We start from the raw sequence: 57671 nt of genomic DNA on the forward strand, positions 1-57671 counted from the left end.
CCAGGCCCCGGGGAGCGGAGAAAGTTAAGGATCGGGGACCAACTGCCGGATCGTTTCGATCAAGGTTCCGGAGTCGCCCGCCTTGGGGAGGAAAGCGGCGGCACCGGCGTCCCGCATCGCTTGGGCCGTCGTTTCGTCGTCCTGCACCGACAACCCGACGACCACCACCTCCGGCCAACGCCGGCGGAGTTCGCGGGTCGCTTCGATTCCGTTCATCCGGGGCATGTTCAAATCCATCAAAACGATGTCGGGCCGATGGCGTTCCACCGCGCCGATCGCCTCGATTCCATCCGATGCCTGGTCGATGACATGGAGCCGGAGGTCGGCTTCCAACACCGCCGCGATCCCTTCCCGGACCACGACATGGTCGTCGACCACCAACACCCGGATCTGCCGTCCTCCCCCGCTGCGCCGTCCCGCGACGGTGGCCCGGCGACTCTCCTCCGGAACCAGCGTCGAGCGCCTTTCCGGCTCGGCGACCTGCCGTTGGGGAATCCAGAGATCGACCCGGCATCCTTTCCCTGGAGCGGTCTCGATATTCAAATCGCCTTCCACGGCGGCGAGCCGCTCCCGGATGCTGAACAGGCCGACGCCGGAACTCCTGTGATCCTCGGCTCCGGCGCCGACGGCGAACCCGCAGCCTTCGTCTTCCACGATCAGCCGCAGTCCGTCTCCTTCTTCCCGCATGACCACACCGGCCGTATCGACTCCGGCGTATTTCGCGGTGTTGAACAAGAGCTCCCGGACGCAGTCGAACAACAGCGCCTTCACGTCGTCGTCGATCTCAACAAAGTTGTCGGGCGCGTCGATATCGACCGTCAGTTTATGTCGCTCCTTCATCTGCGAAGCGAGCCATTGCAAGGCGGCTTTCAATCCGCCTTCGTAGAGGGCGGGCGGACGGAGTTCCCGCGACAGGTTGCGCGCGGTTTCGGTCGCCTCCTCGATCCATGCGCGGGCCTGCTCCACCGCCTCGGTGCCACGCTCATCGGAAACATATTGGCCAAGAGTGCTGGTTTTCATCGTGGCGGCCACCAGCAACTGCTGCAAATCGTCGTGCAGCAACGCGGCCAACCGGCGGCGCTCCCTTTGTTCCGCCGAAGCCAACTCCGCCGCGAGGTGACGGAGCCGCCGCGTCTGCTCCTCGAGTTTCCGGGTCCGCTCGGCGACCCTCTTTTCCAAATCGACGGCGTGCGCCCGCAATTCCGCTTGAGCTTGCGCGAGCGACCGTTCGGCCGAAATCCGGTCGATGAACAAGCCGACCTGATAGGCGATCGATTCCAAGCCGTTCAACAGCTCCTCGTCCGGCTCCCGGATTTCCTCTCCGAAAAACTCCAATACCCCCAACACTTCGCCGCCGCTGAGGACGGGCACGGCCAAGGCGGCACGGAAACCTTCGGCCACCGCCTCCTCCAGACGGTGAAAGTGGAAGTCGGTCTGCGCCGCCAGATCCGGCGCCCAAACCGGCTTCCCTTTTTCCCAGACATGACCGGGAAGGCTCTCGCCCAAGCCGAACAACGACGTCCGGGTGCGCGCCTCAAACTCCGTGGCTTCCGTCCCCGGCGATTTCCAGACGTCCACACACCCAATGCTGTCTCCCCGGACGCACCACAACGCCCCGAAACCCCAGCCGACCGTTCGGCAAATGGCTTTCAACAATCCGGGAGCCGCCGCATCCACCGACGGGGCCCCGATCAAGAGCCGGGTCGCTTCATACTGGGTACGGAGCCGCCGTTCCGACCGCTTTTGCCGGGTAACGTCCCGGACGAACGAGCGGGTATGGACGAATTTCCCCTCTTCCCGAAAGACATTGGCGGAGATCAGGACCTCTTTGATCGTGCCATCCTTGCAACGGAGCTCGGCCGGGAAATTCTCGACGTTTTCGCCGCGATGGTGCTTCTCCAGTTTGCTTCGAAACGATTCTTTGGATACGAAAAAATCTTCAATTTTTCGTCCGACGTATTCGTCGGAAGAATACCCCATCATATTTAACTCCGCTTGATTGGCCCGAAGGATTCTTCCTTCCGCATCGAGCCAATGGAGGCCGATCGGAGCGTTTTCGAAAAACTCGCTGAGGTTGGCCTCGCTGCGACGGATCTTCGCTTCGGAAACCCGTTGTTCCGAAATGTCGGCGATCACGCAGACCGCGCCGATGAGTTTCCGCTCGTTGTCGAAAACCGGATCGACCGTCACCCGCCACCAGACATCGCCGGATGGGGCTTCGAGCCGTTCGCGGCGGCGGGTCTCCCGCATTCGTTCGTAGGGTGCGGCGGGGATCGAAGCGAGTTCGGCGAACTCGAAGAAGGAGAGCCCGTGGAGACCGTTCCGTTCGCGCCCGACCATCTCCGCCAAGGCGAGATTGCACCGCTCGATTTTGGCCTCTTGGTCGATCAGGCAGACTCCGGTCCGGATCGCGTCGAAGGTGGTTTGCCACTGGGCCGCGACGGTCTCCGCCCGTTTCTCGGCCGCCCGCATTCGGAGCAACGAACGCACGGTGGCGACGAACTCTTCCGGCTTGAGCGGGGCGGTCAGGTAACCGTCCGCTCCCCCTTCCAACCCCTCCACCTTGTCCTTGGTTTCCAGAAAAGTGGCGGAGGTGTGGAGGACCGGGATGGAGGCGGTTTCCGGGTTGGTCTTGATTTTCCGGCAGGCTTCGTAACCGAGCATGTCGGGCATCTTCACGTCGAGGACGATCAAGTCGGGTTGGCGTTCGGCCAACTCCAACGCCTCTTTCCCGGAACGTCCCTCCCAGATTTCGTATCCGGCGCGGCGCAAATAACGGGTCGTGGTGTAGAGGTTTTCTTCGGTGTCGTCGATCACCGCGATCACCGTCTTCGCGGGTTCTTCCGGAGAGGATTGCGACGGGTTCGGAGGGAATCCACTCATGACTTCAAATCCGCTTTCTCGGGTTGCCCCAGCCCGGCCATTGCCATCGCTTCGCGGATCCGCGCCACGGCTTCCTCCCGGGAGGAGTGGTTCTTGGACAAAATTGCCACGGCCCCCCGCATGAGGCGGGCCCGCTCCTCTTCGGTCAATACTTTCGACGTGACCATGATCACCGGAATGGCGGCGGTCTCGGGATCGGATTTCAATTGCTCCAACACTTCGAACCCGGTCATGCCGGGCATCATCACATCCAGGAAAACGGCCGACGGTCGCTGGGTTTGGGCCAGCTTCATTCCTTCCCGCCCCCCTTCGGCTTCCAGAATCCGGCAACCGGTCTCGGCCAGCATCCCCCGGAGGACGTAGCGGGCGACTTCGTCGTCGTCGATCAGGAGGACCGGCTCGCTCCGATCTCCTTCGACCAAGGAATTCAACCGCTGGAGCAGCCACTCGCGGGAAACCGGTTTCTCGTGGAAATCGTGCGCCCCCATCGCCATGGCCTTCTTGCGGTTTTCGACCATAGTGATGACGAAGACCGGGATCTCCCGGGTGGCGTCCGCCCGACGCAAATCTTCCAGCAAACCCCACGTGTTTTCGTTTTCGAGCAAGATGTCCAGGAGTATCGCGAACGGACGGAATCGTTTCAATGCCGCGGTCGCTTCCTGCAGGGTCCGGGCGGGAATCACCTGGAAACCGCTCCCTTTGAGATATTTTTCGTAAACGAACAACGTTTCGGAATTGTCGTCGACCACGAGAACCGGACGTCGGGCGGGATCGACCCGCAGGGTCAAGGATGGCACCTCATCGATTTCCGCCGGACCGCCGTAAACGCGGGGAAGCGTCACCGAAAAGGTCGAGCCTTCCCCGAGCCGACTCCGCAGCGAAACCTCGCCACCCAACAAGCCGGCGAGTTTGCGGGTCAGGGCCAGGCCGAGGCCGGTCCCTTTGGCTTTGGTTTGGTGGGGTCCCTCGACTTGGGTGAATTCCTCGAAGATCCGTTCCTGGTCTTCCTCGGCGATGCCAATTCCGGTGTCGCTCACCGCGAAGACGATCCGGTCGTCGACCGCCCGCCGGACCGAGACCCGGACCTCCCCCCGCTCGGTGAATTTGAGGGCGTTGGAAATGAAGTTGCGGAGGATTTGGGAGAGCTTGCTTTCGTCGGTCCGCAACGCCGGGATTTCCTCCGGTTCCTCGAAGACGAGGTCGACCGAGGAGTTGTGCTCCAACAGGGGCCGCAACATTCCGCGCATCGCCCCGAACAATTCGCGGATGTCGAATTCCGTCGGGCGGACCACCGTCTTGCCCGCCTCGACTTTGGCCAAATCGAGGAGATCGTTCACCAGCTCCGAGAGTTCGTTGGCCCCTTTACGGATGTAACGGACCTGCCGCTCCTGCTCCGGATTGAGGTCGCCGTCGAGACGGTCGAGCAACATCTGGGAGAGACTCATGATCGAGTTGAGCGGGGTGCGGAACTCATGGGTCATGTTCGACAGAAACCGGGTCTTCAACTCGGAGGCGCGCCGGAGGAAATCCGCTTTTTCATCGAGTTCGGCGTAAAGCGCGACCACGCCGCGGTTGGTGTCTTCGAGTTCCTGGTTGAGCTTCCGGAGTTCGTCTCCCCGGCGCTGCAATTCGCCCAGGGTCGCCAGCAACTCCTGGTTTTGGCGACGCATTTCCTCGATCGGGTTCTGCGGCTCCCCGGCCGCCATCTCCTTGGCGACTTGCGCCAGAAAAAGTTGGTTGACCGGTGGCGAGCCCGGCGGCAGCTGCTTTTCCAACAACACCGAGGTCCCGGCTCCGGGCTCGGATTCGATGGCGAACCGGTCCATTAAACGCCGGGCCCCGACGATGCCGACCCCCATTCCGGTGGCCGATTGGTAACGTCCCTCGAGGATTTCCTGCAACCGGGCGATCCCAGCCCCCCGGTCGACCACCCGGATTTGCAGGGTGGCGGGCCGCTTCGGCTCGATGGAGAATTCCACCTTCCCTTCCCGGCCGTATTCGTAGGCGTTGCGGGCGATTTCCGAAACCGCCGTGGCGATCCGGACTTGGTCCTGACGGTCGAATCCGAGCAACGAGGCGAGCTGCCGGGCCCGTTGGCGGGCCGATACCACGTCGTGCTCGAACCGGATTTCAACTGTGAGGATCGCGAGTGCCATTGAACTTCACACTGTAGCTCTGCAGACCACCACTGTCACATCGTCGCGACCTCTTTTGAAATCGCGGTAAAGCATTCCAGCGATCAGGGAGGGATGATGCAAAGCGACTCCCGGCAAATTGTCGAACGACCACCGGGTTTTCAAACCGTCCGAATGCATCACCAAAATCGCTTCCGCCGGCCACGGGTATACCGATTCCCGGACCTTCCGCACTTCGTGGCCGACGATGCCGTTGTGCGAGATCAGGGTCCGGTCGCGCTCGCCGCCGAGGATCGTCGCCCCGATGTTGCCGATCCCGGCGTGCCGCACTTCCCCGCCGGTGATCTCCCCGACCGCGACCGCCGCCCCCCGGGTGCCGCGCGCCGCAAGGTGGGCCCGTTCGAGGATCGCCGCCGGAGTTCCTTCGGGAACGGCCCGGAACGCGTGGATCGTCTCGTCGGCCGCCTCCGCCGCGAACCGGCCATGACCGAGGCCGTCCGCCACGATCACCGCCGTCCGTCCGGGGGCCTGCCAGACCGCCCAGGTGTCGCCGCAAATCGACTCCCCTTTCATCGCGACCGCAATACCGCCGGTTTCGACCACGGGATTCTCTTCAACCCGCTTCTGCCCCCGCCGGAAAAACCGGCAGAGCACTCCCGTGCCGCTCCCCGGCAGGGAATAGACGTCGCAGACCGAGGCCAGGCGAAACATCGCCCCCATCCCGGTGCCCGCGCTTCCGGCCGTCGAATAACCGTCCTCCCGGCAGCGTTTCACGTTGGGCATCCCCGGGCCGCGGTCGAGCGCGATGATCTCCAGGCCTTCGACTTCACCTTGCCCGATGGGATTGAACAACAGCTCTCCGTCGCCGGCGTGTTTGACGATATTGCTGGCGAGTTCGGTGGCGACGATCCGGATGTTGCCGGCCTCCGCCTCCGAAAACCCGAGACTCGCGACAAGCCCGGAAACCAGGCGGCGGGCCTCGCCGACTTGGCTTTTCTCCCCGATTTCAAACGATAGGGTGTCTCGGCCGAAGGTCATTTCCAGCGGGTGATGGTGATGGATGTTCCCGCGCCCGGCGCGGATTCGATGGCGAACTCGTTCACCAAACGGCGGGCACCGCCGAGTCCGAGCCCGAGCCCCCCGCCGGTGGTGTAGCCGTCTTTCAACGCCAGCTCGATGTCGGCGATCCCCGGACCGGAATCGCGGAAACAAAGGCGCAAACCGCGGCGGAGTCCGTCGCTCAATTGCTGGATTTGCATTTCGCCGCCTCCGCCGTAGTTGATGGTGTTCCGGGCCAATTCGCTGGCGGCGGTGACCATCTTGGTTTGATCGACCAGGGAAAAACGCAACTCGGCCGCCCATTCCCGCACGCGGCGCCGGGCTTCGACGATGTGGTGCTCCGTTTGCAAGGGAAGGGTCTCTTGTTTGATTTCAGACGGCATGATCACGGCGGGCCCGATTGCCCGTTCGACGCCAGACGCGGCATGATGGTGAAATAGTTTCGCCTCTCATGCGTTCACGAATCGCCCGGCTCGTCCCCCGAAGGCGACCGGTCATCCTCCTCGTCGTCGGCATCCAACAATGCGTCGCCGATCTCGGGCCGCGCGTTGGCGCGAAGTATCGCCATCCCGCGGTCGACGTTCAACGCCGTCCGCACCCCCGGCAGGGACAAGCCGAGCTCCACAAGGGTGATCGCGACCGCGGGCTGCATCCCGACCACCACCGTCTCGGCATCGAGCACCTTCGACATCGACGAGATGTTCGCCAACATCCGGCCGATGAAGGAATCGACGATTTCCAGCGAAGAGATGTCGATCAACACCCCGCGGGCCCGGGTGACGGTGATCTTGTTCGTCAAATCATCCTGCAAGGCCAGCGCCAACCGGTCGTGCATGTCGACCTGGATAGTGACCAGCAGCAGGTCGCCCATCTGGAGAATCGGAATCCGGTCCATTACCGCCTTTCCCCGGTTTTCCGGGCGATTGAGCGTCCGGTCATGCTCAGGGCCATTACAAAGGCGTCGGCCAAACTTGCCTTGGTGATGACGTCGCCCAACGCCACCCCGAGATGGACGATGGTCTGGGCGATCTGGGGCCGGATACCGCTGATGATGCAGTCCGCCCCCATCAAACGGGCCGCCGTCACGGTCTTGATCAAATGCTGGGCGACCAAGGTGTCGACGGTCGGCACGCCGGTGATGTCGATGATCGCCACCTCGGATCCCGTCTCGGTGATTTTTTCCAACAACGACTCCATCACCACTTGCGTCCGCTCGCTGTCGAGCGTTCCGATCAACGGCAGGGCGAGAATGCCCTCCCACAACTTCACCACCGGCGTCGAGAGTTCCAACATGTCCTGCTGCTGGCGGGCGATCACCTCTTCGCGCGACTTTTGGTAAACTTCGCTGGTGAACAATCCGAGCCTGTCCAAAAGCGTCGTGGCATCCCAAGTCAGGTCAGCCAAACGGTCCGCCTCTTTCCCGCAGTTGGTCCGGATCCGGGCGAACAACGGGCGTTTCAAGGAAAAGACGAACATCGCCGTCTCCGTCGGAGAAAAACCCTGCTGGGCTCGCGACCGCGAGATCGACTCCAAAAAATCCTTCACCGGCGCCCACTCTGTCCCGGTGATCTGGTCGGTAGACCCGCCCCCCGCCGACTCCATGAACAACTGAAGGAACTCCTCGCACTGCCGCCGCACTTCGGAATCTTTCATCAGCGCCTGCTGCCGCGGCACCAAGGTGGTCTGCTCCTTGGTCCACTCGCTCAACAAGTCCGCCTGGTTTTCCCTCAAAATGTCGACAAGGTTTATCTTTTTAGCTGCATTCATATTCTTTTGCTTTGCTCCCGCTGCATAGTCGCAAGGACCTTACCGCCCACCTCCCGCGTCGGCAAGATTTAGTTGCGGCGAATTGTCGAAAAATCGTCGAAGGAACGATTTAGGCCTTCGATTGAAGTCCGGAGGCGAACGTCGACACTCTACTGGAATCGCGCCCTCGCGGCATGGAAAAAAACTTCCTCACCACTGGGAGGGATGGGCATCCTGCCGTCCGTCCTCGACATCGGTCTCACCAGAGAGTCGGCTAAAACTCTCCGATTTCGTCGCCCTGCAACCCGTATCTCAAAGGACCGCTTATTTCCGCAGATAAACCCAATGGCCGGGGTGGCCCTCATTTCTTAATCTTGTTGCGATCTTCCCCCAACAAAAAACCCGCGATCGGCTTAGCCGTGCGGGTTTCTTAAAGTGGTGGCGAGACCCGGAATCGAACCGGGGACACAAGGATTTTCAGTCCTCTGCTCTACCAACTGAGCTATCTCGCCAATCGGAAAGGGGAAAATCAACAGGAGGAGAAGAAGGGCGTCAACTGCCTTTTCAAATTTTTTGATTTGCGGACGCCCGCGGGTGAGAGCTGGAAGGCGCGTGCGTAGATATTGGGACTCCAATTCGGTTAAAAACCGATTTCGAACGTAGGGGTAGACCCGATGCACAACGGGACTCGCTAACCTGACAGTGGGTCTTTTCAAGGGAGCGATTCCGGGTCGCCCAGCCCTCCGGCATTTTTTGCGAATTTTTTATCGGACACGCTAGCTCCCGTCGATCAGCTGTTTAGAAGGAATGACCCGAAGGTAATCCCCGGAGAATTACGTGGGGTTTCTTGACTTCGGACGGTAAGGGATTCCCCTAAGCACCATACAGTCGTTTCCTGTAACGGCAGTAGACAGAACCAGTATTTCACAGCGAGCATGAATATTTTCCGTCCTATTTTCGTAGTCTTTTCCGCCGGTTTGATCGCGCTCGGCGCACAGTTGGCTTCCGTCGAAGCCCGCCCGGTTTCCGAGATGGCCTTGCAGGCAGGGCAAATGTTGGGATCCGAGCGCTGGACGCAAACCGTCCGGATCGAAAACACCAATCAATCGAGCCGCTACCCGGCCACCGTCTACGGAACCGTTTTCGAATTCAACGATCTCCTCTGGTTCTACACCGAAACCGGCTCCCAACCCATCCGCCGGAGCAAAGGGAAGACCGAGGAATACAAGGCCAATCTCCTCCCCCTCCTCCGCACCATCGACCGGGGGTTCACCTCCTTCGTGAAGATCCCCCCGTCCCAAGCCTTCGCCCCCGGGGAATTTCCTTCGTTGAAAAACGGCTGCGTCGTCGAATCGATCTTCAGTCTCGACGAGCTGAAACAACAGGGCGAACCGATCCTCCAAGCCAAGGTCCTGCTTTACACTTCGAAGAACCCGACCCGGAGCAACGGACGCCGGGCCACCGGTCACGCCGTCCTGGTTTACCAAACGCCGTCCGGGATGTACTACATCGACCCGCCCAAGATCGATGTCACCGGCCAATTGAGGAAAGTGCAGGAGTGGGACCCTAAGGGGATCGCCGCCGAGATCGAATCCCACTACGGGAACATCGCCATCGAAGACGCCTTCTTCGAAGCCTTCGACCTGCCGGTCCAACGCGTCGCCCAAGCGGGATAGGAACGAGGTTCGTTCAAGGTTCTTGGTTCGGGAGCGGCGCGCTTCAGCCGCCGTCGCGGGGCGGACAGAGTCGGGGGACGACCCTTTTGGCCGTCGGTCTTCGGCTAAAGCACGAAGCTCCTGTTCACTTGTGATCCCAAGGCAGGCGGACTTTGACCGGACGTTGAGCCCAATATTCGAAGACGTCGAAGATCTTGCCGGGATTGAGAATTCCGTTCGGGTCGAGAGCCTCTTTGATCCGGCGCATCGCCTCCACTTCAGCCGGACGATGCTCCATCCGCAAGAAAGCGGTTTTGGCGAGTCCGATGCCATGTTCGCCACTGATCGCCCCGCCGAGCGCCAGGACTTCCTCCATCACCCGAACCACCACCTCGCGCGCCTTCCGGCTCTTTTCCGGGTCATCCCGGTAATACATGATGTTGACGTGGAAATTCCCGTCGGCCGCATGACCGAAAGTGATGATCGGCACCCCGGTTTCCCGGCTGGTGCGCCGCAGGAAGCGGAGCAACTTGACCTGGGACCGGAGGGGAACCACCACGTCCTCGTTCAGTTTCGCATCGCCGAATTCGAACATCGCCCCTGAACATTTCCGCCGCACCTCCCAAAGCTCCGCCTCTTGGACGGGGTCGCTGGCCTCCTTGCTGGCGAGGGCTCGCTGTTTCCCCCATTCCGTAACGATCCGGCGTTCGTCGGCGACGAGCGAGGCCGGTCCGTCGAGTTCCAACAAAACCACGGGGCGGCCCGCTTGTCCGGCGAAAATGGTTTTGCCGGTCGCCCGTTCCGCTCCCTGAACGCTCTCGCGGTCGAGAAACTCCAGCACCGCGGGGGTCAGACGTTGGGCCAACAGGTCGCGAATGGCGACGAGGGCCGCCGTTTCGTCCTTAAAGGCGGCGAGGTAGGTCCAGCGGGTTTCCGGTTTCGGGATCAACCGAACCACCGCTTCCGTGATCACGCCGAGAGTCCCTTCACTCCCAATCCAGAGATCGCGCAAATTGAAGCCGGCGGCGTATTTCCGCAGATCGCTGGCCCACTCCACGTATTCGCCGGTGGGCAAAAATCCTTTTAACGCGAGGACATAGTCACGGGTGACGCCATATTTAGCTCCCCGCATGCCGCCGGCGTTGCAGGCGATGTTGCCGCCGATGGTACTATAAGCCCGGGAAGAAGGATCGGGCGGGTAAAACCAGCCGACTTTTTCCGCCGCTTCCTGGATGTCGGCGATCACCGCTCCGGCCTGGACGTAGGCCATACCAGTGACCTTATCAATCCGGATTCCCTTCCACCCGCTCAAATCGAGAACCCAGCCTCCCTTGAGCGGCGACGCCGAACCGGTCAGTGACGAGCCGGCTCCCCGGGGAGTGACTGGGACGCCATGCTTGTTCGCGAGGCCGAGCATCTCACCGAGTTCGTCGTTGTTCTTCGGACAGACGACCGCGTCCGGCATGAAGGAGAGTTTGCTCCCGTCGAACGAAGCGCGAAACCGCTCCTCTTCCCCGGTGAGCACGCTCGCGCCCAGTTTCCGTTTCAAAACCTTGGTGGCATTGGAAAAGTTCACCGGCGAAGTCTGCGCGACCCCCTCGGAAAAATCGACAAAAACCGGCGTCCGTCCACTCGCGCATCCGAAGCAATTTCATCTGGCCGATTTGTTGGCGTCCCGCCTTCAGGCGGTCCCCACCTCGATCTAAAAACCGGCTGAAGCCGGAACTTGCTCCAACAGGGCAGACGCTCCAACCTCAGCCGCGCTTTTCCACCACCCGGGCCAAAGCCTTGAACTCGGCGGCCAATGCCGGGTAGAGGGCTCGGTAGCGTGGATAAAAGTCCTCGTAAACCTCTGCGACCGCGGGAACGGGATCCGCCTTTCCGCTCACTCGAATCGCGGTCCGGCAGGCGGACGCCACACTGTCGTAAACTCCGCCGCCGACGCCGGCGAGCAAAGCGGCGCCATAGGCCGCCCCTTCTTCGGCGTTCAAGGTGACAATCTCCGCCCCGAAGACATCGGCCAGCATTTGCCGCCAGAATGGACTCTTGGCCCCGCCCCCGGAGGCCCGGATCTGGGAAACGTCGATGCCGAGCGCCCGCATCAACTCCAGCGAATCGCGCAAGCCATAGGTCACCCCTTCCAAAACCGCCCGGGTCAGGTGGTTCCGCCCGTGACGCAGCGTCATTCCAAAGAAAACACCGCGCGCTTCCGGATCCGGATGGGGAGTCCGTTCGCCGCTCAGATACGGCAAAAACAGCAGGCCCTCGCAACCCGCCGGAACCCGGGCCGCTCCTTCGGTCAACAAATCGTAGGAGTCGCGACCGGTCCGCTTCCCTTCCTCGATTTCGGTTTGACCGAAGGTGTCCCGATACCACCGGAAACTTCCGGCCGCGGAGAGCATGCAACCCATCAAATGCCATTGGCCCGGCACCGCGTGGCAAAACGCCTGCAGACGTCCTTCCGGTTCGACCCGGAACTCGCTCGACGCCGCGAACAAGACGCCCGACGTGCCGAGCGTGGCCGAGACCAGGCCTTCCTCGAAAATCCCCGTTCCGATCGCCTGCGCCGCCTGATCGCCGCCACCCGCCACCACCGGGGTTCCGGCGTTAAGACCAATGACCTTCCCCACTCCCTCGGCGATCCGGGAACTCGCCACCGGCGACTCCGTGACTTCAGGCAGCCAGCTCCGCGGAATACCGACCGCTTCGATCATCGTCTCCGACCATTGCCGCTTGCCGACGTCGAAAAGAGAAGTCCCGGACGCATCCGAAACGTCGCCGAAGAACTCGCCGGTCAACCGGAAGCGGATGTAGTCCTTGGGCAACAACACTTTGGCGGTGCGGCGATAGACGTCCGGTTCGTTCTCGCGAACCCACGCGATCTTCGGCGCGGTGAAACTCGGCAGCACCTGACTCCCGGTCAATGCCAGGACCTCGCGGGTCCCGACCTTTTCAGTGATCGCCGCGCACTGGGCTCCGGTCCGCTGGTCGTTCCACAGGATCGCCGGACGAAGCACCGCCCCTTCGCGATCGAGCATCACCAGTCCGTGCATTTGCCCGGTCAGACCGACCGCCACGATCTCCTCCGGGGCCACGCCGGCTTTTTCCATCACCCCTTGGATGCTCCGGATCGTCGCCTGCCACCAATCTTCGGGATCTTGTTCCGCCCAGAGCGGCTTCGGATGGGAAAGCGGGTATTCATGGGTCACCGCCGCCCGGACCGCCCCATCGGGCGCCACCAGGACCGCTTTACTACCGGAAGTACCGACGTCAATGCCAAGTAGGAGATTCGCCATAACCCCGAGCACTACCACAACGATAGGATTCCGGAAAGCTTTGGTATCAGGCGGAGAAAAAAAACCTCATGGCAGCGCGCATCAGGGGAAGCTCTTTCCGGCAAGTCGAAGCCGAGCGAAGCGGATTGCCAAGAGCCCCGGATTGGGCATAGAGTATTCCATGATGAAAACCTCCTCTTTTTTCCTTGGATTAGCGACGCTGATTCTGCTGGGGGGATGGCAAACGGCCCTCGCCGGACAGGAGATTGCGGTGGGTGATTCGCGGGAAACCGTCCTCGAAATTCTCGGCGAACCCCGCGGTCAGATCGGCTCCTCGACCTTCGAAATTTTTTATTACGACCGCGGCGAAATCGTTTTGCGGGAGGGAAAGGTCGCCTCCCATTCGTTGATCCCCCACGCCGCCCATGAAGCCCGTTTGCAAGCGACCGAAGCCGAGCGCCAGGCACGGGCGGAGCGGGACCGCGAAGCCCGGGAGCGACGCATCGAACAAGGAAACGCCTTGCTTTCGCGGATGCGAAGCGACCCCGCCTTCGCCGAACTGCCGGCCCGCGATCGTCTCGCCTTCTGGCAATCCTTCCAGCGCGATTACCCCGAAGTCGACGTCTCGATTGAGCGCCTCCTCGCCACCCGGCAAGCGGAGACGGAAGCCGCCCGGATCGCCGAAGCCCGGCGCGAAGCGGCGGCCCGCGACCGCCAGATCCAAGACTTGGAACGGCGGGTGCAGGAAGCCGAGCGTGAAGCCCGACTCGCCCGCGAACGGAACCGCCCGCAATACTATTCTTATCCGACCTATTATCCCCCGCCGCGACCGCCGGTGATCATCATCCCCGACGCATCCCAGCGGGACCGGCAAGGCCGACCTGATCGCCGCCGCGGCGACCGCGACCGAGCGGAACCGCCCCAGGAACCTCCCGTCGCCCAGCCACATGAGCCGACGCCTCGACCCAGCCCGCGCGAACGCGGCATGAGCGAAAGCGGCGGTATCCGCGAACGCACTCTGGGCTCCGGGCAACGATCGTAAAGCGAGCGCTACGATCCTCGTGGCCGGCGATCTTCGGAGGCAGTCTGCCCGTAGTCGGATTGGCTCCGCCGCCCGACGGCAGCGGCGGAAGACATCCGAGTCGAAGCGGGATATCACTTCGTCGCGAACGGGGTGATGATTTCCGGGCGTAGCGGGCACCAAACGATGGGGCGGCAGAGCCAACCCCACGACTAAGGGAGCATTCCGCCGAATGGGGGAGCTGCGTGCTTCCGACGACCCCCACCTGGATTCAAAGACCGGCTGAAGCCGGCTCCAACAGGGCAGCCGCTCCACCGCGGAAAGTTCATCGGCCAGATGAAATCGCCCTGATCCCGGGGCGCAGGGCGTTTTTCTAAGCTTGCCAGGCTTGCGCAAGAGAAACAGGATCAGGGCCATCCGAAAAACCCTGGATCTCATGCATCTGGATCATCCTTACCAAGACCTACCGCCCGCCTCCGAATGGTTGCGGGGCAACTTCCACTCCCACACCGACCGGACCGACGGCGATTTTTCCCCCCAGGCCTTGATCGACGCCTACGCCGGTCATGGTTATCATTTCCTCGCCATTTCCGACCATGATATGCTGACCGACGCCCGGGACTACGCCGCCTGGAACTCCCGGGGCCTCGTTTTCGTCCCCGGCAACGAGATCACCGTCAACGGTCCCCATCTTCTTCACATCGGGGCTCGCGAACGGATCGAACCCCTCGCCGACCGCCAGGAGGTGATCCGCCAGGCCGAGCGCTCCGGCGGCTTCATCGTCGCCAACCACCCATGCTGGCAGACCGATTTCGACCATTGCCCCCAATCGACCCTCGAGTCTTGGCGAGGATACAACGGAATCGAAATTTACAACGCCACCGTCGGCCAACTCAAGGGGAGCAGTTACGCCCTCGACCTGTGGGACCGCCTCCTTTCAAAAGGGCACCGGATCTGGGGATTCGCCAACGACGACACCCACCACCCGGAGGATGTCGCCCGGGGATGGAACGTGGTGGCCGCGCGGGAACGAACTCCGGAAGCGATCGTCGCCGCCACCGCCGCCGGAAGTTTCTACGCCTCCAACGGCGTGGTGATCGACCGGATCGAAGTCGACGGCAACCGGATTTTCGTCGAAGCACCAAACGCCGACCGCATCATCGCCAGCCGAGAACATCAGATCCGGATCGCCACGGTGGACGCACCCAGGATCGAAGTGGAAGTCCCCGCCAACGCCGATTATGTCCGGATCGAATGCTGGGGCCGCGGCGAACAATTCGCCTGGACCCAACCGTTCCGGGTCAGAAAATAAATCACCGGCTTCACTTTCAGCCCCCCTCCGAGAAGTCAGGTTCCCTCCCGCAGTTGCCAAACCGCGTCGACTTCCCTATGGTAACCCCTTTTCCATCCAACCGATTGTGATTCACGCTATTCTATTTGATTTTGACGGACTGATCCTCGACACCGAAGTGCCGATCTTCGCCGCCTGGCAGGAGATTTACGCCGAGTTCGGCGCTCCTTTGACGCTGGAAGAATACGCGGGGTGCCTCGGAAGCGACCACCACGCCTTCAATCCATACGAAGATCTGGCCCGGAAGTGCGGTCGTTCGATCATCGAGGAGGAAATCCGGCCCCGGCTCTCGACCATTTACCTCAACCTGATCGCTCGGAACGACGCCCTGCCCGGCGTCCGCGAACTCCTGGAGGAGGCCCGCCAACTCGACATCCGGACCGCCGTCGCCTCCAGTTCCAACCGGGACTGGGTCGAACGCCACCTTTCCCGTCTCGGTCTGCTCGATTCCTTCGACTTGATCCGCACCCGGAACGATGTCGAACGGGTCAAACCGAATCCCGATCTCTTCCTCGCGGCGCTCGACGGCCTCGGGGTCAGGCCCGAACACGCCATCGTCCTGGAGGATTCGCCCAACGGCGTCCTCGCCGCCCGCCGCGCCGGCGTTTTCGTCGTCGCCGTGCCGAGCCGCCTCACCTGCGACCTGGATCTCAACGAGCCCGACCTGTGCCTCCCCTCGCTGGCGGACCTGGCGCTCCCGGAGCTGATCGAGCATTTCCGGAAGCGTAACCATGTCCGCTCATGACCCTGATCCTGGCCGCGGCTGATCCGATCGACGAAGTGGTCTGGTGGGGCGTCGTCACCGGCATTTTTTCCTACATCTTCTCGATCGCCGGTTTCCTGCTGGCCATCCTGCTCATCGCCCGTTTGATGCGGGAAAAACGCCAGCCGAGCAACACCCTCGCCTGGCTGATGGTCCTGGTCTTCATCCCCCACCTCGGCGTTCCCCTCTACCTCCTCTTCGGGGGCCGCAAACTCCGCAAGCTCGCCGCCGGCAAGGAACAACTCTACCCGCGCCAAGACCCGCACCAGCTCCTCCGGTTCGAGGGGTGGGACGAAAGCCACCCGCTTTTCAGCGCCGCCACCAACCCCCCGACATCCGGTAACCGGGTCGAATTCCTTCTGACCGGCGAGGATACCTTTCGCGCGCTGGAAAAGGAGATTCTGAAGGCGAAACACACCATCCACATCATGGCCTTCATTCTCGGTCGCGACGAAGTGGGCCGCCGGGTGGTCGACCTCCTGACCCAACGGGCCGCCGAAGGCATCAAGGTCCGGCTCCTAATGGACGCCCTCGGTTGTTTCAAAACCCGGGGATATTTCGTCAACCGCCTGCGGAAGGCCGGCGGTGAAACAGCCCGTTTCATGCCGATGCTTCCGATCCAAACCCGTTGGTCGGCCAATCTCCGCAATCACCGGAAAATGGCGATTTTCGACAACGCCCGGGCCATTGTCGGCGGACACAACCTCGCCCTCGAATACATGGGCCCCACCCCGTGGCCGAAGCGGTTCCAGGATTTCGGGGCCCGGATCACGGGTCCCGCCGTCCACGAGCTCGGTGGAATTTTCGCCGCTGACTGGAATTTCGCCACCGGCAAGGACCGGGAACCCCTGCAACTGCCCGCAACCACGGAGACCGACGACGACTCCGGCGATGGAATCATCCAAGTGATCGCCAGCGGACCGGACGTCGCCCAGGATCCACTCTACGAAGCGATCCTTCTGCTCATCCAGGAAGCCCGGGAGGAAATCACCATCATCACGCCTTATTTTATCCCCGACGAGGTGCTCTACCGCTCCCTCATGTTGAAGCTCCATTCCGGCCGGGAAGTCACCATCATCGTGCCGCAACATTCGAATCATCCCCTGACCGATCTCGCCCGAGCCCATTATCTGCGCCAGCTCCAACGGGCCGGCGCCAAAGTCCTGGCGTTCCTCCCCGGAATGCTCCACGCCAAAGTCATTTTAATCGACGGAAAAGTGGTGATGTTCGGCTCGGTCAACATCGACCTCCGGAGTCTGTTCGTGAATTACGAGATCGGAATGTTCTGCTACTCGCCTGGCGAAGTGAGCGAGGCCTACGACTGGGCCGACTCGATCGCCAAACAATCGGCCGAATTCGAGGCCGACCGCCACCGCCCTCCCGGATTCGTCCGCACCCTCGGCGAAGATCTCAGCCGCCTGCTCGCCCCGCTGATGTAACCCTTTTCGATTCGAATTGCATTTTGGCGAAGATGGCCGAACATTATTTCCCCATGAAATCGTCGTTCCCCATCCTGTCTCTTCTCATCGGCGCCTTGCTCCTGTTTTCCGGTTGCGAAGACAACAATTACCAATCGTCGCCTGAACCCGAGCCGACCTCGAACAATGGCAACGGCACCGGCAACGGGAATGGCGGCAACGGCCAGGTCCACCATCAAGAGGAGGTCGTCCGTGACACCGCCTTCCACGTCATCGAGAAACGGCAACAAGGCGGAAAACTGGTTGAATCAGACGAGATCAGCCCCTTCGACGGACGTCCGCGGATGAAACACACCCCGCTCGAAAGCATGATCATCGTGGAAGGAAACCGGACCGGGCAACGTTCGGCCTACTTGCTGCCCCCGGGCGACTACAATACCGTCCGCGTCGGCCACCGCCTCCAGGAATCGACCCTGAGCCGGTGGGAAAAAACGAGCGAAGACCATGTGGAGGCTCCGCCACCGCCCCCCGAATCGCCCCTCCGTTCCCGGACCGGCGGCGCCGCGGAGAACATCGTCTACTGATTGCCGCCAAACCGTTCCATCACCCACCGGAACTCCTCCACCAGGCTGTCGAGCTGCGACGGCGGCCGTATTCCCTCCGGCAATACGTCGTAGGTGTAATTCTCGATTTCCAGATGGGGGGACCCGCCCGTCCGCAACAAATCGAAAAATTCCGGAGTCAACGTCGCCGCCGCCGTCGTTTCCAAACCGTCGCCCCCCTCGAAATGAAGAGGCACCGGGTAACGCACCCGCAACACCTCGAGCCCCTTCCCCGCTTTCGGTAAACTCATCAACGCCGCCGGCAGGTCCGGCCAACCGACCACGCCCCGCCGTCCATCCCCCCTTCCCTTGACCTGGTGCAGATAAACCCGCTCCACGAACGGCTCCAGTTTTTCCCAACACTCCGGCGCCGCCCGCACCTCCAGGACATTGCTCAGCTGCACCTTCGAAATCCGGATACCCGCTCGTTCGAGCCGACTCCACGACTCAACCAAATCCTCGAACTGCACCGCCAGATGCCCCGTGTCGAAACAAACTCCCAGGTGGCGGCGGATCATTTCCTCGGACGCTTCCCGCTTCCTGCCCGTTTTCTCGGCCACCCGTTCGACTCCGAACGGCAAAATCCGGCCCTCAAAAAACGCGATCGCCTCCCGGGTGGTGTCGAGATAACCGTCGGGCTCCGGTTCCAATCCGAGATGGATTTCCTTGCCGGTCTCGCTCAGAATCCGGTCCAACTCGACCACTGTATCCAACAGTCGCTCGACGATCGCGTTCGCTTCCGCTTCCCGGTTGATCCACGGCTTATACGATCCCGGCAAGGTGTTGATGCTGCCGCTGCATCCGTCCGGCAACCACCCGGCTAACAATCGGGCCAAACGAACCGTATGTTCCCGCCGCGAATCACTTTGCCAATCGGGCAAAAAGACTTTCTCCTTCACCGCCCCGCCGTGAAACATCCGGCAGGGCGTGCCGTTGACAGTGAACGGATAAAGTCGCCGTTTCGCGAAGAACTCCGCCGCTTCCCGGGCCATTTCCCCCGTCCCCAAATCCCGGGCCGCCCCATCGGTCAGCCACAAACCGAGCCCGAACTTCCCCTCCGGCCCCGCGACCCGCGTCCCGACCGGCACCGCGAAGCGCTCGATCGCCCCACGATGATCGCTCCAGGTCTGACCGGGATGGGCGTTCAGACAGTAGGTGAGGTCGATGCGTGGCTGATGCGAGACGATCATGGTCAATGGCTCTTGCGAGGCGGTCTTACCGACAGCATACCCATTCCTGCCCCGGGCCGTCAACCGCCCCCGCTTGACGGCCCGACCCTTTTCATGCAACTTCTTCCCCTTCACCCCGTCTCTTCACGTCATGCGAATCGGCCCGCTGGAACTCAAGTCCAACCTGTTCTTATCGCCACTGGCCGGATACACCAACCTGCCGTTCCGGTTGACCCTGCGCGAAATCGGCGGGCTCGATTTCGCCACCACCGATTTGGTGAACGCCCGCTCCCTCCTGGAGAAAAACCGGGTCGCCCTGGAACTGGCCCATTGCTGCCCCGAGGATCACCCGTTGGCCGTCCAACTCTTTGGCGCCGTCCCCGAAGAAATGCGCGACGCCGCGATCCTGATGCAGGAATCGGGGGCGGCGGCGGTCGACATCAACATGGGTTGTCCGGTCCGCAAGGTCTGCAAAGTCGGCGGCGGCTCGGCGATGATGACTGAACTGACCAAGACCGCCCGCCTCGTCCGCGGGATGGTCGAGGCCTTGAAGATCCCGGTCACCGCGAAGATGAGGCTCGGTTGGGACGACGACAATATCACCGCGCCCGAACTCGCCCGGGTGTTGGAGGACGCCGGAGTCGCCGCCATTTTCGTCCATGGCCGGACCCGCGAACAAGGCTTCTCCGGCCGGGTCAACCTTGCCGGCATCCGCGCCGTGGTCGAGGCGGTCCGCGACATTCCAGTGATTGGCAACGGCGACGTCACCACTCCGGAAGGGGCCCGCGTGATGCTGGACGAAACCGGCTGCGACGGCGTCAGCATCGGCCGCGGCGCGTTTTATAACCCTTGGATTTTCGTCCAGACCCACGAATATCTCCGCAGTGGCCAACTCCTCCCCGAAGCTTCATTCAAAGAACGGCTTCAAGTCATGTCCCGCCACCTCGATCGAATGATCGATTTCTTCGGCGAAACGCGCGGTTGCCGGATGTTCCGCCGAGTCGCCAAACGCTACGCCCGCCGGTTCGGTCCCAACCGCTTTTTCAGCGGTCGTATCGATCAGGTCAAGACGCGGAACGACTTCCATGAATTGCTTTCCGAATACACCGGCTGGCGCAGCCAATTTCTCGATGCCGACGGCGAACTTCTGCCCAATTACCAGCCGCTTCCGCTGACACCCTCTTTCCTCCACGAAGGCGACGGACCGGAGCCCGAAAGTAGGATCGCCGTGCCGAAAGGCCCGATCGAAGTCTGGTGACCATGGACATCCCGAACACAATTCACCAACCGGTGGCGATTACGATCGCCGGTTCCGACAGCGGCGGAGGTGCCGGCATCCAAGCCGACCTCAAAACGTTTTTCGCCCGCAAAGTCCACGGCGTATCGGCCATCACCTGCCTGACCGCCCAAAACCCGGATTCGGTCACCCGCGTCTCGCCGGTGGAGCCGGATTTCCTGCGGGAACAACTGGAGCAAATCCGCCGTTTCTTCCCGATCCAGGCCGCCAAAACCGGCATGCTTTTTTCCGCTCCCCTGATCCGTGAAGTCGGCCGTTTCATCCGGGAGAACCGATCAATGCCAACGGTGGTCGATCCGGTGATGGTCGCCACCAGCGGCGCGGTCCTTCTGGAACCCGAGGCGATTACCGCGCTCCGGGAAGAGGTCTTGCCCCACGCGGCCTTGATCACCCCGAACCTCGACGAAGCCGCCGTTTTACTGGGGGGAAAGCTTAAGGTGGCCGACGAAATGAAAGATGCCGCGACCACCTTGAGCAAAATGTTCGGCGTCCCCGTGTTACTGAAAGGCGGACACCTCGACGACGAGTTTCTCATCGATGTTCTGGTCGTTCCGGGAAAACTCCTCCAAGTCTTCGAGGACGCCCGAATCCACAAGGTGGATACACACGGAAGTGGCTGCACCCTCTCGGCCGCCATCGCCGCCGAACTCGCCAAGGGCGCCCCATTGCCCGAAGCAGTGGCCACCGCTCGCCTTTACCTCCGGAGAGCGATGACCCAGGCAATCACCATCGCCGGCCGCGCCTTCATCCACCACTCCCCGATCGACTGACCCCCCGTTTCGTGACACAGACATTCCTGTCTGTGAATTCCTGCCGCCCAGCGCTACAAGGCGGGACTCCAACAATCTCCAGACAAAACAGACAACCGTCTGTCATTGCGAGGAAGGAGGAACGACTGACGCGGCAATCCACGTTCCGGGAAAGAGGGCGCGGGTCGCTATTTCGTGGATTGCTTCGTCGGCGGAGCCTCCTCGCAATGACACGACGGTGATCCCCACCATTTTTGATTACACCCAACGACCGTCCCCCACCTGTTTTCGCTTGCCGACCCCAACTATCCCGGCAGCATCGACTTATGGCTGCTTCCCCGCCCCGTTCTCCGGTCGCTTGGTTGCTGGTGCCGCTGGTCGCCGGTTATCTCCTGGCATCGGCCGTTCCGGCAATGCCCACCGCCTTCGCCTCCTCCGGACTGCTTTTCGCCATCGGGGCCGCTCTCGCCGCTTTCACCGATCGTCGCTGGGCGAACCTCCTCTGGCCGCCGCTCGCTTCGCTCGCCGCTCTCCTTGTCGCCTGCGGCTACCTCCAATTCCGAACCGCCCCGCCCCCCGATTGGGATGCCCTCCCGCCCCGGGAGGCGGAACTCGAACTCAGGATCGAGCGAATGTTCGGTGCCGGTCCCGACAACGACCGCTTCCACGGCCTCGCCACCGTCACCCGCACCGATCTCCACCTCGCCGATCTGCGCGGACAAACCCTCTACTTTTCCCTTCTCCGGGAACAACGGGATGAACGCTGGGCGCGGGGCAGCCGGATTCACACGGTCGGTCTCCTCGAATTCATTCCGGCTGATGCCGCCGACGAAAGTCCGTTCCTCGCCCACCTCCGTCAGGCGGGGGCACACTTTCAATTGCGGCGCGCCCGTCTGACCGCCCCGGCGGAGCCGCCTCGCGGTTTCTTCGGTTTTTGCGCCCGGCAACATGATCGCTTCGAAACGTTTCTCCGGCGAGGTTCCGGCGATTCGACCGCTTCCACGGCCAACGTCTACGTCGCGATGCTCCTCGGCAAACGCTCCGAGTTATCGGACGCCCAGCGCACCGCCTTTCTTCAAACAGGGACATTCCATCTGTTCGCCATCAGCGGACTTCACATCGGGGTGATCGCCTTCGCCCTGCACAGCTCCCTCACCCTGCTGCGGATGCCCGACCGGCCGGCGGCGGTGATCGGACTCGGCCTGCTCCTCTGTTTTGTCGGCATCACCGGAGCCGCTCCGTCGGCGGTCCGGGCGTTTTTGATGGTTTTTTTCTTCTGGAGCGCCCGTTTTTTCGGTCGAGCCCCCAATCCAGTGGCGGCCTTGGCGAACTCCGCGATCTTCGTGCTGCTCCTGTATCCGCAGCAACTCTGGAGTCCCGGTTTCCAGCTCTCCTATTCGGTGGTGGCCGGAATCCTCTTTCTCGGACTCCCGCTGGGACGTCACCTCCAGGAAAAGTGGCGGCCCTTCACCGGACTGCCCACCGCCTCCATGAACTGGCTTCACCAGAGGATTACCAATTTCGTCCATGATTCGACGATGATGCTCGCGGTCAGCCTTTCGGCGACGCTTCTCAGCAGCCCCCTGGCAATCCATTATTTCGGCCTCTTCACCCCGGGCGCGGTGCTGTTGAATCTCCTGCTGGTCCCGGCAGCCGGACTGGTGATCGTCGCCGGATTGATCAGCGTCGTCTCCGGTCTGCTCGGACTGGGGGTGGTGTCCTTGGTTTTCAATCACGCCGGATGGTTGGTATTACGGGTTATGGAGACCTTGGTGCAAGCCAGCCCCGGCCTGCCATCACTTTTTTGGCGGGCGGAGTTCGACCATGGCTGGCAAGGCCCATTCATCCTTCTGCTGCTGCTGGGAAGTCTGCTGGCTGGTTCCTATCGGAACTGGTCAGCCCCGCTGAGTCATTTCGTCGTCCCGTTCCTCTTATTCACCCTCTCTCTCCTCTGGGCTGCGCGGTTGACATTTTTAGCGGCCTGACGTCCTCTGAAAGAATGAAAAGCGCGTATGAACTGGCGATGGAACGCCTCCAAAAATCCGACCCGGACGCGGCGCGCCCGCTCTCCGACGAACAGAAGAAGCAGTTGGCCGAGATCGATGCGATCTACCGGTCGAAGATCGCCGAGCGGGAAGTGTTCCTCAACGGCAAACTCAAGGAAGCCCAAGCGTCGCGGGACTCGGTGGCGGTCGAACAACTCCGCACCCAACTCAGCAATGAGCGGTCCCGGCTGGAGGACGAGCGGGAAGAGAAAAAAGCGGCAGTACGGAAGGCCGGTTGAACCTGCTTTCCGCAATCGGGATAGCCACAAAAAAACACAAAAGGCTCAAAAAACGGAGCGGACATTAGGAAGACCTCTTCTTCCACCTTTTCCGTGTATTCCGTGTATTCCGTGGTCCTGATTCTCGCTGGTTCAAGACCGCAAGAAGCCTACGAATCGTTGTCGGAAGTTCGCTGGACGGTCGGGGTGCCTTCGGAGGCATGGTTTCGCTGAAAACTGAAGCGATTCAGTTCCCGCATCGAAAGTTCTTTATCCCGCTTGGTCTCCGCCGGGACGGACATCTCCTTCACCGTCACCACGTCGGCGTCGCGATATTTCGGCACCAATTGATTTTCGCGCACCTGGTCGAAATTCCGGACGTATGCCATCCGGCCCGACTGCCCGGCCAAGGGGGACTCCAACTTATTCATCTCAATGACCTGCGGACTGATCATCCGTTTTTCGGAGCGTTCCCGCACTTGGATCGAAGAACGGCGCTGCCCGATCGGATTGAATTCGGTATGCCACTCCTTGATCGGAATCCGCTGGGTGGTGAGCCGGTCGTTCCGCTTCAGCTCATGAGTGCGGATCGGCACCTGCCGTTCGGAAAATTCGGTGTTCCGGCGGCTGAGGTCGACTTTCTGGACATCCCCCCGCTCGGCGGCGACGAAACTCGGGACCACCAAAAGCAGCCCGACGATCATGCCTTTGTTCCAACCGTTCATAGATAGGGAACCGTGCGGATTCGGCCGCCGCAGGCAAGTTTTTTCGAAAACGAACTGAACGGCGAGAAGGGATCCGGAGCCGGGACGGCCCCCGCCACTTTGGTTTCCCTCACTCCGGCTCGGCGGTCCCTTCTTCGACCCAGTCGCGGGCTTCGGGGACCGATTTGAAAAACTCGGCCAGGGCCGCACTCAAATGTTCGGCGTAACGATAATGGGCGCCCATGCCGGTCCGCAGTTCCGCTTCGTAGATGAACTTGTCGCCATGCGTCGAATGCTCGAAGGGAGTCTGACTGCCGAGCAACATCCCGTAAACGTAACCAGGTGTCCCTCGCTCCATCAACTCCTTCAAGAAAGCGGTCTGCTCCCGGAACAAATCCCGGTAACGATCGGCCTCGATCTCCGGGGGCAAATACAAACCGGCTTGAATGAACGGGGTGTATCGATGACCGGTCCGGTGACGGTTCAAATCCCGCAGTTCCGCGATCGCAATGTTGTTCCAGGCGAACACCACCCGCATCCGCCGGATCGCCCGGCCATGCCGTCCATAGCGGTTGCGCCGGTACCGGAGCCCCTCCTCCACCGACTGGTCCTGCGGTAAAAACGCCGGAGCCGAACGGGCGACATCGACCCAAACTTCGTCGGCCAATGGTTCCGCCGAGAGCCGGGTCAATCCTGACCGCAGGCTTTCCTCCAATTCGTCGGCCGCCTGCGCCCGGTAAGATTCCTCGGCGTAGCTGTGCCGCATCAACCGCGGCGAAAACTTCAACAACTCATCGCGGATAAGCCCCGCCGCCGCCCGGGCTTCCGGCTGGGGCAATGAATCGAGGTGCTTGACCGCCTCCGCCCACATGCGCGAACTCATTACCAGCGCCAGATTGGTCCGGGTGGCGAGCGGAATAAAATAACGGGCCCGATCGAGCGCGTAGTTCTTGCGCAACCGTTTCGCGACCGCCGGCTTGGCCCCAGCGGGCAAGCGGACCAGTTCCGGCTGAGCCTCTCCCAACGCGTCGAGGCGCTCGTATTCGGAATTGTAGGCCGCGAAACAGGCCGCCATCAAATCCCGCCACCGGTCCCGCAGGTCCTCCGGGATTCCGATCAATTCGGGATCGGGCAGATTCTCCGCCGACATCGTGATGTAGCGGGTGCTCGACTCCTGACCGTCCGCCATCTGGGCGATTTCGAACAACTTGTAGGCCAGCCACATCGAAACGTCATCCACCGCGATCGCCAGTCCGCCGGTCAGGCCGCCGATCGACGCGTGGCCGTAGTCAACGAACTTCAGGATCCGGTCAATGGAGGCATCCGGATTGGTCAGATCGACCTTCTCCAGAATCGCCGCCAGACCGTCGTTGCTTCGACTGTAACGGGCCAGGACCGAAGCCAGCAGCTCCGGGGTGACTTTCGGGTTTTGTTCCGTGCCCGGGGGCGGCACGATGGCGATACCGGTGACTTTCATGATGCTGGGAAAGCTGGAGGAAAAAGGAAAAAGTGATCGGTGGCAAGGCAAGGGGTGGACCGATATCCACCAGGCGCCACGCGATTGAAAGTGGTGGGGAAAACAGACAACCGTCTGTCATTGCGAGGAAGGAGGAACGACTGACGCGGCAATCCACGTTCCTGGAAAGGGGGTGCGGGTCGCTGTTTCGTGGATTGCTTCGTCGGCGGAGCCTCCTCGCAATGACACGACGGTGATCCCACCACTTCTGATTACACCGATCACCAGTTTCTTTCGTCGACAACTACGTCGCGGCGCGTTTCCCGAAAAAAAGCCGTTCGGCGTTGCCGCTCAAGACCAACTCCAGTTCCGCGTCGGTCAAACCGGAGGAGGTCACCTCGTCGAGCAGCCGGGTGAACCCGGGAGCCCGTTCGTGCCGGGGATAAAGCAGCAGGGGATAATCGGAGCCGAAAAGAATCTTTTCCGGACCGACTAGGTCGACGACCGCCCGGTAAACCCGCGGATCGTAAAGAAGAGGCGACGCGGCGGTGTCGTAGTAGACATTTTTCAACTGCCGGCGGACCACCCGGTTCAATTCAAAGAACGGAATCATGCCTCCCCAATGGGCCAGGATAATCTTCAGCGACGGAAACTCGGCGGCGAGCCACTGGTAGTCGGAAAGGTTGTCGAATTTCCGCCCGGGCCGGTCCCGCCCGAGAGCTTCGTTAACGTGCAGATTGATCGGCAGATCCAATTCGACCGCCAGTTCGGCGACGCGCAGGAAACAGGGATCCCGCAAAGAAAAATTTTGTCCGGCCGGCGAAAGCTCCCCCAGTCCGACCGCCCCTTCCTCCGCGCATCGCCGGATCTCTTCGAGAGCCCGTTCTCCCGCCGGGGGGTAAATGGTCGCGCACCACGCGAGTCGATCGGAGTGGGCCGCCGCCCAATCGTAATACCAGCGGTTTTGTTGTTCGCACGTCTCTTGGTTTTCCCAATACCAACCCAGCATGACCGACCGCGTGACCCCGGCCTTTTCCATGTCGGACAACAATGCCGGGGCGTCCGCCCATCCCTGCAAACTCGGCCGGTTGACCGAAGCCGAAATCATTTCCGCCCAATGCAATTCGTTGTGGCGGGCGGCCCATCCGACCGGATCGCCCGCGACCTCGGGCGAATACATGTGGATGTGACTATCGATGACGGTCGGCACAGCAGGTCAACCCTTCCGGATGGTCGAAACTTCGACCGAATCCCCACCGGCAGGAATGCCGGTGTCACAACGTGGCACAGACATTCCTGTCTGTCTCCCACCGGCAATACCGGTGTCACCGCGCTTACCGTTTGCTGTAATAATCGTCGATCTTGGCCGCGACATCGCGGTAGCCGATATCGGCGGCGTAGATGATCTTGTATTCGGTGATCGCGTGCTCGGTGTTGCCCATCAGTTCGTAACACTCGGCCAACTGGTAGATCACGTCCTTCTTTTGTTCGCTCATCGCGGTGATTTCCGACTTCGCCGTCTCGTATTGTTCGATCGCGAGATCGTATTGACGTTTGCCCTTGAAGCAGGCGCCGAGATAAGTGAGCGATTGCAGACGGACTTTCGGATTGCGATGGGAAATCTGGAACTGCTGGATCGCACGGTCGAGTTCGCCCGCCTCATAGAGGAGTTTACCGAGATCGAAACGATAGGAAGGATCGTTCGGATAACGTTCGACCATCGCTTGCGCTTCTTCGGTGCGAACCCGGACCAAGTCGGTCGACAGTTTCTCCAACTGCTCGCGAAGCGCCGCATTATCGGGATCGGCGGCCAATTCGGCTTCGCGTTTCTCGATTTCGGCTTCGATGGTCTTGATCTTAAGATCCGAGTGCTGTTTGGCCAGAGTGGCGTCGGCGGCGCCGGCCGGAAGTTGGCGGGCTTTGTCGAGCCATTCGATCGCCTTCGGCAAATCGCCGAGCTGCTGGTATCCCTGGATGACGCTTCGGTAATGGTTGAGATTCTCCGGCTCCTTTTCGACCCGGGCGAGCGATTCGTTCAACAACCGCTGAGCCGCTTCTTCGCCGGTGACCAACTTCGCCGCCTGTTCGAGCGAAACCGCTTCGTCGGCATTCTTGAGTTTGGAACGGTAGCTGGCGTCCTCCTCTTCCCACTTCCCCTTGGAAAGCGATTGGGAAACCGAACCGGTCTTCAACAGGTCCTGGGCGTCGCCGTTGCCGGGGCTAAGCTGGAGCACCTTTTCCCCGATCGCCACCGCCTCTTCGCCGCGCTGCGCCGCGATGTAGGCGTTTCCGAGCGACAGCAGGACTTTGACGTTGTCCGGCGACTGATCCCGCACCGACTCCCACGCGAAGGCGGCGGTATCGAACAATTCGAGGTTATGGGCGGCCTGGGCCAAAGTCTTGTGGGCGGCGGCGTTGGTCGGATCTTTGGTCAACGCCTTTTCGACGATCTCCAACGCCTTGGCCGGATCCTTTTTCACCTTCGAGGAGGCGGCCATCAGGTTCATCGCCGAGGCCGCGCCGCCGACCGCTTTCGCGACGAACTTGTTCTTCGCCCGGAACTGCTTCATCTGGGCCGCCCGCAACAACTTGCGAACCGGAAGACATTCGGGCTTCTGCGCCAGCACCATCGAGCAGATCTCGATCGCGTATTCCAAGTTGCCCCGGTCGATGGCAAAACGTGCGTTTTCCACCTGCTTCTGCAAGCGGGAATCAAGGTCGGATATCAAAATTTCTGGCATACTCTACGCGTTGAAAAAGAAAAAACGTAAGGCTTTGTTCCCAAGAGGTCAATCACCGTCTAGGTCAATTCAGCGGCGGCGACGGATTCCAATCGTTCCAGCAAGCGGGAAACTTCCCCGGCGTCCTCCCCTTCAACCAAAAAACGCAGGACCGGCTCCGTCCCCGAATAGCGGATCAACACCCGGCCGTGCGATCCCAGCACCGCCTCGGCCCGCCGGATTTCCTCGGTCAACCCAGGCAGTTGATCCAACGGAAGCTTTTCCCGGACTCGCAGGACACTCGCCATTTGAGGAAACTTTATCCAGCAACCCCGCAAACGGGAGAGCGGCTCGCCGGTCGCCAGCATCACTTCAATCACCTTCAACGCCGCGGCCAGTCCGTCGCCGGTCGTCGCCAGATCGAACAACACCACATGCCCCGACGATTCCCCGCCCAGGCGGAAGCCGCCCCGGACCATTTCCTCGATCACATAACGGTCGCCGACGTTGGCCCGGACCACTTTTCCCCCGGCCGCTTCCAAGGCCCGGTCGAGCCCGAGATTGCTCTGAACGGTCGCCACCACGGTGTTTCCGGTCAAAACTCCGCCGCGCAGGGCATGCAATCCGAGGATCGCCAACAGGTCGTCCCCGTCGAGCAAACAACCGGTTTCGTCGCACATCACCACCCGATCTCCGTCCCCGTCGTGGGCGATGCCGATCCTGGCGCCGGTTTCCCGCACCTTCTCCACCATCCGTTCGGGGTGTTGGCTGCCGACCCCGGCGTTGATATTGGCCCCGTCGGGCGCGTCTCCGAGTAGTTCGAGATCGGCCCCGAGGCGTCGCAGGACTTCCGGGGTCGCGACCGCGGTCGCCCCATGGGCCGCGTCCACCACGATCCGCCAACCCGCGAGCGAGCGGGCGGGCAGGGTCGCCTCCATCTTCCTGATGTAATCCCCCAAAACGTCGGGATGTTCCACCCGTCCGGCGACCGCCGCCACCGGCTCCGGTTGGTCCAGCCAGGCTTCGATGCGCGCTTCTTCCGCGTCGGTCAGTTTCCGCCCGCCTTCACCAAAAAACTTTATGCCGTTGTCGGCCGCCGGATTGTGCGAGGCGGTGATCATCACTCCGACTTGCGCCCCCAGCGGTTCCATCGCCCCGGCGATCGCCGGCGTCGGCACGACCCCGCCGTCGAGGACCTCCAGGCCGCTCTCCGTCAACGCCGCGATCATCGCCGTCGCCAACGGTTCGCCCGAGGCGCGGGTGTCGCGCCCGATTACCACCCGTTTCAACCGGTCGCCGGTTTTTTCCCGGAAAAACGCCACCGCCGCCTTCGCCAAGCGACCGGCGAAGGCATCGTTGATCAACGGGCCGCCGTAGGGACCGCGGACACCGTCGGTTCCGAAATATCGGCGACTCATGCGCGGAAAAACTCGGCGGTTTTTGCCACCAACCGTTTGACGGAGCCGTCGGCCAACAGGGCTCGCGCCAACTCGATTCCTTCTTCAACGGTCCCGGTCTTGCCGGCGATTTGGAATGCGAGCCCGGCGTTCAGACAGATCGTATCGACCAACCCGCGATGCCCTCCACCGTCGACCACCCGATGGAAAACAGCCAGATTCTGATCCACGTCCCCGCCGGTCAATTCCGCCAACGCCGCGTTGGGCAAGCCGAACCGCTCCGCCGTCCATTCCTCCCGCTTTTCCCGGCTTTCGCCGAAACCATGAAGCAGGTTGGTTCCGGCGCAGGAGAGTTCGTCCATCCCTTTCCCTTCCTCCAACCGGCAATGGGCGATGTAGCCGTTTTTCAACTCCATCGCGTCAAGCGCCCCGGCCATCATCGGCATCCAGCTCTCCGCCGCCACCCCGAGCAGTTGGTAGGCCGGCCAGCCCGGATTGATCAGCGGCCCGAGGATGTTGAAAATCGTCCGTTGTCCTTTCTGCGCCAGCGCCTGCCGCACCGGCATCACCGCCTTGAAGGCCGGATGGAACGCCGGAGCGAAGAAAAAGGCGAAATTGAGTTCCCGCAGCGATTCCCGCAACAGCGTCGAATCAGCCTCCAACGGCACGCCGAGGCGCAACAGCAATTCCGCCGTGCCGCATTTCGAGGTGATGGACCGATTCCCATGCTTCAAAACCGGCAACCCGCCGGCGGCCAGGACGAACATCACCGTGGTTGAAATGTTGAAGGTCCCGAGTTTGTCGCCGCCGGTCCCGCAGACGTCGATCGCCCGGCCCGCCCATTCGCCGACCTCCGGATCGCGGGCCAAGCCGCGGAATGTTTGGGCAAAGCCGGCCACTTCCTGCGCCGTCTCCCCCTTGGCGGCAAGCGCCACCAGAAATTTTTCCTTCTCCAAAGCGGGAACCTCCTCCGAAGCCATCGCCCGGGCTGCCCCGGCGGCTTCGTCAAAAGAGAGACCTTCCCGCTCATCGAGTTTTTTGGTCAGATTGGTTAAATCGCTCATAACTGTGCGGCGAAACGGAACGTGCTCCCGTCCTTTCTCCGTTCGGCGGAGCGGTGCGGTCCCACGCAAAGGGGGCGAAACTAATCCGCCGGAAGAAATCGAGGCGATCTTTTTTTTCGTCCCCGGGATCGACAAATCCACCCGATGCACCAAGAGTTTCTTGGAAGCCGGTCCGCGAAAATCGAAACTTCCTCTTGACGCCCCGGGGTTGAGAGGGTAACGAATGACCGCTTTTGCAGATGTAATTATTGGAGGTCAGCCTCCGAACGTTTCAGACACATGGCTAATCCTAAACGCAAACAGTCCAAGGCCCGCAGCGCCAAGCGCCGCGCCGCAAACCGCTTCAAGGCGCCTCAAGTCGCGACCGATCCGACCGACGGCACCCTCTTCCGGCCGCACCGCGTGAACCCGAACAACGGGATGTATCGCGGCCGCCAGGTCCTGGACGTCGAAACCTGAGTTTTTCCGTTTTTTGAAGGACCGGTCTCCCTCTTCGGGGGACCGGTTCTTCCTGTTTTCACATGGCTGCATCCGGCAATGAGGAAGCAACGATCGCCGTAGACGCGATGGGCGGCGACCTCGGTCCTTTCGAAGTCGTGGAGGCGGTCAAACTCGCCTTCGAAAAAGTTTCCCGCCTCGCCAACGTCACTCTCGTCGGCGACGAAGCGGTTCTCCGGCCCGAACTCGAACGAGCCGGCCTCTCCCGCGAACCCCGACTCTCGATCCACCACGCCTCCGAGGTGATCGCGATGGACGACAAACCGCTCCAGGCGATCAAACGGAAAAAAGATTCGTCGATGGTCCGCGCCATCGAACTGGTCAAAGAGGGAAAGGCAAAGGCCTTGCTCAGCTGCGGCAACACCGGCGCCCTCATGGCCGGCGGAACCATCCGCCTCCGGATGTTGCAAGGCGTCGACCGTCCGGCCCTGGCCACCGTCATCCCAAACCAGAAAAAGCATTTTATCCTGATCGACGCCGGGGCCAATCCCGACGCCCGCCCCGAGCACCTCGTTCACAACGCGATCCTCGGCAGCATCTACAGCCGGATCGCCCTCGGAGTCGAATCCCCCCGGGTCGGCCTCCTCACCATCGGCACCGAGGAGGGAAAAGGAAACGAACTGGTCCACCTCACTCATGGATTGCTGAAACGGATTCCCGACATCATCAACTATGCCGGGCCGATCGAGGGATTCCATGTGTTCGACAACCAGATCGACGTCATCGTTTGCGATGGATTCGTCGGCAACATTTTGCTCAAGACCTGCGAATCTCTTTTCCATACCCTGAAGGAATATCTCAAGGAAGAGATCACCAAAACGCCGGTCCGCAAACTCGGCGCTTTGTTGGCGATGGGCGCTTTCAAGGAAATGAAGGCGCAATTGAACCCCGACGGCTACGGCGGCGCTCCCCTTCTCGGTCTCCGGGGCAACATCATGAAAGCCCACGGCTCCAGCAACCGGTTCGCCATCATGAACGCCATCCGGATCGGCAGCGAAATGGTCGCGCACCAAATGAACGACCATATCATCGAGGATATCGCCAAAGCCAACGCCGCCATCGCCGAACCGAGCGTCACAGCCTAACCCCCGCCCCGTGGCATAGGCATTCCTGCCTGTGAACCCCTCCTCAGGACATCCCCCGTCTCACCGCTCCTCGTCCGCCGAGATCTCTTCTTCCAACCGGTCGACGTAATCGTCCATGTTTTCGGCGGTGATGGAAGACGACGTTTCGTCGGCCGACTCGCGGCCACCTTCCCGGCCGTTTCCCCCGCAACCCGACGCGAAAATTCCGCCCACGAACACCAGGGCGGCGAATCTGGAGATCGCCCGCATACGATTACTCGTCAGCTTCCGGAACCGGCCGGGTCTCCCGTTCCATCGCCTCGACCTCCGCCTCCAACTGGGCGTCGGAAATTCTCAGCGGCGGTTCCTGCTTGTCCGCCACCACGACCCGTTCCTTTTCTCCCTCGCCCTCGGTTTCACGGGCATGCCGACGCAACTCCCGGGCGATCAACCCGTCGACCCGGACCAATAAATCCCGTCGGTCGTTTTCCACCGCCAACGCCTGCAATCGGCGCAGTTGGATCATCCGGCGCTGGTGGACCGTCAATTCCTTCGGTTCACCCTTCGTTCCGGAGACCGATTCGCCCGCGGAACGAGTCCCCCCTTGGGTCGCACCCGCCTCCGCCGAAGCCGAAACCAGTCCGGCTGCGGTCAGAAGACCGATGAGACAGTATGTTCTTATCGAGGCAATCATGACGGAGTCCGTTAAAGACCAAATCGGACTCCAACCCGCCCCCGAAGACGCCAGCTGCAAATCCGACAGAAATAAAGTCTGCACCGAAAAGGGCAAATGCCAAGCCGGAACTGGAAACCAACCCCCGATTTAACCGGGAATTAACAGCCGCCAATCCGCCTCTTCCCTTCCGGAACCGGTGCCAAACCCGGCCGGTCCCCGCTCAGCCGCGCCTCCCTCCGATCCCACGGGCCCGGAAAAAAAGCTTTAACCCGGGCGCCCGCCGCCCGATAACCTCCCCATGTCGATTCACACCATCCTCACCCATCCGGGCGGCGCCCACAAAGACGACTTCCTCGCCTGCTCCGTCCTGCTGGCCCTCCATCCGGTGCCGATCGTTCGCCGGAATCCGGAGGAGTCCGACTTGACCGACCCGGCGGTTTGCGTGGTCGATATCGGCCATCAACACGATCCCGCCCTCCATAATTTCGACCACCACCAATTCCCCCGCGAACAGGCGCCGTCCTGCTCCTTGTCCCTCGTTCTCCAACACATCGGGTTATACCAGGACGCCCTGCGCTTCTGCGAATGGCTCGAACCGGCCGAATGGCTCGATTGCCGCGGACCGATCGCCACCGCCGAATGGATGGGGATCGAGCGCGATGCCCTCAACAAACTCAACTCCCCGATCGACGTCACCTTGCTCCGGCGGTTCGCCTTTCTCCAGGAACTCCACCCGGGCGATCCACTCTGGGAGATCATGCGGATGATCGGCCAGGACCTCCTCGACTACATCCGCTCACTGCGCGAACGGCTCGAATTCATCGACCGCCATTGCGAACTCTGGGAAATCGCCGCCGGATCCCGCCGGTTTAAAATGCTGTTCCTTCCCCGCACCGACCCCCTCCCCGAGGAACCTTCCCTCGGACTCGGCCGTTACATCGAAAACCATCCGTTGCGATCCGAAATCGCCGGCTTGATTTACCCCGACCGCCGGGGCGGCGGCTACGGTCTCTCCCGATTCAACGACGATCCCCGGCTCGATTTCCTCCGCATCCACGGCGAGCCGGACGTCCATTTCGCCCACGCCCGCGGGTTTCTCGCCAAATCCTCCGCCACCGAGCCTTCCCGACTGCAAGCCCTCGCGGCCAAGGCAGGCGAAGGAAAGGATGAATCATGAATCAGAAATCAGGAAAAAAACCGACTTCCTCATCATTCATAACTCATAATTCATAATTTCTTTGTTGATTGCCGGGGGGTTGCCTACGATGAATTCTTCTTTTGTCCTGCTCATGCCGTTCAATTCACGCCAGAATGGAAACGTGTTTCCAACCGTTTCCCCTTCCACCCGTAAGCTGATCCCGGCCCCCGGCTCGCGTCCCGCTAACCGTTTTCCGCGCACGAACCGATGAGCGATTTTTCCGTCATTGTCAGCGGCACCGGCTCCTACCTGCCGTCCAAAGTGATGTCGAACGACGACCTCACCCGCATGGTGGAAACGTCCGACGAATGGATCGTCACCCGCACCGGCATCCGCGAACGCCGGATCGGAGCCGACGACGAGGTCACTTCCGACATGGCCGTCGCCGCCAGCCGCCGGGCGATCAAAGCCGCCAGTATCACCCCGGCTGACATCGACCTGGTCATCGTCGCGACCATCACCCCGGACATGCTTTTCCCGTCGACCGCCTGCATCCTCCAAACCAAGCTTGGTCTCCGCCCGGTCCCCTCCTTCGATGTCGAAGCCGCCTGCTCCGGCTTCGTCTATGTCCTCGACGTCGCCCAGGCGATGCTCCGAAACGGTAACTTCAAACACGCCTTGGTCGTCGGCGCCGAAAAACTCTCCTCGATCGTCGACTGGACCGACCGCAGCACCTGCGTCCTCTTCGGCGACGGTGCCGGCGCGGTCGTCCTAAGCCGGTCCGACAAGCCCGGAGTCGGCGTCCTTGGTTCGATCCTCGGCTCCGACGGACAAGGGGGCGACATCCTCTACATGCCCGGAGGCGGCACCCTCTGCCCGGCCACCGATGAATCGGTCCGCTCCCGCCAGCATTTCCTGAAGATGAACGGCAAGGAGGTCTTCAAAATCGCCGTCCGGGTCATGGAAAAAGCGATTCTCGATATCCTGGAGCAACAAAATCTCACCCCCGACGACGTCGCTCTTTTCATTCCGCACCAAGCCAACATCCGGATCATCGAAATGCTGGCGGCCCGCTTGAAACTTCCGCTCGACCGGTTCGGCCTCAACATCGACCGGGTCGGCAACACCTCCGCCGCCTCGATCCCGCTCGTCCTCGACGAGGCCGTGCAAGAGGGACGGATCCGCTCCGGCGACGTCGTCCTGATGGTCGCCTTCGGCGCCGGCCTGACCTGGGGTTCCTCGCTGATCCGCTGGCATTGATTTTTTTGATTCGCCCTCCGGAACGACTCCGATTTCAATCTTCCACTATGAATTTCCCGTTTCCGCTTCCGCGATTCCTGCGAGTGGCCTTGGTCCTTTGCCTCGGCTTCGCCCTCCAGTTCCCCCTTTCCGCCGAGACCGTGGAAGAGGCGCCGACCGGCAACCGGGCGATTCCTCCGGCCTCCGCCCTGATGGAAATGGCCGCCGAAGCCGACCATCCCTCCACCGCCCTCAGCCATTACCGGACGGTGATCCGCCGCCACAGCACCTCCGTCCACGCCCCGGAAGCCCATTACCAGTCCGCCTTGATCCGCCTCGAACGCAGACAATGGACCCGCGCCTTTGACCACTTCCAGACCATCGTCGACAGCTTCCCCGATTTCCCCCGCTTCGGCGACGTGATTCGCCACCAATACGAGATCGCCGACGCCCTCCGGGAAGGCGCCCGCCTCCGCCTGTTCTGGCGCGTCCCCGGCTTCCGCAGTCCGGAACAAGCGGTCAAATACTTCGAACAAGTGGTCGAAAATGCCCCCTACAGCGAGGTCGCCCCGTTCGCCCTCCTCCACGCCGCCAACCTCCAGGCCGAACGACGCCAACTCGACGAAGCGATCGATCTCTACGATCGTTTCATCAGCGAATACCCCGGGCACGAAATGGCCGCCGACGCCTACTTCGGCCTCGCCGAAGCCTTTTCGACCCGGATGCGGGGCCCCGCCTACGACCAGGGAGCCAACCGCGAAGCGATCAGCTACTACGAGGATTTCCTCCTCCTCCATCCCCGCCACGAACGAGCCCCGGAAGCGGAACAACGCATCAGTCAAATGCGGGATGTCCTCGCCCAAAGCCGGATCGTCCTCGGCGACTTTTACTTCTTCCGTCGCAGCAACTACACCGCCGCCCGGGTCTTTTACAACGAGGCGATCACCATTTCGCCAACTTCCCCCAGCGCCGACGAAGCTCGCGAGAAACTCGCCCAAGTCGAACAACGCGCCCAAGGTGGTGCGAGAGAACGGCGGAACTGGCTGACTCCATGATTCCGCCTTTCCTCCGCCGCTTCTTCCCTCTCCTCCTCGCCGGTCTCCTCCTCGCCGTCGCCACCGCAGGCTGCGGCCGCTACCAGCTCGGACGCCACGCCGAGCCGCCCTTCCGCTCGATCTACGTGAAACCGGCCTCCAACGCCTCCTTCGCCCCGCAGGTCCAAGCCATCCTCACCGCCCAACTCCGGGAAAGCTTCCTCCACGACGGCCTCCTTCAGGTCCAGAGTGAAGCCGACGCCGACGCCATCCTCGAAATCACCCTCCGCGATTTCGAACGTCACATCGCCGCCACCCGGGTCGAGGACACCGAAATCGCCGAAAAACTCCGTCTCCAACTGGTCGCCTTCTGCACCTTGACCGACAACCGCACCGGCAAAATCTACTTCGAGAACCGGCCCGTCAGCGCCACCGCCGACGCTTTCCCCGGCGACCGCTCCCAACAGGCCGAATACCAGGCGATGCCGGTCCTGACCACTAACCTCGCCCGCCAGATCGCCTATCAGGTCCTCCAGGTCTGGTGACGCCACCCCGGTTCATGAAACTTCGCGGTTCCTCCAAACGGACGGCCCCAATCGAAGGGTTGCCATCCAGCCAACCAAAGCCGGCTTTTCCGCCGAAGGGCGAAATCGACCGATTTTCACGTTCGTGAACCTGATCCTCTTCACCCGCGCCGAAGCGGAATCCCCTCTTCCCCGGACCGATCCCCGGGCAGTCCACCTCCTCGACATCCTCCGCCGCCACGAGGGAGACTCCTTCGACGCCGGCATCCTCGACGGCCCCCGCGCCAAAGGTTTCATCCGCTCCATCACCGCCGACGCGCTCGAAATCGAATTTCAACTCGGCGAACCGCCACCCCCGGCGCATCCGATCACCCTCCTGATCGGTCTTCCCCGCCCCCAAACCGCCCGCAAGATCCTCCAGGAAGCCACCTCGCTCGGAGTGGAGGCGATCCATTTCGCCCGCACCGAACGCGGCGAACCTTCCTACGCCGAAAGCAAACTCTGGTCGACCGGCGAATACAACCGCCATCTCGTCGCCGGAGCCGAACAAGCCTTCACCACCCGCGTTCCCGAACTCCAACTCCACGAGACCCTCGCCGCCGCCCTCGACCAACTCCTCCCCGGCTCCGACCCGGTCGCCCTCGATAACTACGAAGCGACCGCCCCCCTTCGCACCCACCGTCCCGCAGGCCCCCGCTCGCTCCTCCTGATCGGCTCCGAACGCGGTTGGTCTCCCGCCGAACGCGACCTTATCCGGTCCCGCCGGATCCCTCTTCTCGGCCTCGGCCCCAATGTTCTCCGCACCGAAACGGCTACCGTTGCCGCCGTCGCTCTTCTCCTCGCAAGGAGAGAATTATGAATGAAGAATTAGGAATTATGAAAAGGGGGCAAGAGATGCGAGGAGGATGGAATTGCCAGTTTAGCCGGGTGCGGTAGCGTCACGCTGTGGAACGGTTTTCTGAAGGCATCCAAGTCACGTGGCTCAGCGTCGGACTGAACCTCTTCATGGGCGTCGTCAAAATCGGCGTCGGACTCTGGGGCAATTCGCGCGCCCTCGTCGCCGACGGCCTCCACAGTTTGACCGATCTCGCGACCGATGCCGCCGTGATTTTCGGGTTCAAGTACGCCCGCCTGCCAAGCGACGACACCCATCTATACGGCCACCACAAAATCGCGACGCTGGTTTCGGGCGGAATCGGACTGGCGATCCTCGGCTTCTGCGCCCTGATCCTCTTCACCAGCATCCGCAGCCTCGGCGAGGGGCGGGCGGTCGCCCCATCGGTCGCCGCCTTGGTAGTGGCGCTAATTTCGCTGGCGGTAAAGGAGTGGCTCTTCCGCCGCACCCGGCGGATCGCCCGCGAGATCCGGTCGCAAATGCTCCTGACCAACGCCTGGCATCACCGGACGGACAGCATCTCATCAGTCGTCGCCGCCGTCGGGATCGGCGGCGCGATCGTCGGCGGCGACCGATTCGCTTTTCTCGATCCGCTGGCTGCGGTTCTGTTGGGCGGTTATCTCGCGCTCGAAGGCGGAAAACTCTGCAAGCGGGCCCTCGACGACCTATTGGACGCCGCCCCCGAACGAGCGATCATCGACGATCTGCGGGAACACATCCTCCCGACCCCCGGCGTGAAAGCCTACCACGCCTTCCGGGCCCGGCGGACCGGCGACTGGATCGAGATCGATCTCCACGTGCTGGTCGATCCGACGATGACGGTCGAAGAAGGCCACAAAGTCGCCCGCCGGGTTAAAGAAAACATCATCGAAACCCACCCGGAAGTGACCTCGGTTCTGGTCCACGTCGAACCCTTCCTCCCCGAACAAGACACCCGAAAAGGAATCGCCGACCGCAGAATACCGTGAACGGCTTCCCGCGGAGCATCCCGCCTCCCCAGATGTCCGTCGCCTCCAATTGAGCGCCGAAGGTGCGCCACCCAAACCGCCCGAACATCCGCCGGATGTCCGTCGCTCCCAATCGAGCGCCGACGGTGCGATATCCAACAGCCCAGTCCGAAGGGCTGGGCTCCTGAATCACCTATTCCCCGCGGCCTGAAAGGATGCCATCCGACCCCCAAACCGCCCGAACTCCCGCCGGATGTCCGTCGCCCCCAGTCGAGCGCCGAAGGTGCGGCATTCAACAGCCCAGTCCGAAGGGCTGGGTCCCCGAATCAATTATTCCCGCGGCCTGAAAGGTTGCCATCCGACCTCCAAACGGCCCGAACTCTCGCCGGATGTCCGACGCCCCCAGTCGAGCGCCGAAAGTGCGATATCCACCATCTCAGTCCGAAGGGCTGGACTCACGACGACCGCGCCACTTCAGAAGCTAAACTGGACACGGGTGAAGAGCGTCAATTCATTGTCTCGATCAGCCCCACCTTTTCTGAATTCGGTATGGTCGACGTTGAGCGCGAGTCTGATGTTACTGTTGAGATACCAGTTCACTCCCGCGCCGTAAGCCAAAGCGCTGCGATGCTGGGTGACCGGATTCGCAAGGCGGGTGGTGGCGGGGTCACCGGCGAAAACTTCATCACCGACTTCCAGCCCATGCACCCGCGCCACGAGTTCCCAGGCACCCCAACCACCACCGGGCTGAAAGGGGGAATCCGGGCGAACCCCGTCGTAGGTCGCGTCTTCACCGGTCAACACCCATGAGCCTTGGACGAGCCAAGCGTCGGTCTCAATTGCCCTCCCTGTTCCGCCGCGCGTGACTTCCTGCGAGTCCCGTATCCATTCCGTCAACACACCGAACGGTCCTGCGTAATAATAGAGATGCGGATTCAGCCGCCAACGGGTCCCGTCAGCCCGGACGTCTCCTTCGTATTGAAAGAAACCGACCTGTCCCGGGGACCGTTGAGCGGGGAGCGCGGCGGTCGTTTCTTCATTGCCGTAACTCCCCCCGATGCCAAATCCGAGACCTTGGAGCGGACCCTCGGCAGGTTCCCAGAAGAGACGGCCGGCGAGGGTCATGTGGTCGTCGGAATCACCGTTCGCCCGTGCTCCGTTTTGAGCTCCGTTCAGAACAGCCACGGCATACTGCAAATCCCACCCCTGAATCCGGCCATGGACTTGGAGTCCAAGATCACGGGCCGGAACCAGATTCGAGGCAAGGCCGCGTTCGATAAATCTGACCCCTCCGCCCCCCTGCAACCGCTCCAATCCATAAGGTGCCTTAAAGATACCCGCCTGCACCTGCAGCGCCGGATTGTAGGCGTAATTCACCCAACCATCGAGCAGAGTCGCTTGCGTCGCCAACTCCGGCGTGATTCGGAACTGGAAGTGCTCGTATAGCTTCCCCGACAGGGTCGGCCGCAGCCGGCGAACGAGGAACTCGTCCCGCCCCTCCCCTTCGATGAAAAAACGTCCATCGAACTGAGCCATCGCCCGGACGTCGAATTGATACGCTCCATCAGGTGACGTCACGCGGATGCCCCGCTGTCCGACCTCCAGTTTAGCCTCCGCCGGAGCCGTAGCTTCTTCAGCCAGGAAGGTGGTGGGAATGGCGAGGGCGGCCACGAGACCGGCTGTCGCCGAGATGATTTTTCTGTTCTTCATAGAATTTGCCGAACGCCATTTCGGTCTTGCCCCGAAAACGCGCATGATACGGTGAAAACATTATAAAAGTTCACGTGGCGACCAATGGTGAATCCCGCCCATTAGGTGATCCCGGCCCTCCGGCTTCAACCTCAATTTTGGTGCCTACCTGCCTCTTTGAGCCTGATCGACCCTGGGTGCTAACGCCGACTCTTGATTTCCGACGCCCTTTCAATCGGTTCCCCATCCTTGACGTCCATTTCAAAAAACACCCCCTTGGGGAACAGACGAATATGCCTGAAAACAATGGATACATCGTCCCCTTGACTGAGTTGCAACTGGCGCAGGCGCTCGCGGGAGATTTCCGCTTCGAAGACTTCCCGGTTGCTCACCCGTTCGAGTGTGATCCGGCCATAGTTTCCGGCCGAGAAGACGTGGAGAACGCGCGCGGGAATCGCATGATCGCCACCGCCCTCACGGACAATATCCACATCGTGGGGACGCACGTAGAGGACATCTTTGCTCGCGTCGGCCAATCCCCGCACGCCCGAGGCGACCCGATTCACGTTGCCGAGAAATTCGATCACGAACGGCGAGGATGGCCGGTCATAAACCTCCTGCGGCTGGCCGACCTGCTCGATTTTCGCGTTGTTCATCACAACAACCTCATCGGCCAATTCCAGGGCCTCCTCCTGGTCGTGGGTGACGAAGATCGTCGTCACTTTGATCTCCTCCTGGAAAGACCTCAACCACCTTCGGAGATCTTTTCTCACCTTCGCGTCAAGAGCGCCGAATGGTTCGTCGAGAAGAAGAACTCTGGGCCTCACCGCGAGAGCGCGGGCGAGAGCAACGCGCTGACGCTGCCCGCCGGAGAGTTCGCTCGGATAGCGTTTGCCGAGATTGTCGAGTTGGACGAGTTGGAGGAGCTCCTTGACGCTGGCGTCGATTTCCTTTTGGGGCGGACGTTCCTTGCGCGACATCGAGTGGAGACCGAACGCGATGTTGGCCGCGACCGTCATGTGACGGAACAAGGCGTAATGTTGAAAGACGAAACCGATGCGGCGCTTCCCGGCCGGCGTGCTTGTCACGTCCTCTCCATGGAAGATGACCCGGCTCTCCTCCAGCGAATCCGGAAACTCCAGACCGGCGAGAATTCTTAACAAGGTCGTCTTCCCCGATCCCGATGGGCCGAGAAGGGAAACAAGTTTTCCCTTTGGAACCTCCAGGGAGACATTGTCGAGCGCCTTGTAACCGCCGAAGGTCTTGTTGATCTTGATTGCTTGTATGCTCATGGAAATAGTTTTTTTATCAATTTTGTGAATACGGTTCCGCCACACTAGGCAGATCGACGGTTCGACCACCATTCAAGGAGGTTTTTCAAAATGAGTGTGAGAAGAGCCAGGAAGGCGAGGACCGAGGCCAAAGCGAAGGCCGGAACGGTGGCGTAATCGAAATAGAGCTGTTGGATTTGTAAGGTCATGGTGTTGGTTTTTCCGCTGATCTTTCCGGAAACCACCTCCACCCCGCCGAATTCACCCATGGCCCGGGCGTTACACAGGATAACCCCGTAAAAGAGGCCCCATTTCACGTTGGGCAGGGTCACCTTGAAGAAGGTCCGCCAGCCGGATGCCCCCAGGGTCATCGCCGCGTATTCCTCGTCGCGCCCCTGGGCCTGCATCAACGGAATCAACTCCCGGGCAATGAAGGGAACAGTGCCGAAGGTGGTGGCCAACACGATTCCCGGAAAGGCGAAGACGACCTGAAAATCGAATCTTTCAACCCAGGGACCCAGGTAGCCATGAGCGCCGAAAATAAGAATGAAGATCATCCCCCCGATAACCGGAGTCACCGCGAACGGAAGGTCAATAAAGGTAACCAGGAGCGATTTCCCTTTGAAATCAAATTTGGTCACCGCCCAGGCCGCAGCGACGCCAAAAATCAGGTTCAAGGGAACAACGATTCCGGCGGTCATCAAGGTGAGTTTGATGGAGTGCCGAATAAAGCGATCGTCGAAAGAATTGAAATAGGCGGCCACCCCTCGACCGAAGGCTTCATAGAAAACCGTAAAGAGCGGAAGGACGAGAAAGAGGGTGAGAAACCCGACCGCGATCGCGGTCAAAAGCCAGCGCACCCATGGCTTCTCCGTAGTCGCGCTTTGGGTCCGAGGGAGGACCGAGCCACGCACGCGATGTGTTCTTGCTGTAAGTGGTGTTCTCATAGTTGAAAATCCGTTTTCGATCACCCGCGGGCTTTCCCGATCGATTCGCTCCATCGTTGGAGAATGTTAATGATGAGCAGGACGACAAATGAGGCGACGAGCATCACCGCGGCCACGGCGGTGGCATGGGCGTATTGATAGTTTTCCAGATATTTCACGATAACCAACGGGGTGATTTCCGTTCGTAACGGCATGTTTCCGGAAATGAAAATAATAGAACCGTATTCCCCGATGGCCCGGGCGTAGGCGAGCGAAAAGCCGGTCAGCCAGGCGGGAAGAATAGCCGGAAAAACGATGCGCCAAAACGTGCGCCAACGACTGCCGCCCAGGGTGGCGGAGGCCTCTTCGACCTCGTTGTCCAGATCCTCCAGGACCGGCTGCAGACCGCGGATGACAAAGGGCAAACCGATAAAGGTGAGAGCAATGTAGATCCCCACTTTGGAATAAGCGGTCTCAATACCCAGCGGATAGAAGAATTGCCCCAGCATGCCCGTCTGCGCGTAGATCGTCGTAAGCGCGATGCCCGCGACAGCTGTCGGCAGCGCGAACGGAAGATCGACCATCCCGTCGAAAATCCTTTTTCCCGGAAAACTGTAGCGAACCAGCACCCACGCCGCGATCAGGCCGAAAACGGCGTTGGTAACGGCGGCGGCCAGGGAAACCCCAAAGGTAATTTTGTAGGTGGCGACAACCTGGCGCGAAGTGATGATCGCCCAAAAATCTTCCCACGTCATTTCGAGCGCCCGAAGGAAAACGCCCGCCAGGGGAATCAGGACAATCAGGCTCAGGTAGGACACGGCGAATCCCAGCGACAGCCCAAATCCAGGCAACACCCGGCGGTTGGACCGGGGAGGACGGCTTTTGCGGCCGGTGGACGCGGTTATGTCTTCGATTTCATTCATCGTCTATTTCTAGTGTTTTGAGAACAGATCTGGATTGGCGTTATATCGAATCCGCCGGAGACACACCCCACCGCTCTGGCGAGCGGTCCCCCCCTCTCAAGAGGGGACCTGTTTGTAAGCAATTCCCCTCTTGAGAGGGGGGGACCATGCGCAAGCATGGTGGGGTGTGTTTTCTTCCCGCTGTCAGCGCAGATAGATCTGATCAAAAGTTCCACCGTCGCGGAAATGCCTCTCCGTGGCCGCGGCCCAGCCCCCGAAAACATCGTCAATGGTGAACAATTCGAGATCCGGATACTGACTTTGATACTTCTCCAGGAAGCGGGGATTGGACGGGCGGTAGAAATGCTTTCCGGCCAGATCCTGTCCAATATCGCTGTAGAGAAATTTCAGATACGCTTCGGCGACTTCGCGCGTACCTTTCCGATCCACATTCCGGTCGACCAGGGCCACTGTGGGCTCGGCGAGAATACTCACCGACGGAACAACGATATCAAACTCATCACCGCGTTCCCCAACGGCCAGCAACAACTCGTTTTCCCAGTTGATCAGCACGTCGCCAATCCGACGATCAGTGAAGGTGGTCGAGGATCCGCGGGCTCCGGCGTCAAGCACCGGCACATTGGCGAAGAGCCGCCTCATGTAATCAAGCACGCGATCCTCGTCGCCGTCGAATTCGCGCAAGGCCCAGCCCCAGGCCGCCAGGTAGTTCCAACGCGCCACGCCCGAGGTCTTCGGGTTCGGCGTAATCACACTGACACCCTCACGGGCCAGATCTTGCCAGTCCTGGATGTTCTTCGGATTCCCCTTGCGCACAAGGAACGCGAGGGTGGATTGATACGGAGCACTGTTGGCTCCTAACCGGCTCTGCCAACCCTCGGCAATAAAACCGCGTTCGGCGATGGCCTGCACGTCGGCCGCCAGGGCTAATGTGACGACATCGGCCCGGACTCCGTCAATTACCGTTCGGGCTTGGCTTCCCGAGCCCCCGTGAGACATGTCGATCGCAACGCGCTGACCGGTCTGTTCCTCCCAGTATTTGGCGAATTCGCGATTAAATTCGCGATAGAATTCGCGAGTTGGATCATAGGAGACGTTGAGGAGTTCCACGTCCGCCTGCTCGCCCGCCCCGCAGCCCGCGAAGGCGAGCGCGCCGAGTGCCAGGGCAGCCACTCCGATCGAAGCGGCGGTGGACCGGCGCTTTCGTCCGGACCGAGGGTGAATGTTGAAAACGGACTGATTTCCGTTTTGTTTGGATAATAGTTTAGTTGGCATGGTATTCGTTTGCCGTATTTGGAAACGAAACCTCCGGTTGTCCGGTCAGCCGTTAATGGATCTTCTACAGATGCTGGTTATTGTTTGTTTTTCCAACGAGCCTCCGGTTGATTCGGTCGGCCCTGGAAGAGGGAAGGATCCCCGCTGATTCAGGAAGATCTGGAGCGAGATTCCAGCCGGGTTTTTTCCGTGCTTTCAATCTGCGTCACCTTCCCTTCGTGCACGACGATCTGCACCACGCCGAAGCGCAGCGAATCGACCTTGCGGCGAACGATCGTCAACCAATCCTCTTCGTCCGTCTTGGATTTGCTTGGTTCACTCATGGAAATCGTATTCATTGTTTGGTGTCATCGAAGAAACCGGCCAGAAACCCGTCGGTCGGATCGGCCGGATTGTCCGGTCGTTCAATCTGACCAGGCGCGCCGGACTCCTGCATGAAATAATGGCCGGCGTTATCCCGCCGAATCTTCCTCAGCGTCACCTCGACAACGTCGGCCAGCGTGTAACGGTCGAGGATCTTCGAAATGGCGTTGCGGACGTCGATCATGATCATCCGCAACCCGCAATGGGTTTCGTCGGCGCACGAGCATGGCTGATAGGCCGTCTGACTCGCGCAGGAAATCGGGGCGAGCGGACCGTCGAGCAAACGGACGAGTTCCCCCATCGTAATCTCCTTCATGGGCTTGGCGATGAAGTATCCCCCGAACCGGCCCCGCTTCGTGTCGACATAACCGGCGGCGCGAAGATCGCCCATGATCTGCTCGACGAACTTCAAAGGGAGGTTGTCGCAGGCCGCCAAGTCGCTGGCCGTCACCCGCTCGCGATCAAGTTCCCCGGCGATCCCGAGGTTGATCAAAGCCCTAAGGCCGTATTCCGCTCTTTTCCCAATTTTCATTGTAGACTGCTAAAACTACACTGAATTGATCGGGTTTCAAGTCTTTTTTTATATTTTTCCGCCTCTCTACTCCGCCCCGCTTCCCTTGGAATCTCCTTTCATAATTCATCATTCATAATTCATAATTCTCTCCCATGGAATCGATCATCCTCCGCGAGCTTCTCGCCTCCGGCGACGAATTCACCTCCGGCACCCGCCTCGCGGAGCGGCTGGCGGTCAGCCGCGTCTCGGTCTGGTCGCACATGGAAAAACTCCGCGCGCTCGGCTTCGACTTCGAGGCCCGCCCCCGCCTCGGTTACCGATTGATCCAATCCCCCGCCCACCTCTCCCCGGTTTTCCTCGAAGCCCTTCTTCCCGACGAGTGGCGGGACGTCCCGCTTCATTTTCACGAGTCGATCGACAGCACTAACAGCGAAGCCGAGCGCCTCCTCGCCGGTGGCTCTCCAACTCCGTTCGCCGTCCTGGCCCGCGCCCAAACCAAGGGACGCGGGCGCCTCGGCCGCGACTGGTTCAGCGGCGACAGCGGCAACCTTTACCTGAGCTTCGCCTTCGAACCGCGCCTCCCCCCTTTGCGCATGCAGACCTTCACCCTCTGGATGGGATCCGCCATCTGCGACTTCCTCAACGAACGCGAAAACATCCCGGTCCGAATCAAATGGCCGAACGACCTTCTCCTCGACGGCAAAAAACTCGGGGGCATGCTCACCGAGGCCCGGGTCGACAACGACCGTATCCGCGATCTCGTTTTTGGCCTCGGACTCAACGTCAACGGCCGAGCCGAACAACTCCCCGACGAACTCCGGCCGATCGCCACTTCTCTCGCCGCCTTCGTTGGGCGGGCTCTTTGCCTCAATCGATTCACCGCCGCCCTACTGACCCGCATCCTCGAAGCCTACCGCGATTTCACCGCCGACAAGCACACTCCCCGCTTCCATCCGCTTTGGGAAAAATACGACGCCCTCGCCGGCCACCCTGTCACCACGACCCAAGGAAACGAACGCCTCTCCGGAACCGCCCGCGGCATCACCCCCGAAGGACACCTCCTCCTCGAACTCCCCGACGGGACGATTCGACCGATCAGCGCCGGCGACGTCGGGAGAGAAAAAGTCGAGGGCTAAGAAACTACATGGATCAAACCTGCCCTCCGCAGTTGGAATAGCCGCAAAAAAGCGCAAAATCCACAAAAAGCATGGATGAGCTTTTGAGAGGCCGACTATTACCAGTCACTCGTTGGGTGAATCGTCCCGTCCGCTTAAGTTTCTACCTTCGCGCCTTTTGTGCCTTCTCGCGGCTAAATACTGCTGCTGGAAGGTTAAACCGCCACGCCACTGGGAGGGATGGCATCCTGCCGTCTGCCGTTGCCTCGTCCCAGAATTAGGTCGGCTGGAAGCCAACCCTCCGATTTCGCCCACCGCTCAAGCTCACCGAGTCGAGCCCGAATTTTGGCGCCTGGGAATGTAGTGGTCAATCAACCGGCCTTCCCGATCGATCACTTTCAGATCGAGAAAATCGTCCTGGAGAGTCAACAGAATCACATGACGGATAGACTGGGTGCGGGCGAGATACCATTCGTCGTCCGGATCACGGGGAATCCGTTCCCCAACTCCCCAGGCGCCGTCGCCCATGAACACGATGCCGGTCTCGTCTTCTTCTCCACCCCGGATCGGCACGGTCCGTTTGTAGGCGTGATCGTGGTTCTCGAACGCAAGGCGCACCCCCGCTTCCTCAAACAACGGAATCCAATTCTCCCTTACGCGTCGGCTCGTCGCGCCGGAGAAGGGACGCACGGACGGATAACCCGGCACATGGTAAACCGGGAAAATATGCCGCACATGCCCGCGCTCCGCGAGTGTCTCCGCCAACCATTCGGTTTGGGTCCCTTCGATGGGCCCCGAATGATCCGTATCGAGTAAAATGATACTCATGTAATCACCGAAATCGAGCACACCGTATCCCGGATGCCCCGGGAAGGCGATCAAGTTGTAATAGTACGGCGCAATCTCTTCGCGGTATTCGTCGGTGTCTTCGTAACTTTCCCGGCCGCGGTCCGCTCCCCAATAATAATGCCCCACAATTTCGTGGTTGCCGATTCCCATGATCACCGGGACCACCCGGCCATCCTCCGTAACGAGGGTTTCCGTCATCACTTGGAAAAAGTCGTATTCCCGATCGACCCGATCCGGACGGCCGTCCGAATAGGCCAGATCCCCGCCCCAGATGATGAAATCCGGATCGTAACGCATCGCCACCAGATTGACCTGCCTCATCATGGATCCGGTGTGCCGAACGTCGCCCCCGATCGCGACCCGGATCGGTCGATCGGTTTCCGTCGGCATGGTGCGGAATTTATACGAGCGGCTATGAAGGCCGTCCTTTAAATTCCGGATACGAAAGGAATGCTCGGAATTCGGTTCCAATCTGGTGATTTCCACGGTATGGACATAACGATCCGAAAACACCATCGGGTGACTTTGCGGCTCCGCGATTTTGAAGTCGCCGGTTCCTAAAGGCGCGTGCTCGATGACGGTGTCGGCGACCTCCCCCTCCGTGTGCCACTGGATAGTCATCGTCGTCGTGGGATCCGACTGCCAACTGAGATACAGCGCCACCGGATCGACCAGCCGTTCCGAAATCGAAACCTGCAACGCCAACGCGATATCGGAACTGGTTCGGTTCCGGTTGTGCACCGAAGCCGCCAACACATTGCGCCCTTTCCGCAACGGCGGATTCATCACTTCCAGTGTGTCGTGAGTATTCCACGGATTGGTGGCGCTGGTCGTCTGGGTTTCGAAACCGACTTCCCCTTCCGGCATCAAGGCGCTCCGAGCGATCTCCTCGCCGTTCAAATAATAAACCGCCCCGTCGTCGATGATTTGCTCGATCAACATCCTCCGGTTTTCCACGTCGCCGGTGTATTCGAATTCGATGCGAAAATAATAGACCAGGAGATTCTCCGCCACCTCCGTCTGCAACCCCGGCTCCGGCCAACGATCGGTGCGCCCGCTCGTGTCGTAACCGAGAACCCCCGGTCCTTCCCCCCAATCAGAATCGTCGTAATCCAACTCCCGCCACTCGGTGCCGAGATCTTCGTCCCCGTCATGGAAACGCCAGACCGAATCGAATTCGACCACCCGTTGGGCCTCCGGTTCGGCCGCCGGCAATACTCCGGAAAGTGCCCAAACCGCGGTGATGCCGAGCCAAGCGAATGAAGAGATGCGACAGTCCTTTGGTCTCAAATGTCTCATGGTAAAAGGAGGTTTACCGGACCGCTTCCAATGAAACAAGGTTTTCCGTTTCACCCCGTGGAAGAGACCGCACCAAGACGGGACTTGCTCCAACAAATCGCGTCACCCCGCCGGAATCCGTTTCAATTGAGAATGTACCCGCCAAGTCAAGACCGCCCCGGCCAATCCGAGTCCGACCGCGAGGCCGACCCACATCCCGGCCGCGCCATACCCGGCCTGATGGGCCAACACCGCCCCAAGAGGCAGAGCCCCGAGCCAATAGATCCCAGCCATTAAAAAGGTCGGCGTCTTGACGTCCCGCATGCCCCGCAGAGCTCCCATGCTGATGATCTGCACCCCGTCGCAGATTTGAAAAATCCCGGCGATGATCAACAACTGGGCTCCGAGCACGATGACCGCTTCATCCGGTGTGAACGCACCGACCAATTGCCGCCCCGCCACCAAAAACAGGATCGCGGTGCAGGCCATGAACAGGGTCGCCGACAACAGGGCTCCGCCGGTGATCGCCCGCGCCCGCCTTCCCTCCTTGGCCCCGATGGAGTGCCCGACCCGGATCGTCACCGCCATTGAGATGCCGAGCGGAACCATGAAAGCCATCGCCGCGCAATTGATCGCGATCTGGTGCGCCGCCAAAGGAACCGTCCCGAGGGTGCCGATAAACAAGGTGGCGAATCCGAACGCCCCGATCTCCACCAACATCTGCAAACCCATCGGCACCCCGATCATCGCCAGGAGTTTTAACTCAGCCACCCGCAACGGCTGCCACCAGCGCGGCCGGGCCGACCGAAACGCCGGGGCCGCCAGGACGTATCCGACCAATCCCACCATCGTCGCCGACCGCGCGATAAAGGTCGCCACCCCCGCCCCTTCCAGTCCGAGCGCCGGGGCGCCAAGGTTTCCGAAAATGAGTACCCAATTCAAGAATACATTCAAGGAGACTCCAGCCATGGTGATCCAAAAGACCACCCATGGCGACGCCTTCGCCTCGGCGAAACTCTTGAAACACATCCCGATCAGCGCAGGCGCCAGCGACAGGGCCAACCAGTTGAGATAATCCGGCGCCGCCGTGATGATCTCATCCGGTTGACCGAGCAACCGGTAAACCGGCGTCCCGGCCGTCACCAGGAACGCCAGGATCACCCCGCAAATCGCCATCAGAATCACCCCGTGCCGCAACGCTTCCCCGGCGCCCCGGTCGTCCTGCCGCCCATGGGCGTGGGCCACCTGCACCGACACCGCCACCGAAATTCCGATCCCGACGACGAAAGCGAAATGCAGAATCGCATTGGCAAACGCGGCCGCCGCCAGCTCGACCGTCCCGATCCGACCGATCATCAACGTATCGACCAGCCCCATCAGCATCTGGCCCAGATTCCCGACGATCATCGGTATCGCCAACCACCAAGTCGGCTTCAACTCTTCCCTCAACCCGCTCATATGAATCGACCTTCCAGCCTAAAACCTATTCCCCGCCCCCAGCAAGCCGCACCCACGACAAATTGCTTCAGAACTCCCTCATTTCACCAATCGTTGGAGTCCCGCATTCATACGGTCCTCACCCCGACTCAAAGACCGGCTGAAGCCGGAACTCCAACAAAACCGTCCCTCTTCCCTCCTCTCCTCCATCTATCCTCTCTCTCCTTCCCTCTCCCCTCATCTGCGCCAATCCGCGCCCATCTGCGGTTCCCCCTCTTCCCCTCCCTCCCTTCCGCGGTTGGCACTTCTGCATTTTTTCGTATAGTAGGCGTTCGCACTATGCATCCTCGTCCTTTCTTTCTCATCGCAGCCCTCTTCCTCGCTCCGCTCCACGCCGCAGCGTCGTCCGACACCCGCACCTGGACCGACCAACACGGCCGCGAAATCCAAGCTTCCCTCCTCGAAGTCCACGATGGCCAGGTCACCATTCTCCGCGACGACGGACGGCGCTTCACCCTTCCAACCGCCACCTTTTCCGAAGAAGACCGCCGCTTCATCCGCGAATGGCAGGCGCAACAACCCCCTCCCCCCGCCGCGTCCACCGGCGACTGGCCGGTTCGGGTGCAAACTCCCGTCCCGCAGGTCGAGATCGTCCTCGAACAGGGGCGGACCAACGTCTATCGCACCGAACACTTTGAATTCCGCTCCGACGCCCGCCTGTCGCGCTCGCTGGTGCGGCAATTCGGACACATCTTCGAAGCAACCTTCGCCGCGGTCCAGGCTCTCCCACTCAATCTTGATATCGCCGCGCCTCCCGGGGAAGGACTTTTCGTCACCCGACTCTTCGCCGACCCGGCCGACTATTTCCGTGCGGGAGGCATCCCCGGGTCCGGCGGCCTTTACAACCCCAGAGCCCGGGAAATCCTCATCCCGATCGAACATCTCGGAGTCCGCAGTTCTTCCTCCGGCTTCACCTTCGACCGCGACGCCGACAACAGCACCTTGATCCACGAAATCACCCACCAGGTCATGCATCCCTGGATCGGGGTGATGCCGGTCTGGCTGACCGAAGGATTCGCGACGTACATGGAAACGATTCCCTACACCCGAGGCGTTTTCCAATTCCGGCAGCAAAACCTCCGGCAGCGCTTCGAACGGATCGGACAACTGGAAGGCACGCCGGTGCGGATCGTTCAACTCGAAGAACTGATGTCCCTCAGCTACGCCGATTGGACCGGAGGGTTCGCCGTCAATCGGCATGGTGTCGCCCGGAACTATCACACCGCCTTGCTGCTGACCCACTTTTTCCTCCACCTCGACGGCGACGGCGACGCCCGCAGGTTGATTCGCTACCTCCATGCTCTCCGGTCCGGCGTGGAAGAAAACGCGGCGCGGGAGTTTCTCCTCGATGGGCGGAGCTACGCGGAGTTGGAGCGGGAAATGACCACCATCTTCGGCCGCACCGGAATCCGGCTCGCCTCCCCGTAACCCCCGTGTATCGGCGCTTGCAAACCGGTCCCGGCGATGCAGGGTACCCGGATGCACGACGCCAACGCCATTCCGCCCGCGAAGCTTGCCAAAGCCGGAGTCGACCGCGCCCGCGCCCATCTCTTTTTCTGTCTCGGACCCGATTGCTGCAAAAAATCCGAAGGCAAGGAACTCTGGTCATTCGCCAAAGATCGAATCAAGGAACTCGATCTTCCCGCGATGCGGACCAAAGCCGACTGTTTCCGTATCTGTTGCGAAGGCCCCTGGCTGGTGGTTTACCCCGACGGCGTCTGGTATCCCAAGATGAATCCGGAACGCCTCGACCGCATTCTCCGGGAGCACATCGCCGAAGGCCGCCCGGTCGAAGAATGGATCGCCGCCGTGAATCCGCTGGGCGACCCGATCAATCGCTAGAACGTGGGTTAGGTGTCCCGCCTCACTGCGTAGGCTTCGCCCAAGCCAACCGGATTGCCGGACCAAATCGGAGGGTTGGCTTCCAGCCGACCTTCTTTTGAAACGACGCCGACGGCGGACGGCAGGATGCCATCCCTCCCAGATAAGAAAGTTTCATCCGAAAAAGATTTTCACGCCTGAACCAGAGTTCCATATAGCCCAACGGGCTTACGTCCTTCAGCCCAGGGTTGAGCCGAGGGAAACGAGGCCTACCCTGGGAACCGATACCCAACACCACGAACCGCAACGCGGTTCCGCCCGGTCCGGTCCATCCTCGCACGGGGGCCAAGGCGCAACCTCTTCGAGGTAGATCGTCGCGCGACCAAAACCCAGGGTAGCCCCGCATGCGCGTGGCAACCCTGGGCTGGAGGGCGAAACGCCGTTGGCGTATATGCACTGCAGGGGCCCATGCCGATTGCCGGACCAAATCGGAGAGTTGGCTTCCAGCCGACCTTCTTTTGAAACGACGCCGACGGCGGACGGCAGGATGCCATCCCTCCCTGTGGCACAAGAAAGGGTGATCCGAAAAAGATTTTCACGCCTGAACCAGAGTTCCATAGCCCAACGGGCTTACGCCCTTCAGCCCAGGGTTGAGCCGAGGGAAACGAGGCCTACCCTGGGGACCGATACCCAACACCACGAACCGCAACGCGGTTCCGCCCGGTCCGGTCCATCCTCGCACGGGGGCCAAGGCACAACCTCTTCGAGGTAGATCGTCTCGCGACCAAAACCCGCCCCGCATGCGCGCGGCAACCCTGGGCTTGAGGGCAAAACGCCGTTAGCGTATATGCACTGCAGGGGCCCATGCCGATTGCCGGACCAAATCGGAGGGTTGGCTTATAGCCGACCTTCTTTTGAAACGACGCCGACGGCGGACGGCAGGATGCCATCCCTCCCAGTGGCAGAAGAAAGGGTGATCCGAAAAAGATTTTCACGCCTGAACCAGAGTTCCATAGCCCAACGGGCTTGCGCCCTTCAGCCCAGGGTTGAGCCGAGGGAAACGAGGCCTACCCTGGGGACCGATACCCAACACCACGAACCGCAACGCGGTTCCGCCCGGTCCGGTCCATCCTCGCGCGGGGGCCAAGGCGCACCCCCTTCGAGTAGATCGTCTCGCGACCAAAACCCAGGGTAGCCCCGCATGCGCGTGGCAACCCCGGGCTGGAGGGCGAAACGCCGTTGGCGTATATGCACTGCAGGGGCCCATGCCGATTGCCGGACCAAATCGGAGGGTTGGCTTCCTAGCCGACCTTCTTTTGAAACGACGCCGACGGCGGACGGCAGGATGCCATCCCTCCCAGATAAGAAAGTTTCATCCGGAAAAGAATCCCACGCCTGAACCAGAGTTCCATAGCCCAACGGGCTTACGCCCTTCAGCCCAGGGTTGAGCCGAGGGAAACGAGGCCTACCCTGGGGACCGATACCCAACACCACGAACCGCAACGCGGTTCCGCCCGGTCCGGTCCATCCTCGCGCGGGGGCCAAGGCGCACCCCCTTCGAGTAGATCGTCTCGCGACCAAAACCCAGGGTAGCCCCGCATGCGCGTGGCAACCCTGGGCTGGAGGGCGAAACGCCGTTGGCGTATATGCAATGCCATGCCGATTGCCGGACCAAATCGGAGGGTTGGCTTCCTAGCCGACCTTCGTTTGAAACGACGCCGACGGCGGACGGCAGGATGCCATCCCTCCCAGATAAGAAAGTTTCATCCGGAAAAGAATCCCACGCCTGAACCAGAGTTCCATAGCCCAACGGGCTTACGCCCTTCAGCCCAGGGTTGAGCCGAGGGAAACGAGGCCTACCCTGGGAACCGATACCCAACACCACGAACCGCAACGCGGTTCCGCCCGGTCCGATCCATCCTCGCACGGGGGCCAAGGCGCAACCCCTTCGAGTAGATCGTCTCGCGACCAAAACCCAGGGTAGCCCCGCATGCGCGCGGCAACCCTGGGCTGGAGGGCGAAACGCCGTTGGCGTATATTCCCAATGTAGCGGCCCCGTCACTTCACCGCCTCTCTCGATAAAAAAAGAGCCCGGTCCCCCAAGCGGGAGACCGGGCATAATTGCGGCTTGCGAACGAGCCGCAACGGGCTTCGGAAGAAAATAATCAGTTTAGCGGGATTGCGAAGCGACAATCGTCGGACGGTCGATGCTCGCCGTCACCGTGCGAAACGGAGTCCGGATCCGAGGATCCTGCTCCCGAGAGCCGTTCCCGGTTCATTTAAAGTCACCAATTGGAGGAACCACCCCGCCGCCCGTTTCCGTTTCAGGACCGGGCGGATTCCGCGTGGCTCAGGCGAGCCCCGCGCTGCCAACGGAGCTAAGAGCTGAAAAATGATGTTTGCTGTCGATTGCGTCTGATTTGTGATGATGCATATACCTCCTTTGTTAGCGGTTCGCGGTCGTTGGTGACTTGTTCGTCAAGTCGTGAAAATCGTTCGGAAACTTACCGAAACCCATCATGCCACACGTTTCCCGTTTCGCAAACGCCAGGTGAACATTTTTTCAACCAACGCATCCGGACCGCATACATGCGGTTCCCCAGCTGCCTCCGCGCATGCGCTGGCAACAATATCTCGCTAATATTGCCAAATCCCTCCCGTCCACGATAGAATCCCCGCCGCTCAAATGAATTTTCCGTTCCACGCTTCCATCACTCCATTCACATCATCGGCGATTCTGTCGGCCTCCGCCGGGAACCTCCGGGCGCAAGCCGAACCCGGAGCGCGCGCCACCGATGGAGCACTCAATCTCCCCGCATTCCTCGACTGGTTGAACTGGTTTTGGAATTTCCGGATCCTCCGAGTGGGCGACGCCGACGTCCTCGTCAGCCAATTCGTCTTCGCCCTCGTCGTTTTGATCCTCGGACTCTGGCTCGCCCGCCGGATCAGCCGGACCGTCCGCAAACGCCTGACCGGACGCACCCCGCTCGACGCCAGCGCGCTGGCCGCCATCGAAAAACTGCTCTTCTACATCCTCTTGGCGGGCGTGGTCCTGATGACGTTGCAAACCATGCAGATTCCGATCGGAATCTTCGCCATCTTCGGCGGTGCCATCGCCATCGGGGTCGGCTTCGGCGCGCAAAACATCTTCAACAACTTCATCTCCGGGCTGATCCTGATGCTCGACCGACCGATCCGCCTCGGCGACACCGTCGAGGTTGGGGATCACTACGGCAAAATCGCCGAAATCGGCGCCCGCTGCACCCGGCTCCGCCGCTTCGACGGCGTCGATGTCCTCGTCCCCAACAGCTCCCTGGTCGAAAACGACGTCATCAACTGGACGCTCGCCGACAAACAGGTCCGCCAACTGGTCCGGGTCGGTATCGCCTACGGATCAGAGCTCCGGAAAGCCAGGGACTTGATGCTCCAGGCGGCCAACGAACGTCCCGAAGTCCTCAAAATCGAAGGCAAGCAAGCCCAAGTCATCTTCGACGATTTCGGCGACAACGCCCTCACCTTCGACCTCTACTTCTGGCTCGAACTCAGCGAACTGGTCAATATGCGGACCATCCGATCCGAAATCCGCTTCCGCATCGACGACCTCTTCCGCCAAGCCGGCATCAGCATCGCTTTCCCGCAGCGGGACATCCACGTCGACACCCTGAAGCCGATCGAAATCAAAATGGTCGGGACCGGAAACGGAAACTGAAGCCGAACTGAAGCCCGAGCAACGGATGACCGGAAACGTCCGGTCCCCCGATCGTCCCCGCCCGCTCAGTCGGCCCCGAGTTCCTTCACGATTTTGTTGTAGGTCCCCAACACCAACAACGTCGGCGCCCACTGCCCGACGAACAACGCGTCCTTGTCGCGGTTCATTATCTTCAACGCCAGCGATCCGGCAATCGAGGCGCCCGCCGCCCAGAGGAACATGTCCGAGGGCAACTTCGCCGTCTGGCGTTCGATGGTGGAGGCAACGGTGCCTTCACGGTAAGCGTGCGGAATTCGTGCTTCTGTTTTTCTCATCATAGGCGACCAAATTCAACCACCCGCGCCCGTTCCTCAATCAGGTGCCACCCTTACCTTCCCGTGAGAAAACCGCCGGACCGCCCTCGGGGTCGCCGCACCGGCCTCCAACACTCCGCGGATCCCCAACTCTAGCGCAAGCGGCTTCGCGAGCTGGAAGAGCGTCATCCCGACGTCGGCCGTCCTTTACTGCGCGCCTTCACCTCCCTCCCCCTGGAGGAACAAAGCCGTCTCGAACCGTTGCTCGCCCCCGCCCGCCTCGCCCAACTGGAAGCCTGCCTCCAAGCCCACCGGATCGGCGTCTGGTTGCGAAGCGTCCGCGTATCCATCCAACGGATCGTCAACCTGGTCCGCAGCTTGAAGAACTACAGCCACTAACCATGCGGGCTCGGAGACCGACGGCGGCGGACGGCAGGATGCCATCCCTCCCAGTGCCAGGAAAGTTTCATCCGAAAAAGAATTCGCACGCCTGAACAAGAGTTCCATAGCCCAACGGGCTTATGTCCTCCAGCCCAGGGATGAGTCGAGGGAACGCTCCGTGCGTAAGGAGGAGAAGGGGTGAGTCCTTCCCAGTGACAAAAGTTTCATCCGAAAAAGAATTCGCCCGCCTGAACAAGAGTTCCATAGCCCAACGGGCTTACGTCCTCCAGCCCAGGGTTGAGCCGAGTGAACGCTCCGTGCGTAAGGAGGAGAAGGGGTGAGTCCTTCCCAGTGACAAAAGTTTCATCCGAAAAAGAATTCGCACGCCTGAACAAGAGTTCCATAGCCCAACGGGCTTACGTCCTCCAGCCCAGGGTTGAGCCGAGTGAACGCTCCGTGCGTAAGGAGGAGAAGGGGTGAGTCCTTCCCAGTGACAAAAGTTTCATCCGAAAAAGAATTCGCACGCCTGAACAAGAGTTCCATAGCCCAACGGGCTTACGTCCTCCAGCCCAGGGTTGAGCCGAGTGAACGCTCCGTGCGTAAGGAGGAGAAGGGGTGAGTCCTTCCCAGTGACAAAAGTTTCATCCGAAAAAGAATTCGCACGCCTGAACAAGAGTTCCATAGCCCAACGGGCTTACGTCCTCCAGCCCAGGGTTGAGCCGAGTGAAACGAGGCCTACCCTAGGGAACGATATCCGCCGCCACGAACCGCAACGCGGTTCCGCCCGGTCCGGTCCACCATCGCACGCAGGCCAGGGCGCAACCTCTTCGAGGTAGATCGTCTCGCGACCGAGACCCAGGGTAGCCCCGCATGCGCGCGGCAACCCTGGGCTGGAGGGGGAAACGCCGTTGGCGTATATTCCCAAAGTGGCGGGGCCATCCCGACTCCAGGAGGAGAAGGGGTGAGTCCTTCCTCAGTCACTCTGAAAGCTTCTTATCATATTCACCAACCCGGGTATTGCGCGGGAG

Annotated in this window: 51 protein-coding genes and 1 tRNA gene (1 of these 52 running past the window's edge); 23 read left to right on the forward strand and 29 right to left on the reverse strand. The window is 61.0% G+C overall.

From position 1 onward, the window contains the following. Positions 1-24: 24 nt before the first annotated feature. From ACWUI2_RS03085 to ACWUI2_RS03115, 7 genes are all read right to left on the reverse strand, one after another. Entirely contained in the window at positions 25-2883 is a 2859-nt protein-coding gene (locus ACWUI2_RS03085; protein WP_486981401.1) for a response regulator, read from the reverse strand. Then, the gene (locus ACWUI2_RS03090; RefSeq protein ID WP_486981402.1) at positions 2880-5039 is read right to left on the reverse strand and encodes an ATP-binding protein; all 2160 of its coding nucleotides are present in this window, start codon (positions 5037-5039) and stop codon (positions 2880-2882) included. Before ACWUI2_RS03090 ends, ACWUI2_RS03085 begins: the two co-directional genes overlap by 4 nt. A 6-nt stretch (positions 5040-5045) precedes the next feature. Beyond that, the gene (locus ACWUI2_RS03095) at positions 5046-6056 is read right to left on the reverse strand and encodes an ATP-binding SpoIIE family protein phosphatase (protein ID WP_486981403.1); all 1011 of its coding nucleotides are present in this window, start codon (positions 6054-6056) and stop codon (positions 5046-5048) included. After that, positions 6053-6460 (reverse strand): anti-sigma regulatory factor, encoded by a 408-nt coding sequence (locus tag ACWUI2_RS03100; protein ID WP_486981404.1) that lies wholly within the window; start codon positions 6458-6460, stop codon positions 6053-6055. Before ACWUI2_RS03100 ends, ACWUI2_RS03095 begins: the two co-directional genes overlap by 4 nt. 74 nt (positions 6461-6534) lie before the next feature. Continuing rightward, a complete protein-coding gene (locus tag ACWUI2_RS03105; protein WP_486981405.1) occupies positions 6535-6972 on the reverse strand; it encodes an STAS domain-containing protein in 438 nt (145 codons plus the stop codon). Further along, entirely contained in the window at positions 6972-7844 is an 873-nt protein-coding gene (locus ACWUI2_RS03110; protein WP_486981406.1) for an STAS domain-containing protein, read from the reverse strand. Before ACWUI2_RS03110 ends, ACWUI2_RS03105 begins: the two co-directional genes overlap by 1 nt. Positions 7845-8259: 415 nt before the next feature. After that, positions 8260-8335: transfer RNA gene (locus ACWUI2_RS03115), tRNA-Phe, on the reverse strand. A 423-nt stretch (positions 8336-8758) separates the two neighbouring features. Here ACWUI2_RS03115 and ACWUI2_RS03120 point away from each other — a divergent pair. After that, complete coding sequence (locus tag ACWUI2_RS03120) at positions 8759-9499, forward strand: hypothetical protein (protein ID WP_486981407.1); 741 nt, start codon at positions 8759-8761, stop codon at positions 9497-9499. 124 nt (positions 9500-9623) lie between these two features. Here the strand turns inward: ACWUI2_RS03120 and ACWUI2_RS03125 are convergent, their stop codons facing one another. Continuing rightward, positions 9624-11054 carry an FAD-binding oxidoreductase gene (locus ACWUI2_RS03125; protein WP_486981408.1) on the reverse strand — a complete coding sequence of 477 codons (1431 nt, stop codon included), beginning with the start codon at positions 11052-11054 and terminating at the stop codon, positions 9624-9626. A gap of 178 nt (positions 11055-11232) precedes the next feature. Further along, positions 11233-12774, reverse strand: coding sequence for a xylulokinase (gene xylB, locus ACWUI2_RS03130; RefSeq protein WP_486981409.1), 1542 nt, complete (start codon positions 12772-12774; stop codon positions 11233-11235). Positions 12775-12934: 160 nt separating this feature from the next. Between xylB and ACWUI2_RS03135 the strand changes: the two genes are divergently transcribed. The 5 genes from ACWUI2_RS03135 (at position 12935) to ACWUI2_RS03155 (ending at position 17890) form a co-directional block, all read left to right on the forward strand. Then, positions 12935-13795, forward strand: a complete 861-nt coding sequence (locus ACWUI2_RS03135) for a hypothetical protein (RefSeq protein WP_486981410.1) — start codon at positions 12935-12937, stop codon at positions 13793-13795. A 415-nt stretch (positions 13796-14210) separates the two neighbouring features. Continuing rightward, positions 14211-15086 carry a CehA/McbA family metallohydrolase gene (locus ACWUI2_RS03140; RefSeq protein ID WP_486981411.1) on the forward strand — a complete coding sequence of 292 codons (876 nt, stop codon included), beginning with the start codon at positions 14211-14213 and terminating at the stop codon, positions 15084-15086. 106 nt (positions 15087-15192) lie between these two features. Beyond that, the gene (locus ACWUI2_RS03145) at positions 15193-15870 is read left to right on the forward strand and encodes an HAD family hydrolase (protein ID WP_486981412.1); all 678 of its coding nucleotides are present in this window, start codon (positions 15193-15195) and stop codon (positions 15868-15870) included. Then, positions 15867-17327: a phospholipase D-like domain-containing protein gene (locus ACWUI2_RS03150; protein ID WP_486981413.1), complete on the forward strand. Its 1461-nt coding sequence runs from the start codon at positions 15867-15869 to the stop codon at positions 17325-17327. The genes ACWUI2_RS03145 and ACWUI2_RS03150 overlap by 4 nt, the downstream gene beginning before the upstream one ends. A 53-nt stretch (positions 17328-17380) precedes the next feature. Then, on the forward strand, positions 17381-17890 hold the full coding sequence (locus ACWUI2_RS03155; RefSeq protein ID WP_486981414.1) for a hypothetical protein: 510 nt from the start codon (positions 17381-17383) through the stop codon (positions 17888-17890). Here the strand turns inward: ACWUI2_RS03155 and eboE are convergent. Beyond that, on the reverse strand, positions 17884-19098 hold the full coding sequence (gene eboE / locus ACWUI2_RS03160) for a metabolite traffic protein EboE (RefSeq protein ID WP_486981415.1): 1215 nt from the start codon (positions 19096-19098) through the stop codon (positions 17884-17886). The genes ACWUI2_RS03155 and eboE overlap by 7 nt on opposite strands. A gap of 130 nt (positions 19099-19228) precedes the next feature. Between eboE and dusB the strand changes: the two genes are divergently transcribed. The 4 genes from dusB to ACWUI2_RS03180 all read left to right on the forward strand — a co-directional run bounded on the left by dusB (position 19229) and on the right by ACWUI2_RS03180 (position 23407). Next, entirely contained in the window at positions 19229-20335 is a 1107-nt protein-coding gene (gene dusB / locus ACWUI2_RS03165) for a tRNA dihydrouridine synthase DusB (RefSeq protein ID WP_486981416.1), read from the forward strand. 2 nt (positions 20336-20337) lie between these two features. Further along, entirely contained in the window at positions 20338-21144 is an 807-nt protein-coding gene (gene thiD, locus ACWUI2_RS03170; protein WP_486981417.1) for a bifunctional hydroxymethylpyrimidine kinase/phosphomethylpyrimidine kinase, read from the forward strand. A gap of 305 nt (positions 21145-21449) precedes the next feature. After that, on the forward strand, positions 21450-23108 hold the full coding sequence (locus ACWUI2_RS03175; protein WP_486981418.1) for a ComEC/Rec2 family competence protein: 1659 nt from the start codon (positions 21450-21452) through the stop codon (positions 23106-23108). 14 nt (positions 23109-23122) lie between these two features. Next, positions 23123-23407, forward strand: coding sequence for a hypothetical protein (locus ACWUI2_RS03180; protein WP_486981419.1), 285 nt, complete (start codon positions 23123-23125; stop codon positions 23405-23407). A gap of 149 nt (positions 23408-23556) precedes the next feature. Here the strand turns inward: ACWUI2_RS03180 and ACWUI2_RS03185 are convergent, their stop codons facing one another. The 6 genes from ACWUI2_RS03185 to trpD all read right to left on the reverse strand — a co-directional run bounded on the left by ACWUI2_RS03185 (position 23557) and on the right by trpD (position 30727). Beyond that, positions 23557-24111 carry a hypothetical protein gene (locus tag ACWUI2_RS03185; protein WP_486981420.1) on the reverse strand — a complete coding sequence of 185 codons (555 nt, stop codon included), beginning with the start codon at positions 24109-24111 and terminating at the stop codon, positions 23557-23559. A gap of 109 nt (positions 24112-24220) precedes the next feature. Beyond that, complete coding sequence (locus ACWUI2_RS03190) at positions 24221-25567, reverse strand: FAD-dependent thymidylate synthase (protein ID WP_486981421.1); 1347 nt, start codon at positions 25565-25567, stop codon at positions 24221-24223. A gap of 283 nt (positions 25568-25850) precedes the next feature. Beyond that, positions 25851-26756: an amidohydrolase family protein gene (locus ACWUI2_RS03195; protein ID WP_486981422.1), complete on the reverse strand. Its 906-nt coding sequence runs from the start codon at positions 26754-26756 to the stop codon at positions 25851-25853. 124 nt (positions 26757-26880) lie between these two features. After that, entirely contained in the window at positions 26881-28287 is a 1407-nt protein-coding gene (locus ACWUI2_RS03200) for a tetratricopeptide repeat protein (protein WP_486981423.1), read from the reverse strand. Between the two features lie 59 nt (positions 28288-28346). Further along, positions 28347-29684, reverse strand: coding sequence for a phosphoglucosamine mutase (glmM, locus tag ACWUI2_RS03205; RefSeq protein WP_486981424.1), 1338 nt, complete (start codon positions 29682-29684; stop codon positions 28347-28349). Beyond that, positions 29681-30727, reverse strand: coding sequence for an anthranilate phosphoribosyltransferase (gene trpD / locus ACWUI2_RS03210; protein ID WP_486981425.1), 1047 nt, complete (start codon positions 30725-30727; stop codon positions 29681-29683). The genes glmM and trpD overlap by 4 nt, the downstream gene beginning before the upstream one ends. Before the next feature lie 279 nt (positions 30728-31006). Here trpD and rpmF point away from each other — a divergent pair, with 279 nt between their 5' ends. Together rpmF and plsX are read left to right on the forward strand one after the other, a co-directional pair. Next, a complete protein-coding gene (gene rpmF / locus ACWUI2_RS03215; RefSeq protein ID WP_486981426.1) occupies positions 31007-31186 on the forward strand; it encodes a 50S ribosomal protein L32 in 180 nt (59 codons plus the stop codon). Positions 31187-31248: 62 nt separating this feature from the next. Then, entirely contained in the window at positions 31249-32310 is a 1062-nt protein-coding gene (plsX, locus tag ACWUI2_RS03220; protein WP_486981427.1) for a phosphate acyltransferase PlsX, read from the forward strand. Between the two features lie 60 nt (positions 32311-32370). On the opposite strand, the gene ACWUI2_RS03225 is transcribed toward plsX, so the two are convergent. Continuing rightward, positions 32371-32559, reverse strand: coding sequence for a hypothetical protein (locus ACWUI2_RS03225; protein ID WP_486981428.1), 189 nt, complete (start codon positions 32557-32559; stop codon positions 32371-32373). 4 nt (positions 32560-32563) lie between these two features. Continuing rightward, positions 32564-32983 carry a hypothetical protein gene (locus ACWUI2_RS03230; RefSeq protein WP_486981429.1) on the reverse strand — a complete coding sequence of 140 codons (420 nt, stop codon included), beginning with the start codon at positions 32981-32983 and terminating at the stop codon, positions 32564-32566. Positions 32984-33263: 280 nt separating this feature from the next. On the opposite strand from ACWUI2_RS03230, the gene ACWUI2_RS03235 reads away from it, so the two are divergent. The 6 genes from ACWUI2_RS03235 to ACWUI2_RS03260 all read left to right on the forward strand — a co-directional run bounded on the left by ACWUI2_RS03235 (position 33264) and on the right by ACWUI2_RS03260 (position 38763). Continuing rightward, complete coding sequence (locus ACWUI2_RS03235; protein WP_486981430.1) at positions 33264-34142, forward strand: MYG1 family protein; 879 nt, start codon at positions 33264-33266, stop codon at positions 34140-34142. Positions 34143-34370: 228 nt separating this feature from the next. Further along, positions 34371-35363, forward strand: a complete 993-nt coding sequence (locus ACWUI2_RS03240) for a beta-ketoacyl-ACP synthase III (protein ID WP_486981431.1) — start codon at positions 34371-34373, stop codon at positions 35361-35363. A 47-nt stretch (positions 35364-35410) separates the two neighbouring features. Beyond that, positions 35411-36397, forward strand: coding sequence for an outer membrane protein assembly factor BamD (gene bamD / locus ACWUI2_RS03245; RefSeq protein WP_486981432.1), 987 nt, complete (start codon positions 35411-35413; stop codon positions 36395-36397). Further along, complete coding sequence (gene lptE / locus ACWUI2_RS03250; RefSeq protein ID WP_486981433.1) at positions 36394-36921, forward strand: LPS assembly lipoprotein LptE; 528 nt, start codon at positions 36394-36396, stop codon at positions 36919-36921. The genes bamD and lptE overlap by 4 nt, the downstream gene beginning before the upstream one ends. A 124-nt stretch (positions 36922-37045) precedes the next feature. After that, a complete protein-coding gene (locus ACWUI2_RS03255; protein WP_486981434.1) occupies positions 37046-37759 on the forward strand; it encodes a 16S rRNA (uracil(1498)-N(3))-methyltransferase in 714 nt (237 codons plus the stop codon). 86 nt (positions 37760-37845) lie between these two features. Continuing rightward, positions 37846-38763 carry a cation diffusion facilitator family transporter gene (locus ACWUI2_RS03260; protein WP_486981435.1) on the forward strand — a complete coding sequence of 306 codons (918 nt, stop codon included), beginning with the start codon at positions 37846-37848 and terminating at the stop codon, positions 38761-38763. Positions 38764-39216: 453 nt separating this feature from the next. Here the strand turns inward: ACWUI2_RS03260 and ACWUI2_RS03265 are convergent, their stop codons facing one another. From ACWUI2_RS03265 to ACWUI2_RS03295, 7 genes are all read right to left on the reverse strand, one after another. Beyond that, on the reverse strand, positions 39217-40452 hold the full coding sequence (locus ACWUI2_RS03265) for an OprO/OprP family phosphate-selective porin (RefSeq protein WP_486981436.1): 1236 nt from the start codon (positions 40450-40452) through the stop codon (positions 39217-39219). Positions 40453-40631: 179 nt separating this feature from the next. Further along, a complete protein-coding gene (locus ACWUI2_RS03270; RefSeq protein WP_486981437.1) occupies positions 40632-41723 on the reverse strand; it encodes a sulfate/molybdate ABC transporter ATP-binding protein in 1092 nt (363 codons plus the stop codon). A gap of 44 nt (positions 41724-41767) precedes the next feature. Then, a complete protein-coding gene (gene cysW / locus ACWUI2_RS03275) occupies positions 41768-42649 on the reverse strand; it encodes a sulfate ABC transporter permease subunit CysW (RefSeq protein WP_486981438.1) in 882 nt (293 codons plus the stop codon). A 20-nt stretch (positions 42650-42669) separates the two neighbouring features. Beyond that, positions 42670-43551 carry a sulfate ABC transporter permease subunit CysT gene (gene cysT, locus ACWUI2_RS03280; RefSeq protein ID WP_486981439.1) on the reverse strand — a complete coding sequence of 294 codons (882 nt, stop codon included), beginning with the start codon at positions 43549-43551 and terminating at the stop codon, positions 42670-42672. A 183-nt stretch (positions 43552-43734) separates the two neighbouring features. Next, positions 43735-44772 carry a sulfate ABC transporter substrate-binding protein gene (locus tag ACWUI2_RS03285; protein WP_486985034.1) on the reverse strand — a complete coding sequence of 346 codons (1038 nt, stop codon included), beginning with the start codon at positions 44770-44772 and terminating at the stop codon, positions 43735-43737. 200 nt (positions 44773-44972) lie between these two features. Then, the gene (locus ACWUI2_RS03290) at positions 44973-45146 is read right to left on the reverse strand and encodes a YezD family protein (RefSeq protein WP_486981440.1); all 174 of its coding nucleotides are present in this window, start codon (positions 45144-45146) and stop codon (positions 44973-44975) included. Between the two features lie 11 nt (positions 45147-45157). Further along, positions 45158-45718, reverse strand: coding sequence for an RrF2 family transcriptional regulator (locus ACWUI2_RS03295; RefSeq protein WP_486981441.1), 561 nt, complete (start codon positions 45716-45718; stop codon positions 45158-45160). Positions 45719-45852: 134 nt separating this feature from the next. On the opposite strand from ACWUI2_RS03295, the gene ACWUI2_RS03300 reads away from it, so the two are divergent. After that, positions 45853-46836, forward strand: coding sequence for a biotin--[acetyl-CoA-carboxylase] ligase (locus ACWUI2_RS03300; protein WP_486981442.1), 984 nt, complete (start codon positions 45853-45855; stop codon positions 46834-46836). 303 nt (positions 46837-47139) lie between these two features. Here ACWUI2_RS03300 and ACWUI2_RS03305 read toward each other — a convergent pair whose 3' ends face one another. Beyond that, entirely contained in the window at positions 47140-48963 is a 1824-nt protein-coding gene (locus ACWUI2_RS03305; protein WP_486981443.1) for a purple acid phosphatase family protein, read from the reverse strand. A gap of 102 nt (positions 48964-49065) precedes the next feature. After that, positions 49066-50400, reverse strand: coding sequence for an MATE family efflux transporter (locus ACWUI2_RS03310; protein WP_486981444.1), 1335 nt, complete (start codon positions 50398-50400; stop codon positions 49066-49068). Between the two features lie 318 nt (positions 50401-50718). Here ACWUI2_RS03310 and ACWUI2_RS03315 point away from each other — a divergent pair, with 318 nt between their 5' ends. The 3 genes from ACWUI2_RS03315 (at position 50719) to ACWUI2_RS03325 (ending at position 55969) form a co-directional block, all read left to right on the forward strand. Next, positions 50719-51867 (forward strand): SHD1 domain-containing protein, encoded by a 1149-nt coding sequence (locus tag ACWUI2_RS03315; RefSeq protein ID WP_486981445.1) that lies wholly within the window; start codon positions 50719-50721, stop codon positions 51865-51867. Positions 51868-51903: 36 nt separating this feature from the next. Next, positions 51904-52281, forward strand: a complete 378-nt coding sequence (locus ACWUI2_RS03320) for a (2Fe-2S) ferredoxin domain-containing protein (protein ID WP_486981446.1) — start codon at positions 51904-51906, stop codon at positions 52279-52281. Between the two features lie 2665 nt (positions 52282-54946). After that, positions 54947-55969, forward strand: a complete 1023-nt coding sequence (locus ACWUI2_RS03325; protein WP_486981447.1) for a mechanosensitive ion channel family protein — start codon at positions 54947-54949, stop codon at positions 55967-55969. Between the two features lie 65 nt (positions 55970-56034). Here ACWUI2_RS03325 and ACWUI2_RS03330 read toward each other — a convergent pair whose 3' ends face one another. Further along, positions 56035-56286: a hypothetical protein gene (locus ACWUI2_RS03330; protein WP_486981448.1), complete on the reverse strand. Its 252-nt coding sequence runs from the start codon at positions 56284-56286 to the stop codon at positions 56035-56037. A gap of 237 nt (positions 56287-56523) precedes the next feature. Between ACWUI2_RS03330 and ACWUI2_RS03335 the strand changes: the two genes are divergently transcribed. Next, a complete protein-coding gene (locus tag ACWUI2_RS03335) occupies positions 56524-56661 on the forward strand; it encodes a hypothetical protein (protein WP_486981449.1) in 138 nt (45 codons plus the stop codon). Positions 56662-57645: 984 nt separating this feature from the next. Here ACWUI2_RS03335 and ACWUI2_RS03340 read toward each other — a convergent pair. Beyond that, a protein-coding gene (locus ACWUI2_RS03340) for an IS1096 element passenger TnpR family protein (RefSeq protein ID WP_486981450.1) crosses the window boundary here: on the reverse strand, positions 57646-57671 show its 3' end. It continues 451 nt past the right edge of the window; the window shows 26 of its 477 coding nt (coding positions 452-477); its start codon lies off the right edge, out of view; it ends in the stop codon at positions 57646-57648.

The organism is Verruconatronum alginivorum, from assembly GCF_056590205.1.

Coding starts and splice junctions, on each gene's coding strand:
- ACWUI2_RS03085 (WP_486981401.1), bottom strand. CDS start 2,883: ATGAGTGGATTCCCTCCGAACCCGTCGCAATCCTCTCCGGAAGAACCC.
- ACWUI2_RS03090 (WP_486981402.1), bottom strand. CDS start 5,039: ATGGCACTCGCGATCCTCACAGTTGAAATCCGGTTCGAGCACGACGTG.
- ACWUI2_RS03095 (WP_486981403.1), bottom strand. CDS start 6,056: ATGACCTTCGGCCGAGACACCCTATCGTTTGAAATCGGGGAGAAAAGC.
- ACWUI2_RS03100 (WP_486981404.1), bottom strand. CDS start 6,460: ATGCCGTCTGAAATCAAACAAGAGACCCTTCCCTTGCAAACGGAGCAC.
- ACWUI2_RS03105 (WP_486981405.1), bottom strand. CDS start 6,972: ATGGACCGGATTCCGATTCTCCAGATGGGCGACCTGCTGCTGGTCACT.
- ACWUI2_RS03110 (WP_486981406.1), bottom strand. CDS start 7,844: ATGAATGCAGCTAAAAAGATAAACCTTGTCGACATTTTGAGGGAAAAC.
- ACWUI2_RS03120 (WP_486981407.1), top strand. CDS start 8,759: ATGAATATTTTCCGTCCTATTTTCGTAGTCTTTTCCGCCGGTTTGATC.
- xylB (WP_486981409.1), bottom strand. CDS start 12,774: ATGGCGAATCTCCTACTTGGCATTGACGTCGGTACTTCCGGTAGTAAA.
- ACWUI2_RS03135 (WP_486981410.1), top strand. CDS start 12,935: ATGATGAAAACCTCCTCTTTTTTCCTTGGATTAGCGACGCTGATTCTG.
- ACWUI2_RS03140 (WP_486981411.1), top strand. CDS start 14,211: ATGCATCTGGATCATCCTTACCAAGACCTACCGCCCGCCTCCGAATGG.
- ACWUI2_RS03150 (WP_486981413.1), top strand. CDS start 15,867: ATGACCCTGATCCTGGCCGCGGCTGATCCGATCGACGAAGTGGTCTGG.
- ACWUI2_RS03155 (WP_486981414.1), top strand. CDS start 17,381: ATGAAATCGTCGTTCCCCATCCTGTCTCTTCTCATCGGCGCCTTGCTC.
- eboE (WP_486981415.1), bottom strand. CDS start 19,098: ATGATCGTCTCGCATCAGCCACGCATCGACCTCACCTACTGTCTGAAC.
- dusB (WP_486981416.1), top strand. CDS start 19,229: ATGCGAATCGGCCCGCTGGAACTCAAGTCCAACCTGTTCTTATCGCCA.
- thiD (WP_486981417.1), top strand. CDS start 20,338: ATGGACATCCCGAACACAATTCACCAACCGGTGGCGATTACGATCGCC.
- ACWUI2_RS03175 (WP_486981418.1), top strand. CDS start 21,450: ATGGCTGCTTCCCCGCCCCGTTCTCCGGTCGCTTGGTTGCTGGTGCCG.
- ACWUI2_RS03180 (WP_486981419.1), top strand. CDS start 23,123: ATGAAAAGCGCGTATGAACTGGCGATGGAACGCCTCCAAAAATCCGAC.
- ACWUI2_RS03185 (WP_486981420.1), bottom strand. CDS start 24,111: ATGAACGGTTGGAACAAAGGCATGATCGTCGGGCTGCTTTTGGTGGTC.
- ACWUI2_RS03190 (WP_486981421.1), bottom strand. CDS start 25,567: ATGAAAGTCACCGGTATCGCCATCGTGCCGCCCCCGGGCACGGAACAA.
- ACWUI2_RS03200 (WP_486981423.1), bottom strand. CDS start 28,287: ATGCCAGAAATTTTGATATCCGACCTTGATTCCCGCTTGCAGAAGCAG.
- glmM (WP_486981424.1), bottom strand. CDS start 29,684: ATGAGTCGCCGATATTTCGGAACCGACGGTGTCCGCGGTCCCTACGGC.
- trpD (WP_486981425.1), bottom strand. CDS start 30,727: ATGAGCGATTTAACCAATCTGACCAAAAAACTCGATGAGCGGGAAGGT.
- rpmF (WP_486981426.1), top strand. CDS start 31,007: ATGGCTAATCCTAAACGCAAACAGTCCAAGGCCCGCAGCGCCAAGCGC.
- plsX (WP_486981427.1), top strand. CDS start 31,249: ATGGCTGCATCCGGCAATGAGGAAGCAACGATCGCCGTAGACGCGATG.
- ACWUI2_RS03225 (WP_486981428.1), bottom strand. CDS start 32,559: ATGCGGGCGATCTCCAGATTCGCCGCCCTGGTGTTCGTGGGCGGAATT.
- ACWUI2_RS03230 (WP_486981429.1), bottom strand. CDS start 32,983: ATGATTGCCTCGATAAGAACATACTGTCTCATCGGTCTTCTGACCGCA.
- ACWUI2_RS03235 (WP_486981430.1), top strand. CDS start 33,264: ATGTCGATTCACACCATCCTCACCCATCCGGGCGGCGCCCACAAAGAC.
- ACWUI2_RS03240 (WP_486981431.1), top strand. CDS start 34,371: ATGAGCGATTTTTCCGTCATTGTCAGCGGCACCGGCTCCTACCTGCCG.
- bamD (WP_486981432.1), top strand. CDS start 35,411: ATGAATTTCCCGTTTCCGCTTCCGCGATTCCTGCGAGTGGCCTTGGTC.
- lptE (WP_486981433.1), top strand. CDS start 36,394: ATGATTCCGCCTTTCCTCCGCCGCTTCTTCCCTCTCCTCCTCGCCGGT.
- ACWUI2_RS03265 (WP_486981436.1), bottom strand. CDS start 40,452: ATGAAGAACAGAAAAATCATCTCGGCGACAGCCGGTCTCGTGGCCGCC.
- ACWUI2_RS03270 (WP_486981437.1), bottom strand. CDS start 41,723: ATGAGCATACAAGCAATCAAGATCAACAAGACCTTCGGCGGTTACAAG.
- cysW (WP_486981438.1), bottom strand. CDS start 42,649: ATGAGAACACCACTTACAGCAAGAACACATCGCGTGCGTGGCTCGGTC.
- cysT (WP_486981439.1), bottom strand. CDS start 43,551: ATGAATGAAATCGAAGACATAACCGCGTCCACCGGCCGCAAAAGCCGT.
- ACWUI2_RS03290 (WP_486981440.1), bottom strand. CDS start 45,146: ATGAGTGAACCAAGCAAATCCAAGACGGACGAAGAGGATTGGTTGACG.
- ACWUI2_RS03295 (WP_486981441.1), bottom strand. CDS start 45,718: ATGAAAATTGGGAAAAGAGCGGAATACGGCCTTAGGGCTTTGATCAAC.
- ACWUI2_RS03300 (WP_486981442.1), top strand. CDS start 45,853: ATGGAATCGATCATCCTCCGCGAGCTTCTCGCCTCCGGCGACGAATTC.
- ACWUI2_RS03305 (WP_486981443.1), bottom strand. CDS start 48,963: ATGAGACATTTGAGACCAAAGGACTGTCGCATCTCTTCATTCGCTTGG.
- ACWUI2_RS03310 (WP_486981444.1), bottom strand. CDS start 50,400: ATGAGCGGGTTGAGGGAAGAGTTGAAGCCGACTTGGTGGTTGGCGATA.
- ACWUI2_RS03315 (WP_486981445.1), top strand. CDS start 50,719: ATGCATCCTCGTCCTTTCTTTCTCATCGCAGCCCTCTTCCTCGCTCCG.
- ACWUI2_RS03320 (WP_486981446.1), top strand. CDS start 51,904: ATGCAGGGTACCCGGATGCACGACGCCAACGCCATTCCGCCCGCGAAG.
- ACWUI2_RS03325 (WP_486981447.1), top strand. CDS start 54,947: ATGAATTTTCCGTTCCACGCTTCCATCACTCCATTCACATCATCGGCG.
- ACWUI2_RS03330 (WP_486981448.1), bottom strand. CDS start 56,286: ATGATGAGAAAAACAGAAGCACGAATTCCGCACGCTTACCGTGAAGGC.